The 53,488-nt window shown below is 63.7% G+C and carries 61 protein-coding genes, 1 pseudogene and 2 riboswitches (2 of these 64 running past the window's edge); of the genes and pseudogenes, 13 read left to right on the top strand and 49 right to left on the bottom strand.

Annotated features, from left to right (window positions below):
* From RBR52_RS03005 to RBR52_RS02985, 5 genes are all read right to left on the bottom strand, one after another.
* Window positions 1-1,065 carry the 5' portion of a low specificity L-threonine aldolase gene (locus tag RBR52_RS03005; RefSeq protein WP_320375684.1) on the bottom strand. 6 nt of this gene lie to the left of the window's left edge, so only the first 1,065 of its 1,071 coding nucleotides appear in the window; it begins with the start codon at window positions 1,063-1,065; the stop codon falls past the left edge of the window.
* A gap of 11 nt (window positions 1,066-1,076) precedes the next feature.
* Entirely contained in the window at window positions 1,077-3,959 is a 2,883-nt protein-coding gene (gcvP, locus tag RBR52_RS03000; protein ID WP_320375683.1) for an aminomethyl-transferring glycine dehydrogenase, read from the bottom strand.
* 35 nt (window positions 3,960-3,994) lie between these two features.
* The gene (gcvH, locus tag RBR52_RS02995) at window positions 3,995-4,369 is read right to left on the bottom strand and encodes a glycine cleavage system protein GcvH (protein ID WP_320375682.1); all 375 of its coding nucleotides are present in this window, start codon (window positions 4,367-4,369) and stop codon (window positions 3,995-3,997) included.
* Between the two features lie 59 nt (window positions 4,370-4,428).
* Window positions 4,429-5,607, bottom strand: a complete 1,179-nt coding sequence (gene gcvT, locus RBR52_RS02990; RefSeq protein ID WP_320375681.1) for a glycine cleavage system aminomethyltransferase GcvT — start codon at window positions 5,605-5,607, stop codon at window positions 4,429-4,431.
* A gap of 79 nt (window positions 5,608-5,686) precedes the next feature.
* Window positions 5,687-5,798: riboswitch (glycine riboswitch) on the bottom strand.
* A gap of 11 nt (window positions 5,799-5,809) precedes the next feature.
* Window positions 5,810-5,890, bottom strand: a riboswitch (glycine riboswitch).
* 26 nt (window positions 5,891-5,916) lie between these two features.
* Window positions 5,917-6,165: a TIGR04438 family Trp-rich protein gene (locus RBR52_RS02985; RefSeq protein WP_320375680.1), complete on the bottom strand. Its 249-nt coding sequence runs from the start codon at window positions 6,163-6,165 to the stop codon at window positions 5,917-5,919.
* Between the two features lie 196 nt (window positions 6,166-6,361).
* On the opposite strand from RBR52_RS02985, the gene RBR52_RS02980 reads away from it, so the two are divergent.
* On the top strand, window positions 6,362-6,688 hold the full coding sequence (locus RBR52_RS02980) for a c-type cytochrome (protein WP_320375679.1): 327 nt from the start codon (window positions 6,362-6,364) through the stop codon (window positions 6,686-6,688).
* A gap of 208 nt (window positions 6,689-6,896) precedes the next feature.
* On the opposite strand, the gene RBR52_RS02975 is transcribed toward RBR52_RS02980, so the two are convergent.
* The 4 genes from RBR52_RS02975 to RBR52_RS02960 form a co-directional block, all read right to left on the bottom strand.
* Window positions 6,897-8,033 (bottom strand): branched-chain amino acid ABC transporter substrate-binding protein, encoded by a 1,137-nt coding sequence (locus tag RBR52_RS02975; protein WP_320375678.1) that lies wholly within the window; start codon window positions 8,031-8,033, stop codon window positions 6,897-6,899.
* 164 nt (window positions 8,034-8,197) lie between these two features.
* Entirely contained in the window at window positions 8,198-8,710 is a 513-nt protein-coding gene (locus RBR52_RS02970) for a hypothetical protein (protein ID WP_320375677.1), read from the bottom strand.
* Window positions 8,707-9,132 carry a DNA polymerase III subunit chi gene (locus RBR52_RS02965; protein ID WP_320375676.1) on the bottom strand — a complete coding sequence of 142 codons (426 nt, stop codon included), beginning with the start codon at window positions 9,130-9,132 and terminating at the stop codon, window positions 8,707-8,709. The genes RBR52_RS02970 and RBR52_RS02965 overlap by 4 nt, the downstream gene beginning before the upstream one ends.
* Window positions 9,133-9,165: 33 nt before the next feature.
* The gene (locus RBR52_RS02960) at window positions 9,166-10,629 is read right to left on the bottom strand and encodes a leucyl aminopeptidase (protein ID WP_320375675.1); all 1,464 of its coding nucleotides are present in this window, start codon (window positions 10,627-10,629) and stop codon (window positions 9,166-9,168) included.
* A gap of 104 nt (window positions 10,630-10,733) precedes the next feature.
* On the opposite strand from RBR52_RS02960, the gene lptF reads away from it, so the two are divergent.
* The 4 genes from lptF to RBR52_RS02940 are packed head-to-tail and all read left to right on the top strand — an operon-like array spanning window position 10,734 to window position 15,113.
* Window positions 10,734-11,867: an LPS export ABC transporter permease LptF gene (gene lptF / locus RBR52_RS02955; RefSeq protein ID WP_320375674.1), complete on the top strand. Its 1,134-nt coding sequence runs from the start codon at window positions 10,734-10,736 to the stop codon at window positions 11,865-11,867.
* Window positions 11,867-12,964: an LPS export ABC transporter permease LptG gene (lptG, locus tag RBR52_RS02950; RefSeq protein WP_320375673.1), complete on the top strand. Its 1,098-nt coding sequence runs from the start codon at window positions 11,867-11,869 to the stop codon at window positions 12,962-12,964. Before lptF ends, lptG begins: the two co-directional genes overlap by 1 nt.
* Window positions 12,965-12,998: 34 nt before the next feature.
* Window positions 12,999-13,949, top strand: coding sequence for a CysB family HTH-type transcriptional regulator (locus RBR52_RS02945; protein ID WP_320375672.1), 951 nt, complete (start codon window positions 12,999-13,001; stop codon window positions 13,947-13,949).
* Window positions 13,950-13,952: 3 nt separating this feature from the next.
* Window positions 13,953-15,113 (top strand): pyridoxal phosphate-dependent aminotransferase, encoded by a 1,161-nt coding sequence (locus tag RBR52_RS02940; RefSeq protein ID WP_320375671.1) that lies wholly within the window; start codon window positions 13,953-13,955, stop codon window positions 15,111-15,113.
* On the opposite strand, the gene gluQRS is transcribed toward RBR52_RS02940, so the two are convergent.
* The 6 genes from gluQRS to RBR52_RS02910 all read right to left on the bottom strand — a co-directional run bounded on the left by gluQRS (window position 15,108) and on the right by RBR52_RS02910 (window position 20,240).
* Window positions 15,108-16,004: a tRNA glutamyl-Q(34) synthetase GluQRS gene (gene gluQRS / locus RBR52_RS02935; RefSeq protein ID WP_320375670.1), complete on the bottom strand. Its 897-nt coding sequence runs from the start codon at window positions 16,002-16,004 to the stop codon at window positions 15,108-15,110. The two genes, RBR52_RS02940 and gluQRS, sit on opposite strands and share 6 nt — an antisense overlap.
* Window positions 16,005-16,029: 25 nt before the next feature.
* Window positions 16,030-16,635, bottom strand: a complete 606-nt coding sequence (locus tag RBR52_RS02930; RefSeq protein WP_320375669.1) for an SCO family protein — start codon at window positions 16,633-16,635, stop codon at window positions 16,030-16,032.
* Window positions 16,636-16,645: 10 nt separating this feature from the next.
* Window positions 16,646-17,554, bottom strand: coding sequence for a heme o synthase (cyoE, locus tag RBR52_RS02925; protein WP_320375668.1), 909 nt, complete (start codon window positions 17,552-17,554; stop codon window positions 16,646-16,648).
* Window positions 17,555-17,566: 12 nt separating this feature from the next.
* Window positions 17,567-18,730 (bottom strand): COX15/CtaA family protein, encoded by a 1,164-nt coding sequence (locus tag RBR52_RS02920; RefSeq protein ID WP_320375667.1) that lies wholly within the window; start codon window positions 18,728-18,730, stop codon window positions 17,567-17,569.
* The gene (locus RBR52_RS02915) at window positions 18,727-19,377 is read right to left on the bottom strand and encodes a hypothetical protein (RefSeq protein WP_320375666.1); all 651 of its coding nucleotides are present in this window, start codon (window positions 19,375-19,377) and stop codon (window positions 18,727-18,729) included. Before RBR52_RS02915 ends, RBR52_RS02920 begins: the two co-directional genes overlap by 4 nt.
* Before the next feature lie 65 nt (window positions 19,378-19,442).
* Complete coding sequence (locus tag RBR52_RS02910; RefSeq protein WP_320375713.1) at window positions 19,443-20,240, bottom strand: SURF1 family protein; 798 nt, start codon at window positions 20,238-20,240, stop codon at window positions 19,443-19,445.
* Between the two features lie 17 nt (window positions 20,241-20,257).
* On the opposite strand from RBR52_RS02910, the gene RBR52_RS02905 reads away from it, so the two are divergent.
* Window positions 20,258-20,461, top strand: coding sequence for a twin transmembrane helix small protein (locus tag RBR52_RS02905; RefSeq protein ID WP_320375665.1), 204 nt, complete (start codon window positions 20,258-20,260; stop codon window positions 20,459-20,461).
* A gap of 66 nt (window positions 20,462-20,527) precedes the next feature.
* On the opposite strand, the gene RBR52_RS02900 is transcribed toward RBR52_RS02905, so the two are convergent.
* The 7 genes from RBR52_RS02900 to RBR52_RS02870 all read right to left on the bottom strand — a co-directional run bounded on the left by RBR52_RS02900 (window position 20,528) and on the right by RBR52_RS02870 (window position 26,150).
* Window positions 20,528-21,388: a cytochrome c oxidase subunit 3 gene (locus RBR52_RS02900; protein ID WP_320375664.1), complete on the bottom strand. Its 861-nt coding sequence runs from the start codon at window positions 21,386-21,388 to the stop codon at window positions 20,528-20,530.
* Window positions 21,389-21,399: 11 nt separating this feature from the next.
* A complete protein-coding gene (locus tag RBR52_RS02895) occupies window positions 21,400-21,615 on the bottom strand; it encodes a DUF2970 domain-containing protein (RefSeq protein WP_320375663.1) in 216 nt (71 codons plus the stop codon).
* 60 nt (window positions 21,616-21,675) lie between these two features.
* Window positions 21,676-21,801, bottom strand: a complete 126-nt coding sequence (locus RBR52_RS02890; protein WP_320375662.1) for a hypothetical protein — start codon at window positions 21,799-21,801, stop codon at window positions 21,676-21,678.
* Window positions 21,802-21,809: 8 nt separating this feature from the next.
* Window positions 21,810-23,441, bottom strand: coding sequence for a cytochrome c oxidase subunit I (gene ctaD, locus RBR52_RS02885; protein ID WP_320375661.1), 1,632 nt, complete (start codon window positions 23,439-23,441; stop codon window positions 21,810-21,812).
* A gap of 90 nt (window positions 23,442-23,531) precedes the next feature.
* Window positions 23,532-24,398: a cytochrome c oxidase subunit II gene (gene coxB / locus RBR52_RS02880; protein WP_320375660.1), complete on the bottom strand. Its 867-nt coding sequence runs from the start codon at window positions 24,396-24,398 to the stop codon at window positions 23,532-23,534.
* Window positions 24,399-24,438: 40 nt separating this feature from the next.
* A complete protein-coding gene (locus RBR52_RS02875) occupies window positions 24,439-24,996 on the bottom strand; it encodes a DUF2244 domain-containing protein (protein WP_320375659.1) in 558 nt (185 codons plus the stop codon).
* A 212-nt stretch (window positions 24,997-25,208) separates the two neighbouring features.
* A complete protein-coding gene (locus RBR52_RS02870) occupies window positions 25,209-26,150 on the bottom strand; it encodes a methyltransferase domain-containing protein (protein ID WP_320375658.1) in 942 nt (313 codons plus the stop codon).
* A 67-nt stretch (window positions 26,151-26,217) separates the two neighbouring features.
* On the opposite strand from RBR52_RS02870, the pseudogene RBR52_RS15405 reads away from it, so the two are divergent.
* The 3 genes and pseudogenes from RBR52_RS15405 to trmL form a co-directional block, all read left to right on the top strand.
* Window positions 26,218-26,355, top strand: a pseudogene (locus tag RBR52_RS15405) (ComF family protein); the annotation flags it as partial.
* A 24-nt stretch (window positions 26,356-26,379) separates the two neighbouring features.
* Complete coding sequence (locus RBR52_RS02865) at window positions 26,380-26,931, top strand: ComF family protein (RefSeq protein WP_320375657.1); 552 nt, start codon at window positions 26,380-26,382, stop codon at window positions 26,929-26,931.
* An 18-nt stretch (window positions 26,932-26,949) separates the two neighbouring features.
* A complete protein-coding gene (gene trmL, locus RBR52_RS02860) occupies window positions 26,950-27,420 on the top strand; it encodes a tRNA (uridine(34)/cytosine(34)/5-carboxymethylaminomethyluridine(34)-2'-O)-methyltransferase TrmL (protein WP_320375656.1) in 471 nt (156 codons plus the stop codon).
* 10 nt (window positions 27,421-27,430) lie between these two features.
* Here the strand turns inward: trmL and RBR52_RS02855 are convergent, their stop codons facing one another.
* From RBR52_RS02855 to RBR52_RS02835, 5 genes are all read right to left on the bottom strand, one after another.
* Entirely contained in the window at window positions 27,431-28,207 is a 777-nt protein-coding gene (locus tag RBR52_RS02855; protein ID WP_320375655.1) for an enoyl-CoA hydratase, read from the bottom strand.
* Window positions 28,208-28,269: 62 nt separating this feature from the next.
* Window positions 28,270-29,469, bottom strand: coding sequence for an acetyl-CoA C-acyltransferase (locus RBR52_RS02850; RefSeq protein ID WP_320375654.1), 1,200 nt, complete (start codon window positions 29,467-29,469; stop codon window positions 28,270-28,272).
* Window positions 29,470-29,489: 20 nt separating this feature from the next.
* Window positions 29,490-31,892: a 3-hydroxyacyl-CoA dehydrogenase/enoyl-CoA hydratase family protein gene (locus RBR52_RS02845; RefSeq protein ID WP_320375653.1), complete on the bottom strand. Its 2,403-nt coding sequence runs from the start codon at window positions 31,890-31,892 to the stop codon at window positions 29,490-29,492.
* 22 nt (window positions 31,893-31,914) lie between these two features.
* A complete protein-coding gene (locus RBR52_RS02840; protein ID WP_320375652.1) occupies window positions 31,915-33,711 on the bottom strand; it encodes an acyl-CoA dehydrogenase C-terminal domain-containing protein in 1,797 nt (598 codons plus the stop codon).
* A gap of 31 nt (window positions 33,712-33,742) precedes the next feature.
* Window positions 33,743-34,519, bottom strand: a complete 777-nt coding sequence (locus RBR52_RS02835) for a TetR/AcrR family transcriptional regulator (protein ID WP_320375651.1) — start codon at window positions 34,517-34,519, stop codon at window positions 33,743-33,745.
* 144 nt (window positions 34,520-34,663) lie between these two features.
* On the opposite strand from RBR52_RS02835, the gene RBR52_RS02830 reads away from it, so the two are divergent.
* On the top strand, window positions 34,664-36,751 hold the full coding sequence (locus RBR52_RS02830) for a molybdopterin oxidoreductase family protein (protein WP_320375650.1): 2,088 nt from the start codon (window positions 34,664-34,666) through the stop codon (window positions 36,749-36,751).
* Window positions 36,752-36,764: 13 nt separating this feature from the next.
* On the opposite strand, the gene dsbD is transcribed toward RBR52_RS02830, so the two are convergent.
* The 22 genes from dsbD to RBR52_RS02720 all read right to left on the bottom strand — a co-directional run bounded on the left by dsbD (window position 36,765) and on the right by RBR52_RS02720 (window position 50,726).
* Window positions 36,765-38,747, bottom strand: a complete 1,983-nt coding sequence (dsbD, locus tag RBR52_RS02825; protein ID WP_320375649.1) for a protein-disulfide reductase DsbD — start codon at window positions 38,745-38,747, stop codon at window positions 36,765-36,767.
* Window positions 38,748-38,915: 168 nt separating this feature from the next.
* On the bottom strand, window positions 38,916-39,704 hold the full coding sequence (locus tag RBR52_RS02820) for an ABC transporter permease (protein ID WP_320375648.1): 789 nt from the start codon (window positions 39,702-39,704) through the stop codon (window positions 38,916-38,918).
* Between the two features lie 23 nt (window positions 39,705-39,727).
* The gene (locus RBR52_RS02815; protein WP_320375647.1) at window positions 39,728-40,678 is read right to left on the bottom strand and encodes an ATP-binding cassette domain-containing protein; all 951 of its coding nucleotides are present in this window, start codon (window positions 40,676-40,678) and stop codon (window positions 39,728-39,730) included.
* A gap of 112 nt (window positions 40,679-40,790) precedes the next feature.
* Window positions 40,791-41,186, bottom strand: a complete 396-nt coding sequence (gene rplQ, locus RBR52_RS02810) for a 50S ribosomal protein L17 (protein ID WP_320375646.1) — start codon at window positions 41,184-41,186, stop codon at window positions 40,791-40,793.
* A 97-nt stretch (window positions 41,187-41,283) separates the two neighbouring features.
* Window positions 41,284-42,270, bottom strand: a complete 987-nt coding sequence (locus RBR52_RS02805; RefSeq protein ID WP_320375645.1) for a DNA-directed RNA polymerase subunit alpha — start codon at window positions 42,268-42,270, stop codon at window positions 41,284-41,286.
* A 124-nt stretch (window positions 42,271-42,394) separates the two neighbouring features.
* A complete protein-coding gene (rpsD, locus tag RBR52_RS02800) occupies window positions 42,395-43,018 on the bottom strand; it encodes a 30S ribosomal protein S4 (protein ID WP_320375644.1) in 624 nt (207 codons plus the stop codon).
* Between the two features lie 213 nt (window positions 43,019-43,231).
* Window positions 43,232-43,639 carry a 30S ribosomal protein S11 gene (gene rpsK, locus RBR52_RS02795; protein WP_320375643.1) on the bottom strand — a complete coding sequence of 136 codons (408 nt, stop codon included), beginning with the start codon at window positions 43,637-43,639 and terminating at the stop codon, window positions 43,232-43,234.
* A 15-nt stretch (window positions 43,640-43,654) separates the two neighbouring features.
* Complete coding sequence (gene rpsM, locus RBR52_RS02790) at window positions 43,655-44,020, bottom strand: 30S ribosomal protein S13 (protein ID WP_320375642.1); 366 nt, start codon at window positions 44,018-44,020, stop codon at window positions 43,655-43,657.
* 32 nt (window positions 44,021-44,052) lie between these two features.
* The gene (gene rpmJ, locus RBR52_RS02785; RefSeq protein ID WP_013106894.1) at window positions 44,053-44,166 is read right to left on the bottom strand and encodes a 50S ribosomal protein L36; all 114 of its coding nucleotides are present in this window, start codon (window positions 44,164-44,166) and stop codon (window positions 44,053-44,055) included.
* A 12-nt stretch (window positions 44,167-44,178) separates the two neighbouring features.
* Window positions 44,179-44,397, bottom strand: coding sequence for a translation initiation factor IF-1 (gene infA / locus RBR52_RS02780; protein WP_013106895.1), 219 nt, complete (start codon window positions 44,395-44,397; stop codon window positions 44,179-44,181).
* Window positions 44,398-44,420: 23 nt separating this feature from the next.
* Window positions 44,421-45,740 carry a preprotein translocase subunit SecY gene (gene secY, locus RBR52_RS02775; RefSeq protein WP_320375641.1) on the bottom strand — a complete coding sequence of 440 codons (1,320 nt, stop codon included), beginning with the start codon at window positions 45,738-45,740 and terminating at the stop codon, window positions 44,421-44,423.
* 14 nt (window positions 45,741-45,754) lie between these two features.
* Window positions 45,755-46,210, bottom strand: coding sequence for a 50S ribosomal protein L15 (rplO, locus tag RBR52_RS02770; protein WP_320375640.1), 456 nt, complete (start codon window positions 46,208-46,210; stop codon window positions 45,755-45,757).
* A gap of 79 nt (window positions 46,211-46,289) precedes the next feature.
* Window positions 46,290-46,475, bottom strand: coding sequence for a 50S ribosomal protein L30 (gene rpmD, locus RBR52_RS02765; protein ID WP_013124108.1), 186 nt, complete (start codon window positions 46,473-46,475; stop codon window positions 46,290-46,292).
* A gap of 5 nt (window positions 46,476-46,480) precedes the next feature.
* Window positions 46,481-46,999 (bottom strand): 30S ribosomal protein S5, encoded by a 519-nt coding sequence (gene rpsE, locus RBR52_RS02760; protein WP_320375638.1) that lies wholly within the window; start codon window positions 46,997-46,999, stop codon window positions 46,481-46,483.
* Between the two features lie 13 nt (window positions 47,000-47,012).
* Window positions 47,013-47,369 (bottom strand): 50S ribosomal protein L18, encoded by a 357-nt coding sequence (gene rplR, locus RBR52_RS02755; protein ID WP_320375712.1) that lies wholly within the window; start codon window positions 47,367-47,369, stop codon window positions 47,013-47,015.
* 14 nt (window positions 47,370-47,383) lie between these two features.
* Entirely contained in the window at window positions 47,384-47,917 is a 534-nt protein-coding gene (gene rplF, locus RBR52_RS02750) for a 50S ribosomal protein L6 (protein ID WP_320375637.1), read from the bottom strand.
* A 13-nt stretch (window positions 47,918-47,930) separates the two neighbouring features.
* Window positions 47,931-48,329, bottom strand: coding sequence for a 30S ribosomal protein S8 (gene rpsH / locus RBR52_RS02745; RefSeq protein WP_320375636.1), 399 nt, complete (start codon window positions 48,327-48,329; stop codon window positions 47,931-47,933).
* Between the two features lie 139 nt (window positions 48,330-48,468).
* Window positions 48,469-48,774 carry a 30S ribosomal protein S14 gene (gene rpsN / locus RBR52_RS02740; protein WP_320375635.1) on the bottom strand — a complete coding sequence of 102 codons (306 nt, stop codon included), beginning with the start codon at window positions 48,772-48,774 and terminating at the stop codon, window positions 48,469-48,471.
* Between the two features lie 7 nt (window positions 48,775-48,781).
* Complete coding sequence (gene rplE, locus RBR52_RS02735; protein ID WP_320375634.1) at window positions 48,782-49,321, bottom strand: 50S ribosomal protein L5; 540 nt, start codon at window positions 49,319-49,321, stop codon at window positions 48,782-48,784.
* An 11-nt stretch (window positions 49,322-49,332) separates the two neighbouring features.
* Complete coding sequence (rplX, locus tag RBR52_RS02730; RefSeq protein ID WP_320375633.1) at window positions 49,333-49,650, bottom strand: 50S ribosomal protein L24; 318 nt, start codon at window positions 49,648-49,650, stop codon at window positions 49,333-49,335.
* A gap of 33 nt (window positions 49,651-49,683) precedes the next feature.
* Window positions 49,684-50,052 carry a 50S ribosomal protein L14 gene (rplN, locus tag RBR52_RS02725; RefSeq protein ID WP_013106906.1) on the bottom strand — a complete coding sequence of 123 codons (369 nt, stop codon included), beginning with the start codon at window positions 50,050-50,052 and terminating at the stop codon, window positions 49,684-49,686.
* A 425-nt stretch (window positions 50,053-50,477) separates the two neighbouring features.
* Complete coding sequence (locus RBR52_RS02720) at window positions 50,478-50,726, bottom strand: hypothetical protein (protein WP_320375632.1); 249 nt, start codon at window positions 50,724-50,726, stop codon at window positions 50,478-50,480.
* 292 nt (window positions 50,727-51,018) lie between these two features.
* On the opposite strand from RBR52_RS02720, the gene hemA reads away from it, so the two are divergent.
* The 3 genes from hemA to prmC all read left to right on the top strand — a co-directional run.
* Window positions 51,019-52,329, top strand: coding sequence for a glutamyl-tRNA reductase (gene hemA / locus RBR52_RS02715; RefSeq protein ID WP_320375631.1), 1,311 nt, complete (start codon window positions 51,019-51,021; stop codon window positions 52,327-52,329).
* A gap of 66 nt (window positions 52,330-52,395) precedes the next feature.
* Window positions 52,396-53,475 (top strand): peptide chain release factor 1, encoded by a 1,080-nt coding sequence (gene prfA, locus RBR52_RS02710; protein ID WP_320375630.1) that lies wholly within the window; start codon window positions 52,396-52,398, stop codon window positions 53,473-53,475.
* A gap of 1 nt (window position 53,476) precedes the next feature.
* Window positions 53,477-53,488, top strand: the 5' portion of a protein-coding gene (prmC, locus tag RBR52_RS02705; RefSeq protein ID WP_320375629.1) for a peptide chain release factor N(5)-glutamine methyltransferase. The gene runs 888 nt beyond the window's last position; the window shows 12 of its 900 coding nt (coding positions 1-12); its start codon is at window positions 53,477-53,479; its stop codon lies beyond the right edge, outside the window.

Genomic DNA, 53,488 nt, shown 5'->3' with positions numbered 1-53,488 from the left:
GTGTGCGGCGCAGGCCGCGGCGATATCCGCAGCGAACGCATCGACCGATTCCGGCGTGGTGTCCCAGGCGCACATCAGGCGGCAGCCGCCGTCGGCAATGAAGTCGTAGAAACGCCAGCCCTGGCCATGCAGGGTGTCGATGACGGCGCGGGGCAGATAGGCGAACACCGCATTGGCCTCGGGCGGGTGCATCACCCGCACGCCCGGGACGTCGTGAATGGCCGCGTACAGGCGTTGCGCCATGGCGTTGGCGTGGCGGGCGTGACGCAGCCAGTTGTCGTTTTCCAGCATGCCCAGCCAGGGCGCGCAGATGAAGCGCATTTTCGACGCGAGCTGCCCGGCCTGCTTCACCCGCCAGGCGAAATCGGCGGAGAGTTCGCGGTCGAAGAACACCACGGCCTCGCCCACGGGCAGGCCGTTCTTGGTGCCGCCGAAGCACAGCACGTCCACCCCGGCGCGCCAGGTGATGTCGCTCGGATGACAGCCCAGCGTGGCCACGGCGTTGGCGAAACGCGCCCCGTCCATGTGCAGCCTGAGGTGGTGGCGCTTGGCCATGGCGGCGATGGCGCGCACTTCCTCGACGCTGTAGACCGTGCCCAGCTCGGTGGCCTGGGTGATGGAGACGACCTTGGGCTTGGGCGCGTGGATGTCGCTGCGCTGGGTCACCAGCGTGTCGATGGCTTCGGGCGTGAGCTTGCCGCGCCGCGCCTGCGCGCCATCGGACTCGGTGATCAGCAGCTTGGAGCCGCCGGAGAAGAACTCCGGGCAGCCGCACTCATCGGTTTCGATGTGCGCCACCGGGGTACAGATCACCGCGTGATAGCTCTGACACAGGGCCGCCAGCGCCAGCGAGTTGGCCGCGGTGCCGTTGAAGACGAAATAGACATCGCAGTCGGTCTGGAACAACTCGCGCAGCCCGTCGGACACGCGCTGCGTCCAGCCGTCGTCGCCATAGGCGGGTTGATGGCCCGAGGCGTTGGCCTGCAGCAGCCAGTGCAGCGCTTCGGGGCAGATGCCAGCGTAGTTGTCGCTGGCGAAATGTTGTCGGGGTTCGGGGGAGGGCATGGTGCGGTGTTTCAGTCGGTGTAGTCGCCCACGGGCGGGCAGGCGCACTGCAGGTTGCGGTCGCCCCAGGCGTTGTCCACCCGGCCCACCGGCGGCCAGTACTTGTTCTTTTTCAGAGCAGGCAGGGGAAAGGCGGCCTGCTCGCGGCTGTAGGCATGCGGCCAGTGCGCACCGAGTACGCTGGATGCGGTGTGCGGCGCGGCCTTGAGCGGGTTGTCCTCACGCGGCCATTGCCCTTTTTCCACCAGCTCGATCTCGGTGCGGATGGCGATCATGGCATCGATGAAGCGGTCGAGCTCGGCGAGCGACTCGCTCTCGGTCGGCTCGACCATCAGCGTGCCGGGCACCGGAAAGCTCATGGTCGGCGCATGGAAACCGTAGTCCATCAGGCGCTTGGCCACATCTTCGTTGCTGATGCCGGTGGCGTCCTTGAGCGGGCGCAGGTCGAGAATGCACTCGTGCGCCACGCGGCCGTTCTCGCCGGTATAGAGCACCGGGTAATGGGTTTTGAGTCTCTCGGCGATGTAGTTGGCCGACAGAATGGCCACGCGGCTGGCCTGCGTCAGGCCGTCGGCGCCCATCATGCGCATATACATCCACGAAATCGGCAGCACGCTGGCATTGCCCAGCGGCGCAGCGCTGACTGCACCAACGGCGCCATCACGCTCCAGACCCGAAGAGCGATGCACCGGCAGGAACGGGGCGAGGTGGGCGCGCACGCCGATCGGCCCCACGCCCGGGCCGCCGCCGCCGTGCGGAATGCAGAAGGTCTTGTGCAGATTCAGGTGCGAAACGTCCGCGCCGAACTCGGGCGGGCTGGCCAGGCCGACCAGCGCGTTCATATTGGCACCATCGACATACACCTGCCCGCCGTGCCGGTGGACGATGTCGCAGATGGCGCGCACCCCGGTCTCGAACACGCCGTGCGTGCTCGGATAGGTGATCATGCACGCGGCGAGCTGGCCGGCATGCTGCTCGGCCTTGGCGCGCAGATCGGCCAGATCGACGTTGCCCTGGTCGTCACAGGCCACGACGACCACCCGCATACCCGCCATGTGCGCCGAAGCGGGGTTGGTACCGTGCGCCGAAGACGGAATGAGGCAGACATCGCGGTGCGCTTGCCCCCGGCTGGCGTGATAAGCGCGAATGACCAGCAGTCCGGCGTATTCGCCCTGCGATCCGGCGTTGGGCTGCAGGCACATCGCGTCGTAGCCCGTGGCGGCGCACAACCCTTGTTCGAGCTGTTGCGCGAGCCGGGCATAACCGCGCGTCTGCTCGGCCGGCGCGAAGGGATGGATGGCGCTGAATTCCGGCCAGGTGATCGGCACCATCTCGCTGGTGGCGTTGAGCTTCATGGTGCACGAGCCCAGCGGAATCATGGCGCGGTCGAGCGCGATGTCCTTGTCGGCCAGGCGGCGCAGGTAGCGCAGCATCTCGGTTTCGCTGCGATAGCGATGAAACACCGGATGGCTGAGATAGTCGCTGCTGCGCGCGAGTTGCTGCGGCCAGCGCGGCGCCACGCCTTTTTCCGCGGCGTTGAACAGCATTGCTGAGTCCGTCACGCCAAAGCAGGCCAGGATGTCGGCCAGATCGGCGCGGGTCACGGTTTCGTCCAGCGACACCGCGACATGCTGCGCGCCGATGCGGCGGAAGTTGATGCCCCGCGAGAGAGCGGCGGCATGCACGTCTGCGGTGCGCGCGCCGGTATGCACTGTGAGGGTGTCGAAAAATCCGGCATCGAGCACCGGCAGACCGGCCTGCTGCAGCCCCTGCGCCAGCAGCACGGTGTAGGCATGCACCCGCTGCGCGATGCGCCTGAGCCCCTCGGGGCCGTGATAGACCGCGTACATACTGGCCAGCACCGCAGGCAGCACCTGCGCGGTGCAGATATTGCTGGTGGCCTTTTCGCGGCGGATGTGCTGTTCGCGGGTCTGCAATGCCAGGCGGTAGGCGGGCTGCCCATGCGCGTCTTGACTCACGCCGACGAGGCGGCCGGGCAGCGAGCGCTTGAGCGCGTCGCGCACCGCCAGATAGCCCGCATGCGGACCACCGAAGCCCAGCGGCAGACCGAAACGCTGGGTCGTGCCGCAGGCGATGTCGGCGCCGAGCTCGCCCGGCGATTTCAGCAGGGTGAGCGCCAGCAGGTCGGCCGCCACCACCACGAGAACGCCTTTGGCCTTGAGCGCGGCGATGCGCTCGCGGTCGTCGCGCACCGCGCCGTCCACGCCGGGATATTGCAGCAGCACGCCGAAATACTCGCCTTCCAGCGCTTCGTCGGCCGCGCCGCAGACCACCTCGATGCCCAGCGGCGCGGCGCGGGTGTGCAGCACTTCGAGGGTTTGCGGCAACACATCATCGGCGACAAAAAAGCGCTGCGATTTGCTCTTGCTCGAACGCAGCGCCAGGGTCATGGCCTCGGCCGCGGCGGTGGCCTCGTCGAGCATGGAAGCGCCCGCCACGTCCATGCCGGTGAGATCGGCGACCATCGTCTGGAAGTTGAGCAGCGCTTCCAGCCGCCCCTGGCTGATCTCGGGCTGATACGGCGTGTAGGCGGTGTACCAGGCCGGATTTTCCAGCACGTTGCGCTGGATGACGCCCGGCATCAGCGCGTTGTAATAGCCTTGACCGATGTAGCTGCGCATCACCCGGTTGCCGCTGGCGATGCCGCGCAGCTCGGCAAGCGCCTGCGCTTCGTCGATAGCCGCAGGCAGCTCGAACGCCTGCCGGCGGCGGATGGAAGCGGGAATCACCGCCTGCATCAGGCTTTCCAGATCATTCGCGCCCAGCGCCGACAGCATCTGCTGCTGATCCGCGGCGTCAGGGCCGATGTGGCGGCGCTGGAAGGCCTGCGCGTCTTCGAGTTCGCGCAGCGCGGGTTGGGTGGACATCGACATGCGGTTCTCCGGGAGGGTGGGCGGCGCCTCGGTGTTCAGGCGTTCTTGAGCAGTTCGGCGTAGGCGGCTTCGTCCATCAGTCCGTCGAGCTGGCTCGGGTCGGACAGCCTGATGCGGAAGAACCAGCCACTGTCCTGCGGGTCGGAGTTGGCCAGCGACGGGTCGGCGCGCAGGGCCTCGTTGACCTCGGTCACCTCGCCCGAGACCGGGCTGAACACATCGGCCGCGGCCTTGACCGACTCGACCACGCCCACGGTGTCGTGCGCGGCGTAGGTCTTGCCCACTTCGGGCAGATCGACGAACACCACGTCGCCCAGCGCGTCCTGCGCATGGGGGGTGATGCCCACGGTGGCGACGCCATCGGCATCGACGCGAATCCATTCATGGTCGGGGGTGAATTTCAGGCTCATGGAACACTCCAAAGGTCGAAAAAGGAAAGTCGAATCAAACGCGGCAAGGCATCAAGACTTCATCCGCGCCAATAGCGGTGCGGCACGAACGGCATGGGTTGCAACTGCATCGGCACGGCACGGCCACGCACCTGGGCATAGAGTGTGCCTGAAGGCACGGCGAATTCGGCGGCGACATAGGCCATCGCCACAGGGCCTCCCGCGCTGGGCGCGAAGCTGCCGCTGGTCACCTTGCCGGCGTGACGCCCATCGGCGGCCCGCAGTTCCGTGCCCTCGCGCACCGGGGTGCGATCCAGACCGATGAGGCCGATGCGGCGCCGCGGCGCGAGAGCCGGGTTGTCGATCTGCGCCAGAATGACATCGGCGCCCGGAAATCCTCCGGCCCGCGCGCCGCCATTGCGCCGCACCTTCTGGATGGCCCAGGTCAGGCCCGCCTCGACCGGCGTGGTCGAGGCGTCGATGTCGTGGCCATAGAGGCAGAGCCCGGCTTCGAGGCGCAGGGTGTCGCGGGCGCCCAGACCGATGGGCTGCACCTCGGGCAGGGAAAGCAGGAGGCGAGCAAGCCGCTCGGCATCCGCTGCGGCTACCGAGATTTCCAGCCCGTCTTCGCCGGTGTAGCCGCTGCGCGTGGCAAAAACGCGAATCGCTCCACCCGCCCCACCTGCTCCACCCTCTACCGGCACGTCCAGCCACGCGCCGGTCATGAACACCAGATCGGCAGCCTGGGGAACCAGCCGGGCAAAGGTCTGCACCGCTTGCGGCCCTTGCAGCGCCAGCAAGGCGTGCTCGGGCATGGGCACGATGTCGCAGCGATCGGAAAGCGTCTGCAGCAAGGCTAGATCCTGCGCCTTGCAGGCCGCGTTGACGATGAGGAACAGCTCCTGCCCGGCTCCATCGGCGCGCTGCCGGGGAATCACCATCAGGTCGTCGAGAATGCCGCCCTGCTCATTGGTGAACAAGGCGTAGCGCTGCTTGCCCTCGGGCAACCCTTGAATATCCATGGGCACCCGCGTTTCCAGCGCCGCAGCGGCGCCGCTGCCCCGCAGCGCGACCTGGCCCATGTGGGAGATGTCGAACAGACCCGCGCTCTGGCGGGTGTGCAGGTGTTCGGCCAGAATGCCCTTCGGGTACTGCACCGGCATGGCATAGCCGGCGAACGGCACCATGCGCGCGCCGAGTTCCATGTGCAGGGGGTGCAGAGGAGTCGGGATCAGTTCGGAAGCTGCGGAGTGGGACACGTCGATCTCGCGGGGATGAGACGCCTGAAAGCGCCGATTCAGCCGCATCTGTTGCCATCTCGGCGCAAGACACGGCACTCAACCCCTCGCTGTCCCGGGTACCTGAGAGATTGATCCGGCGAACCCAGGTTGCCAGACTTGCCCCTTCGGTGAGCGCCTGAGTTTCAGCGCCACTCTCCAGTGAGGAACACCTTGCGGTGTGGTCAGTCCTTTTGCCTGAGCGGTACACCCGATATGGGCTTACGCCTTCGGCGGCTGCATGACAGCGCAGCGCTCTCCTGACGCGGCGCAGTGTATCGCATGCCAGGGTTATTTTTTCCGGCGCCCACCTCCCAGCCCCAGACTCTCGCGGTATTTCTGCCGCCTGGCCTGCTGCCGCTCGGCCATGTCGTTCATGGCCCGCTTTTTCGAGAGGCTGAACAGGGGGTCGATGACCTCCCACCAGATGAACGCCAGAGCCAGGGGCAGCAACACCCACCACCATGACCAAGCCGCCACCGGCGCTATGCCCATGAGTTTGAGGACGATGAAGATCAGACCGAGAACGACGAACGCCATGACATTGCATCCTTGAAAGCAAATAGCGACAAGATACAAAAGGAAACACCGATTTGCACGGCACATGTTGCGTGAAATCAATCTGAATTGACGCACTGGCGATTCTCGCCGACTTCATGCGCAGCACGTCAACCGAATTGATTAAGATGCGTTACTTGGCTGTATCTGTTTTGTTTGACCCTACTGGAGGACTGGAATGAAAAAAGCTGTTTTCGCTGCTGCTCTGGCCGCTGCCGCCACCCTGACCATGTCGTCGGCTTTCGCCGCTGAAGACATGCTGGCTCTGGCCAAATCGAAGAACTGCCTGGCTTGCCACGCAGTGGACAAGAAGCTGGTGGGCCCGTCCTACCAGGAAGTTGCCGCCAAGTACGCTGGCAAGCCGGGGGCGGTTGACACCCTGAGCAAGGCCATCCTGCACGGCGTGTCGGGCGTGTGGGGCCCGGTGCCCATGCCCGCCAACCCGCAAGTGACCCCCGCCCAGGCCAAGCAACTGGCCGAGTGGGTGCTGTCGCTGAAGAAGTAATTCACAGACAACACGCGATTTTGCGTTGATTTTGCTTTGAAAGCGCAGATCGGAAGGTCTGCGCCCGCAGCAAGCCGAGATGCCGTCTGGCCTCTCGGCTTTTTTATGGGCGCCGCCTCTGCTGACCATCCGAACATGAAAAAGCGCCCCGAAAGGCGCCTGGGTTCGACGGACCGCTGCCGCAGCAGGCAGTCTGCTCGTACCGCGTTTACTGCACGGCAACCACGCTCTTCTTGCCGTCCTTGTCGAACTCGGAGATGGTGATGGCCGCGTCAACCAGTTCACCCGTCTTGGTGAAGTGGATGTCCTTCTTGGTCACGCCGTTGTAGTCGATGTTCTGGATGAAGGGCAGATACTTCTTCGGATCGACCGACTTGGCTTTCATCATCGCATGGGCCAGCACCATGGTGCCGTCATACGAGTAGGGCGAGTAGAGCTGGAAGGCGTTGGCGCCGAACTCGGCGTCGTAGCGCTTTTTCCACGCTTCGCCGCCCGGCATCTTGCTCAGCGGCGAGCCGCCTTCGGCACAGATGGTGCCGGCAACGGCTTCACCCGCGAGCTTGCCCAGTTCCGGTGCGCAGATGCCATCGCCGCCCATCAGCGTGGCCTTGATGCCCAGTTGGCGCATCTGGCGAACCAGCGGGCCGGCCTGCGGATACATGCCACCGTAGAAAATGATGTCGGGCTGCGAGGCCTTGATCTTGGTCAGAATGGCGGAGAAATCGGTAGCCTTGTCGTTGGTGTACTCGCGGTCGACCAGCTTCAAGCCGTCTTTCTGCGCGGTCTTGGCGAACACATCGGCCACGCCCTGGCCGTAGGCGGTGCGGTCGTCGATCACCGCGATTTTCTTGGCATGCAACTTGGTCTTGGCGTAGTTGGCCAGACCTGCGCCCAGCGCATTGTCGTTGGCGATGATGCGGAAGAAGGTCTTGAAGCCTTGTTGCGAAATCTTGGGATCGGTGGACGAGGGGGTGATTTCGGGGATGCCCGCGTTGTTGTAGATGCGTGAAGCGGGGAAGGTGCAGCCGGAATTCAGGTGACCGACCACGCCGTTGACCTTTTCATCGACGAACTTCTGCGCCACGGTGGTGGCCTGCTTCGGGTCGGCCTGGTCGTCCTGGGCGTCGACCTTCCAGATGACCTTCTTGCCGCCGATGACGATGTTCTCGGCATTGAGCTCCTTGATGGCCATTTTCACGCCGTTGGCGTTGTCCTGGCCGAAGCTGGCTTGCGGGCCGGACATGGGGGATGCGCTGCCGATGGTGACGGTGACCGTATCTTCAGCGTAAGCGGTGCCGATCGCCAGGGATAGAACCAGCATCGGAGCGACGTATTTCAGTTTCATGAATGAGCCTCCAAAAGGAAAGTCGTGTGTCGTGTTGTGAAGTCAGGAACGATCTGACAGGGCGATACATTAACCGAGTTACAGATTTTTGAACAGATCGATCGCCCTCCCCAACACTAGCAAGCAATGTGCCTGATGGCCTGCGGGTTGACGGGCAAAGAGGCTTATTTGAGCGCCTCGGCCAGCGCGGCGCGCAAGGCAGGTTCGAGGGTGTCGAACAGTCTGGCCGCCAGTTGCGGCGCCAGCGCATGCAGCTCGGATTCGACCCGCTCCAGCACCTGCCGTTGCAGCTCGGGAGCGACGCGCAGCCAGAGCTCTTCCAGATCTGAGTGCCCCCAGGGTCGGCCAGCCTCCCCGCCCCCCGTGGGGGTCAAGGAAACTTGGGGCGGCCCGGCGTTTCCTTGTGAGCGCCCCCAGGGTCGGCTCGCCGACCCGCCCCCCGTGGGGGTCAAGGAAACTTGGGGCGGCCCGGCGTTTCCTTGAGAGACCGGCGTCTCCAGCAGGGGAATGCCCGCAGGCTGGGTGAGTTCGGGGCCGCGATAGACCGCCTGCGCATAGGCCGAGGGTTGAACCTCGAAAACCGGTTCGACGCGGTCTTGCTTCATCGCCGCGTCGGCAGGCTGCAGACGCTCGGTGAGCACGGGCAGGATGGCCGGGTTGGGTGGGACGGATTTCATGGGCGGGACGGAATGACGGTGGGCTCGAACCCGGCGGCGCGATAGGCCCGCAGACGCTCGCGGGCAGCAGGCTTGTCGGGTCCGTTTTCGCCGACGAGTTCGATCACCCGGTCCAGCGCTTCCCAGCCCGGCACCAGATCGGGGCCGAGGTTGACCAGGGCATCCACCCGTCCCGCATGGGGCAGATCGGGCTGAGGCGCCAGGATGACCGGCGTCTTGTCGGCGAGCGGGTCGTCCTGCCAGACATGCGGCACGAAGCTGCCCGGCTGAAAAGTCCACAACAGGCGATCGAGTTCCGCGAGCAAGGGCTCGGGCGCGGCCACCAGCACGCGCGCGCCGCGCTGTGTGGCCGTGCGCAGCAGCCCGCAGCAATAGCGCAGCGGATCGGGCAGGTTCACGCGAAACTCAACCGCACAGGACATGGGGTCACTCGACGACAGCTTGCCGGACAACACTCATTGCGCCTGCGACAGCAAATAGCGCACCAGCAGCGGCACGGGGCGGCCGGTGGCGCCCTTGTTGGCGCCGCTGTTCCACGCCGTGCCGGCGATGTCGAGGTGCGCCCAGCGGTAGTCCTTGGCGAAACGCCACAGAAAGCACGCCGCAGTGATGGCGCCAGCGGGTCTGCCGCCGATATTGGCCACGTCGGCGAAATTGCTCTTGAGCGCCTCGGCATAATCGGATTCCAGCGGCATGCGCCAGCAGGGATCGAGCGTGGCGCGCCCGGCCTGCAGCAGCGCCTCGGCCAGGGCGTCGTCCGCGGTGAACAGGCCGCTGTTGACCTTGCCCAGCGCAATCACGCAGGCTCCGGTGAGGGTGGCGATGTCCACCACCGACTGCGGCTTGTAGCGTGCCGCATAAGTCAGCGCGTCGCACAGGATGAGGCGGCCCTCGGCGTCGGTGTTGAGGATTTCGATGGTCTGGCCGGACAGGCTGGTGACCACGTCGCCGGGCTTGACCGCACCGCCGTCTGGCATGTTCTCGGTGGCGGCGATCAGGCCGATCACGTTGATCCTGGGCTTGATGCGCGCAATGGCCTCGAACGCGCCCAGCACCGAGGCCGCTCCGGACATGTCGAACTTCATTTCGTCCATCTCAGCGCCGGGCTTGAGCGAGATGCCGCCGGTGTCAAACGTCACGCCCTTGCCGACGAGCACGTGCGGCGCGTCCTTCTTGCCTGCGCCGCGATACTCCAACACGATGAACTGCGGCGGCTGCACCGAGCCCTGCGCCACGGCCAGAAACGACCCCATGCCGAGTTTTTCCATTTCCGCGCGCCCGAGCACCTTGCAGGTCAGATCGTGGGTCTTGGCCAATTTTTTCGCCGTTTCCGCAAGGTAGGCGGGCGTGCAGTAATTGGCCGGCAGATTGGCGAGTTCGCGCGTCAGGCGCACGCCGATGGCGACCGCCTCGGCCTGCTGCAGGGCGTTCTTGGCCGAAGGCGGCGCGGCATCGCCCCCCACGGCACAGAGGTGCAGGGCTGCGAGCTCAGGCGTATCGGTCTCCTCCACGCTGCGCGTGGTATCGTAGCGGTAAAACACCTCGGAAAACACCCCGGGCGTGAGTTCGGCCAGGGTGTCCAGTCCGTTGACTGCCAGCAGATGCGCCTGCTTGACCGGCAGGGTCTTGAGCATATTGGCCGCAGCCTGCAGCGATTTTTTCCAATCCCGCAGTTCGGGTTTGGCGGCCAGCCCGACCAGAAGCAGGCGTTGTGCTCCGACAGCCGCGGGACGATGCAACAGCACCACACTGCCGGGCTTGGCCTTGAAATCGCCGTCCACGGCCAGTTGTGCAATCAGATCGTCGAGGGCGTCCGCATCGGCCAGCCCGCTGACTTCCCTGCCCTCGGGCACGAAGACCACCAGGGCATCGGTTTTGATCTGAAGAGGCTTTTTGACGGCAGATATACTGAATTTCATGTTCAGGGTTCCTGAGTGAGTGCGTGGCGCATTATTCCATTGCGCTTCGTTTGATGCCCGCCGCGGCTCGCCGCCCTCATCGCTTCAGCCGCCCGCTTTTCCCCATGCTCCTCGACCTGACCCTGCGCCGTGAAATGAGCCGCAACTTCGGCGGCGCCCTCACGGTGTTGTTCACCGTGGTCGTCACTCTGATGCTCATTCGCATCCTGGGTCAGGCGTCCGATGGCCAGGCCAGCCCGCAGGATGTGTTTCTGCTGATCGGGCTGACCGCCCTGAGCTATCTGCAGATCGTCATCACCCTGTCGCTGTTTCTGGCGGTGCTGCTCACCTTCACCCGCATGTGGCTGGATTCGGAAATGACCATCTGGCGCACCACCGGAGTGGGAGGGCTGCAACTCATGGCGAGCGTGCTGCGCTTTTCCTGGCCCATACTCCTGCTGATCGCCGCGCTCACCCTGCTTGCCTGGCCCTGGGCCAACCAGCAGATGACCGAGCTGCGCACACGCTTCGAACAGCGCTCCGACATTTCGCGGGTGGCGCCGGGGCAGTTCCGCGAATCGGCCTCGGGCAAGCGGGTGTTCTTCATCGACAAGGGGGCGCAGGCCGACGGGGTGGCGCACGATGTATTCATCCGTGATGACACCTCGGGGCAGGTGGAGCTGATCACGGCGCGCTCTGGGCAGGTGCAGCGCATCGACGGTCAGCCCTTTCTGGTGCTGCGCAACGGCAACCGCTACGTGCACACGCCGGGGCAGTTGAACTACACCATCACCGCCTTCGATTCGCTCGACATGCGTCTGGACGCCACCTCGGGCCTGAGCAATATGGCAGACCGCAAGAGCGGACCGGTCAACTGGCTGACGCAGCCCAACCGCAATGTGCCGACCGAGTATCTGTTCAACCCCGCCCTTCCCAACTGGCTGGGCGAATTGTCCTGGCGGCTGGGCTTGCCGCTGTCTGCCGCCGTGCTGGTCTTGATGGCGTTGCCGCTGGCCTCGGGTTCGGTGCGTACCGGGCGTGCGGGCAGCCTCATCGGCGCCGTGCTGGTCTACCTGATCTACTTCAACCTGCTCAATGTGCTGCAAGGCTGGATCGCTCAAGGCCGGGTCGGGTTTGCGCAGGGCATGCTGCTGGTGCATGGCGGCGCGGCGCTGGTGCTGCTGGTTCTGCTGATGCGCGGCACGGGCTGGCTGCACCGCCTGCGTGCGGGACTCACACGGCGCGGAGCACCCGCCTGATGCGCACGGTACGCCGCTTTCTGCTGCTGCACGTGCTCAGCGCCGTGGGACTGGTGACGCTGGCCTTTCTCGCCCTGCTGTTTTTCATCGACATGCTCAACGACCTGAGCAATCTGGGCAAGCCGGGCTTCAGCCTGAGCGGCACCCTGCTGCATGTCGCACTCAGCATGCCCAGCCGCGCCTACGAGGTTCTGCCCATCGCCATCCTGGTGGGCGGCGTGTTCGCTCTGGCCTCTCTGTCCGCGAGCAGCGAGTTCACCATCCTGCGGGTTTCGGGCCTGAGTCCGCGCACGGCGCTGGGATTGCTGCTGCAATTGGCCGCGGTCCTGGTCATCACCCTGTTTTTGCTCGGCGAGTGGCTTGCCCCTGCAGCCGCGCAACTCTCGACGCGGCTGCAGACTGCAGCCGGCTCAGGTCTGGGCACGCAACTGAGTTCAGGCGTATGGCTGCGCAACGATTCGGACCGCAACGGCAATCAGACCGTCAACATCAAGGCCATCAACACACAGGGCGACCTCACCGAGGTCCACATCTATGTGCTCAATGCCCAGGCGCAGATCACTGCCGAACTGCATGCCGCCAGCGGCCGATACGAAGGCGATGGCGCCTGGCTGCTGCACGACGTCACTCGCACCGAGCTTCCGCTGCAGATCGGTGCGGCGCTGCAGGTGAGCCAGTTGCCGAGCTATCGCTGGCAGACCTCGCTCTCGCCGAGTGTGCTGGGTGTGCTGCTGCTGCCTCCCGACAAGATGTCGGCCCTCGACCTGTGGCGCTACATCCAGCATTTGCGCGCCAATCATCAGGCGGCAGAACGCTATGAAATCCAGCTCTGGAAAAAACTGTTCTATCCCTTTAGCGCCGTGGTGATGCTGCTGCTCGCGCTGCCCTTTGCCTATCTGCATACCCGCTCCAAAGGCATCAGCGGCAAGGTACTGGCGGGTATCGTGCTGGGCATCGCCTTCATTCTGCTCAACACCCTGTTTTCCAGCCTGGGCCTGCTGGGCACCTGGCCGCCCGCCATCACCGCGGCCTTGCCCATGCTGTTGTTCGGCGGGCTGGGGCTGATCGTGTTTGCCTGGCAGGTCCGGTTCCGATGATCTGCTCCTGGCGTTTTGTCGGCCTGCCGTCGCCATGAACCTGCACCAGTTTCGCTTTCTGCAGGAAGCCGTGCGCCACAAGCTCAACCTCACCGAGGCGGCGCGGGCGCTGCATACCTCGCAGCCCGGCGTGTCCAAGGCGATCATCGAACTCGAGAGCGAGCTGGGGGTGGAGATTTTCAGCCGCCACGGCAAGCGCATCCGCAAGCTCACCGAGCCTGGGGTCGAGGTGCTGCGCAGCGTCGACATCATCCTGCGCGAAGTCGCCAACCTCAAGCGCATCGCGCAGAACTACGCCGCGCGCGACGCCGGCCAGCTCACGGTAGCGGCCACCCACACGCAGGCACGCTACAAGCTGCCGTGGGTGATCGCCGAATTCCGCCGCCGCATGCCCGCGGTACAGGTGCAATTGCTGCAAGGCACGCCCGAGCAGATCGCGCGCGCCGTGCGCGAAGAGCGCGCCGACCTGGGCCTGGCCAGCGAGTCGCTGCAGGATGCATCCGATCTGCTCACCCTGCCCTGCTACAACTGGCAGCATCTGGCGGTCGTGCCTCAGGGCCATCCACTCGCCGAGCGCAGCGAGCTGACGCTGGCCGATCTGGCCGCGCATCCGCTGGTGACCTACGAGCCCGCATTCGCCGGGCGTCGGCAGATCGATGCCGCCTTCGCCCATGCCGGACTGAAGCCGCAGATCGTGCTCGAGGCGCTCGATTCCGACGTGCTCAAGACCTATGTCGAACTCGGACTCGGCGTCGGCCTGATCGCCGAAATGGCCTTCTCCCCCGAGCGCGACTCGGCGCTGCGCGCTGTGCCTGCCGGCCATCTGTTCGGCCAGCAGCTCACGCGCGTGGCGTTCAAGCGCGGGATGCTGCAGCGCAGCTTCGTCTTTCTGTTCACCGAGCTGATTTCGCCGCGGCTGCCGCGCAAGCTGGTGGAACAGACCCTGCGCGGCGAGCTCGATCAGCAGGAACCGTTTTCGATCTGAGCCATGACCGACCACTCCCGCACGCCCCCGGTCGAATCGCGCCTGCCGCAGGTGGGGACGACCATTTTCACCGTGATGTCGGCGCTCGCCCAGCAGTGTGGTGCGATCAATCTCGGCCAGGGATTCCCCGATTTTTCCTGCGATCCGAAGCTGGTCGACGCGGTCGACGCCGCGATGCGCGCCGGGTTCAACCAGTACCCGCCGATGGCCGGAGTGCCGGCGCTGCGGCAGGCGGTGGCGGACAAGATCGCCGCGCTCTACGGCCGGCGCTACGACCCCGACGCCGAGATCACGATCACCGCGGGAGCGACGCAGGCGATTTTCACCGCGCTGCTCGCGGTGGTCCATCCGGGCGACGAAGTCATCGTCCTGACTCCCTGCTACGACAGCTATCTGCCCAATATCGCGCTGTGCGGCGGCGTGGCGCGGCCGGTGCCGCTGGGCGCTGACTTCCATCCGGACTTCGACGCCATCGCCGCGGCGATCGGCCCGCGCACCCGCGTGATCGTGGTCAACACCCCGCACAACCCCAGCGGCACGGTGTGGAGCGAGGCCGACATGCAACGGCTCGACGCGCTGCTCGCACCCACCGGCATCGTGCTCATCGCCGACGAGGTGTACGAGCACATGGTGTTCGACGGCGCGCTGCACCAGAGCGCGTCGCGTTTTCCCCGCTTGGCGGCGCGCGCCTTCGTGGTGTCGAGCTTCGGCAAGACCTTTCACGTCACCGGCTGGAAGGTCGCAAGCGTCGCCGCCCCGGCGGCGCTTACCGCCGAATTCCGCAAGGTCCACCAGTTCAATGTGTTCACGGTGAACACGCCGATACAGCACGGACTTGCCGCCTATCTCGCCGATCCCGCGCCCTACCTCGGACTGCCGGCGTTCTACCAGGCCAAGCGCGACCGCTTTCGCGCCGGGCTCGCTGCCAGCCGCTTCGAACTGCTGCCCTGCGAGGGCAGCTATTTCCAGTGCGCGCGCTACGGCGCGATCGGCGATCGGGACGACGTGTCGTTCTGCCGCTGGCTCACCGAGCAGGTCGGGGTGGCGGCGATCCCGCTGTCGGCGTTCGAGCCCGACTGCAGGCAGCGCGGCGTGGTGCGGTTCTGCTTCGCCAAGCAGGACGCGACCCTCGACGCCGCGCTCGACCGGCTGGCGCGGCTATAGCCCGGCGATCGCCCAGCGCGCCTGCCACGCCGGCACCGCCGCGGCGAGCAGTTCGGCGACGGTCGGCGCCGACGCCGGCATGTCGAGCACGCGCAGCGCCGCGCGCAGGCTGTCGGCTCCGGGCTCGAAAGCCCCGGCGCCGAGATGCTTGGACAGCTTTTCGCCGCTGGCATCGCGCACCAGTGGGGTGTGCAGATAACGCGGAGTCGGCAGCCCGAGCAGGCGCTGCAGCAGTATCTGCCGCGCGGTCGAAGCGGCCAGATCCTCTCCCCGCACCACGTCGGTGATGCCCTGCGCCGCATCGTCCACCACCACGGCGAGTTGATAGGCCCAGGCGCCATCGGCGCGCTTGAGCACGAAATCGCCCACCTCCAGGCTGAGCACCTGCGACTGCGCGCCCAGCCGTCGGTCGCTCCATCGCAGCGGCTGCCCGGCATCTTCAGGCAGGCGCACGCGCCAGGAACGCGCCCTGCGGCCCTGCAGGCCGTTGCGACAGGTTCCGGGATAGATCGCCTCCTGCCCCCGCGCAGGCAGACGACCCTGCGCGCTCAGTACGGCCAGAATGTCGGCCCGCGAGCAGGCGCAGGGGTAGGCATGGTTCGATCGAATGAGCGCATCGAGCGCCCGCTGATAAAGCGCTTCGCGCTGCGACTGCCACACCGGCGACTGATCGGGCTGCAGACCGCAGGCCGTGAGTTGCTGCAGGATGCGCTCCGCCGCGCCGGGCTGGTTGCGGGTGAAGTCCACATCTTCCACACGCACCAGCCAGAGCCCGCCGTGTGCGCGTGCATCCAGCCAGGATGCCAGCGCGGCCACCAGCGAACCCGCATGCAGCGGCCCGGTGGGCGAAGGCGCAAAGCGGCCGATGTACGTCTTCTGGGAATCGGTCATGCCAGCTGGCACTGGCAGCGCAAGATCAATGCCCGTCGATCAGGGCGTCGATGTCCTGCGCCAGGTCTGTGGCCGTGACGCCTTCGCGCTCGAACAGCCGGATCTTGCCCTGAGGATCGAACACATAGAACCCCGCCGTGTGATCCATGGTGTAGCTGCCCGGCGTCTTGCCCGGGACTTTTTTGTAATACACCTTGAAGTCCTTGGCCGTCTGCGCGATCTGCTCGGGCGTGCCGGTGAGTGCGAGGAAAGTCGGGTTGAAGTGGGTGACGTAGGCCTTGAGGATTTCCGGCGTGTCGCGCTGCGGATCGACGGTGACGAACAGGAATTGCACGTCTCTGGCCTTGTCGCCCAGATCGTCCATGGCCTGAGCGACCACCTGCATCGAGGCCGGGCAGATGTCCGGGCATTGCGTATAGCCGAAATACATCACCACCACCTTGCCCTTGAAATCGGCCAGGGTGCGGCGCCTGCCGTCGAAATCGGTCAGATCGAAGCCGCTGGCATAGGGCACGCCGGTGATGTCCACGCCGTGAAAGGCATAGGGTTTGCTGCAGGCCGCCAACGCCAGCGGAGCAAGCGCTGCGGACACAACGAGGGTACGGCGTGCGGCGGAAAAACGTGGGGTCATCGGACAGCGGTCAGACGAAATGCAAGTGCAGGTAATGATCCACCAGCAGGGCGGCGAAGAGCAGCGAAAGGTACAGGATGGAATAGCGGAAAGTCTTGCGCGAGAGCAAATCGCTGTATTCACGCTTGAGCGCCCAAGCATAGGCGATGAATACGCCGTCGAGCACCGCAGCGCTGACCAGATAGATCAGACCGCTCATGCCCAGCGCATAGGGCAGCAGCGTCACGGCGCTGAGCAGCAGGGTGTAGAGCAGGATTTGCGTGCGGGTGAATTCTGAGCCATGCGTGACCGGCAGCATGGGCAGCCCGGATTTTTTGTAATCATCGACGCGATAGAGCGCCAGCGCCCAGAAATGCGGCGGCGTCCACAGGAAGATGATGAGGAACAGCAGCAGAGCCTCGACCGAGACCTGACCGCTCACGGCCGCCCAGCCCAGCACCGGCGGCATCGCGCCCGAGGCGCCGCCGATGACGATGTTCTGCGGCGTGGCCGGCTTGAGGAAGATGGTGTAGACCACCGCGTAGCCGACGAACGTGGCGAAGGTCAGCCACATGGTCAGCGGATTGACCCGGGTGTAGAGCAGCCACATCCCCGCCGCGCACAGGGCACCGGAAAACGCAATGATCACCGGTGCACCCAGGTCGCCCGTGGCCGAAGGCCGCCAGGCGGTGCGGCGCATCACGGCATCAATCTTCTGCTCGACCAGGCAGTTGAATGCGGCAGCGGCGCTGGCCACCAGCCAGATGCCCAGCGTGCCGAACAGCACCGGTTCCCAGGCGGGCAAGGTCGGCTCGGCCAAGAACATGCCGATCACGGCGCAGAACACGATGAGCTGCACCACCCGCGGCTTGGTCAGCGCGTAGAGCTGCGACGCGACGCGCAGCGGGCTGGGGGTGGGGTTGAGCGCTTGTTGATCCATGACGGTCTCCTCTCAGGTTTTCGGCAGGGGATGCGGCGGCGCCACTCTGACGAAGGCCGAGCCGAGCGACTCCGAAGGCGCCTTTTCACGCACCGTGGCGCTGACGCGGTAAATGCCGGTCGCCAGCAGCAGCATGAGCACGGCCGAACCGCCGTTGTGCGCCACGGCGACGATCAGCGGATGGCCTTCGGTGACCAGCACGACGCCGAAAATCACCTGCAGCACCACAGCCAACGCGATCCACATCGCCAGACGGCGCAAGGCCGGAAAACGCCACAGCGCCGCCACCGCCGCAAACACCGCCGCGGTGGCGACGATGGCGAACAGGCGGTGCCCCCACTGAATCGCCACCAAGGCGGCTTCGGTGATCGGTTGGCCGCCACCCGTCAGGCCCAGATGTCGCCACAGCGTGAAGCCCTGCGCCCAGTTGGCATCCGGGGTGAAAGTACCGTTGCAGGTGGGGAAGCCGCTGCAGGCCAGCGCGGCGTAGTTGGTGCTGGTCCAGCCGCCCAGGAAAATCTGGATACCGATGGCGATCAGGGCGATCCACAGCAGGACGCGCGTGAGTGTTCCGGCATTCACGCTCACCAGATCGGCCCGGTTGCGCATCCAGAACCACGCCAGCAGAACCAGCAGGATGATGCCGCCCATCAGGTGCAGCGTGACGACGAGGGGAATCAGGCGCAGGGTCACCGTCCACTTGCCGAACAGTCCCTGCAGCACCACCCATAAAAAGAGCACGATGGGCAGGCCGAGCTTGATGTCTTCACCGTGTTTTCTCGCCCAGACGGCGCGCGCCAGCAGCACCATGATGAGGGTGCCGATGATGCTGCCGGCGTAGCGATGGATCATTTCCACCCAGGCCTTGAACGGGCTGACATAGCCCTGCGTGCCGCCCTGCTCCTGCACCGCCTGCGCGATCTGCGCATGCGCCTGCAGCGGCGTGAACTTGGCGTAGCAGCCGGGCCAGTCGGGGCAGCCCAGGCCGGAGTCGGTCAGGCGCACATACGAGCCGAACATCACCAGATCGAGGGTGAGAAACACCAGCACCGCGGTGAGCTTGGACCAGCGCATTTTCAGCCCCATCCAGAACACCCCAGCCAGCACCAGCACCCATACCAGTGCCTGCACCCAGTGCAGGGAAAATTGCCAGATGGCTTGGCTTGCGACACTCATTGCACAGGCTCCACATGTTTGAACTTGATCCCGGCGTTGTTGTAGAGCAACCTGGCGATCACACGCCGCATCTTGGTGGGATCGGGATGGGCTGGAAACTGCATCATCAGGTGCCCGAAGGGATCGACCAGCCACGTCGGCCCCTGCAAGCCGCCGCCCTGGTGCGGCAGCCAGCCTTCGAGCCGTTTGGGCTGGCCGCGCAGAATCAGCGTGCCTTCGGCCGGTTCGAGCACGCCCGGATTGATCGGTGCATCGTCGGTCACCAGCCAGACGCGCACGATCTGGTCGCGGTTGTCGCCCTGAGCAATGCGGATCTGCCGCAGGTAAAACAATGATTGCTGGCACTGCTTGTCGCAGGCTGCGGGCGCCGCCATCACCATCAGCCAGTAACCCTCCAGGCGTTTGAGGTCGTAGGGTTTGCCATCCAGGGTCTTCAGACCCAGATCGAAAGGAATCGGGCGCTGCGGTTCGACCAGACTGCCGTAGGGCGGTTTGCCCTGAGGATGGACCACGTAAAACAGAAAAAACGCCGCGACGATGGGCGCCGCCGACATGGCGAGCAACACCCATAGCGTCATCATCGAACGCGGTTTGCGCACCGGCGGCTGGGCAGGGGGAGGCAGGCTGGAAGTCAATGGAGAGCTCACGGTCGGGGCATCAAAAGAGTCGATCAAAATCAGAATGGCAAGCGGATGGCAGGGCTACGGGGCACTCACAGCGCTCGCGTGGCGGCCGCATCGCCGGCATCATGGCCTGCTTTGGCCTGGCGCAGACGCCGATAGACGAAATACAGCAGGAGCACGGCACCGGTGGCACTCATGCCGAACCATTGCGCGGCGTAGCCGTAGTTGGTGCCGGCTCCCGTGTTCGCCGCGGGCCACTGTCTGCCGAGGCCGTCATGCAGATCGCCCGACTGTCGCAGCACGAAGGGCAGGAGCTGGATGTGATGAAAATCGGCGTATTTCCTCAGGTCGACGTTCTGGCGGATGACCTGGCCCGGCGGCTCCGTGAAAAACGAAAACCATTTTGATGGCGGCGGGGCAATGAGCCCATCGACCACGGTCAATCCTCGCGGCGTTTGGTAAGGCCCGATCAGGTCCATCGCCTGGAAGTTTCGGGGCAGCCAGCCGCGCAACACCATCAAATAGGTGTCACTGCCCGCAAGTTTCAGCGGCGTCAGCACCCAAAAACCCGTCTGCCCGTTCTGCTGGCGGTTCTGCAGGTAAATCGTCCATTGCGTGGCATAGACGCCACGCGCCTGCGCACGCCGCCAGACGTCCTCACTGAGTTGGACTTTCGACTGTCCAATTTGCAGCGGATGCGCCCTTTCGCGCTGATCCATCTGCAAATTGAGGGCCTCTTTTTCATGCGCACGGCCCAGTTGCCAGAACCCAAGCGACATCGTCACCCCGATCACCAGCAGACCCAAAATGACGATCAGCAACTCCTTGGGGCCAAATGCCTTTTCGGACATCGGCAACCCGGAATCTGAGGTAATCTGTTCAGACATCTGCACCTGCCCGCACCATGAAAATCCTGATCCTCATCGCCTTTCTGCTCATCATCGGCAGCCTGTTTTCCGGCCTGTTTTTTGTCATGAAGGATAAAGGCAAAAGCAATCGCGCCGTGTATGCACTGACTTTCCGGGTCGGATTCTCCGTCCTGCTGTTTTTGATTCTGATCTTCAGCTACAAAATGGGTTGGATACACCCGCATGATGTCGGGCAGTAGTGGCCCTCATAGCGGCCCCAAGAAAAAAGCGTCGCGACGAGCGACGCATTTTTTGCCTTGGGTGCTTCAAAGCCAGTAAACCAGCACGTACAGCAGCAGCCAGACCACGTCGACGAAGTGCCAATACCAGGCGGCCCCTTCGAAGGCGAAGTGATGGTCAGCGGTGAAATTGCCTCGGATCAAACGCACCAGCACCACGGACAACATGGTGGCACCGAGGAACACGTGAAAACCGTGGAAGCCCGTCAGCATGAAAAAGGTCGACCCGTATATACCGGAAGTCAGCTTGATGCCCTCGACGGTGTAGGCGTGGTGATATTCGTAGCCCTGCATGAAGAGGAACAGCACGCCCAGGGCAATGGTCAGCGACAGCCAGAAAATGGCCTTGCCACGGTGCGCGGCGCGCAGCGCGTGGTGGGCAATGGTCAACGTGACACCGGAACTCAGCAGCAGCGCCGTGTTGATGGTCGGAATCGGCCAGGGCCCCAGCGCCTCATGCACGGATGGAATCAGACCGCCCGGGCCGGTGGACGGCCAGGTGCCGGCAAAATTCGGCCACAGAATCTTGCTGTGCAGCGCAGAAAGATCCGGCAGGGAAAATTCGCGCGAGTAATACAGCGCCCCGAAGAATGAAGCGAAGAACATCACTTCGGAGAAAATGAACCAGGTCATGCTCCAGCGGTAGGAGGTATCGACGCGCTGGTTGTGTTTGCCCGCCTCACTTTCACCGATCGCCTGACCGAACCAGTGATACACGACATAGATCAGCCAGAGAAATCCGGCGAGCAGCAGCCATTCCATATGCGGCACGCCGTTGAACCAAAGTCCGGCGCCGAAGGCCATCGCCAGCAACCCCATTGCCGTGAGTACCGGGAATTGCGATGGCCCCGGCAGAAAATAGCCGTGGGGCTGGGTTGAAGATGCCATATTGCCTCCTGTTATGAGCGCGTCGCGCTTGAAACCACCAAATTGACAATCCATATCAACCCGAGCACAAAGACCAATGCAGCCAGCAAGCCTGCCGCGATGATGTGTTCGGGTTTTGCATTCTGAAAGTCTTTGCTTCGCTCACTCGATTTGCGTATTCCGGCAAAAGACCAGAGCACGGCAAGCAATGCGCGCAGAAAAGACGGTTGAGAGGGGGGGCTCGACACCTGTTTCCTCGATAAAGGAGAGCGGCAGGCCTTGCACGGACTGCCCGCCGCTCTGATCCGTCAAAGACCGAGAACCCGCGCCTTGATCAGATAGCCGAAGTAAATCGCCAGGGCAATACTGACCATGATCATCGCCGTTCTGAAATTCTGACGGCGCTTTTCCGGAGAAAGCTGGCGACGACTCATATCGGATCTCAGTTGTAACCCAGCACGCGGGTGGCATCGGCATTCAGCTTGGGCGGGGTTTCATAGGTATGGAACGGCGCCGGGGACGGCACTTCCCACTCCAGACCTTCCGCACCTTCCCAAGGACGCTGGGGAGCCTTCTCGCCCTTGCCGCGCAGCACCGGTATCACCACGGCAAACAGGAAGTAGGCCTGCGACAGACCGAACAGCCAGGCGCCGATGGTGGAGATCTGGTTGAAGTCGGTGAACTGCACCGGGTAGGCCACATAACGACGCGGCATGCCGGCCAGGCCCAGAAAATGCTGCGGGAAGAAGGCGATGTTGAAAGAGATCATCGAGGTCCAGAAATGGATCTTGCCGGCGGTCTCGTTGTACATCACGCCCGTCCACTTCGGCGACCAGTAGTAAAAGCCCATGAAGATGCCGAACAGCGAGCCCGCCACCAGCACATAGTGGAAGTGCGCGATCACGAAGTAGGTGTTGTGCACCTGGGTGTCGATCGGCACCATCGCCAGCATCAGGCCGGTGAAGCCGCCCAGGGTGAACACGAAAATGAAGCCGACGGCGAACAGCATGGGCGTTTCAAACGTCATGGAGCCGCGCCACATGGTGGCCACCCAGTTGAACACCTTCACGCCCGTGGGCACGGCGATCAGCATGGTGGCGTACATGAAGAATAACTGGCCGGTGGTGGGCATGCCCGCGGTGAACATGTGGTGCGCCCACACCAGGAAGGACAGGATGGCGATCGAGGCCGAGGCATAGACCATCGAGCTGTAGCCGAACAGCTTCTTGCGGGCGAAAGTCGGGATGACCGAACTGACGATGCCGAACACCGGCAGGATCATCACATACACCTCGGGGTGGCCGAAGAACCAGAACAGATGCTGATACAGCACCGGGTCGCCGCCGCCGGTGGCGCTGAAAAAGCTGGTGCCGAAGTGGCGATCTGTCAGGGTCATGGTGACCGCGCCGGCGAGCACCGGCATGATGGCCAGCAGCAGATAGGCGGTGATCAGCCAGGTCCAGACGAACAGCGGCATTTTCATCAGCGTCATGCCCGGCGCGCGCAGGTTCAGGATGGTGACGATGATGTTGATCGAGCCCATGATCGACGAGGCGCCCATGAGGTGGATGGCGAAAATCACCAGGTCCATGCCCATGCCCTGCTGCAGGGTGAGCGGGGCATACAGCGTCCAGCCCACGCCGGGCGCGCCACCCGGCACGAAGAACGAGGCCGTCAGCAAAATGCCTGCGGGAATCAGCAGCCAGAAGCTGAGGTTGTTCAACCGCGGGAAGGCCATGTCGGGCGCGCCGATCTGCAGCGGAATCATCCAGTTGGCAAAGCCCACCAGCGCGGGCATGACCGAACCGAAGATCATCATGATGCCGTGCATGGTGCCGAAGGCGTTGAACAGCTCGGGATTGAGCAGCCAAACATACGGCTTCCACAGCTCGGTGCGGATGCCCAGCGCGAGAATGCCGCCCTCGAACAGCATCCACAGGGCAAACAGCAGATACATCGTGCCGATGTCCTTGTGGTTGGTCGAGAACAGCCAGCGGCGCCAGCCGTGCGGATGCTCGTGGGCATGGTCACCGGCATGGGCCGATGGCGCTGCGTGGTCGATGACTGCGCTCATGGTGTTTTCCTTTCCTGCCATTCCAGAAAATGTTGATCCGTTGCTTTCGTGCTTGCCGCGTTGTTATGGCTTGTCTCCGCCACGCTCTGCTCAGGTTTTGCTCGGCGCCGCACCGTCTGCCGGCGGGTTGCTGTCGGGGTGCGCCTTCTTCCATTGCGCCGCCCACTGCTCGTATTCGGGCAGCGTGACAACCTTGATCACGATGGGCATGAAGGCGTGATACTTGCCGCAGATCTGCGCGCACTGGCCGTAATAGGTGCCGGTCTTTTCGGCGGTGAACCAGGTGGTGCGTATGAAGCCGGGAATCGCATCCATCTGCACCCCCAGCGAGTTGACGTAGAAACCGTGCAGCACGTCATCGGATGTGGTGAGGATCTTGATCTTCTTGTCCACCGGCACGACGAGTTCGTGATCGACGGCCAGAACGAAGTTGTTCGGCAGATCCTTGCCTTGGTAGATTTCGGAGTAAGGCGTGGTCAACGTGGACCAGAACGAAATACCCTTGCCTGGACCGGCCATGTAGTCGTAGCCCCACTTCCACTGCGCCCCCGTCACCTTGATGGTCATGAAGGAGTCGGTGTGGTTTTCCTGCGCGATCACGGTGCGGGTCGCCGGAACCAGAATGGCTATCACGATCAGGATGGGCACGACGGTCCAGGCGATCTCGACCTTGGTGCTTTCGTGGAAGTTCGCCGCCACCGCCCCCTTGGACTTGCGATGCTTGAACACGGCATAAAACATCGCCCCGAACACCACGATGCCGATCCCCAGACAGACCCACAACATCATGTCCATCAGGAATTCTTCCTGCTTGGCAATGGGCGAGACGGGGTTCTGGAAATATAGCCCCAGCACCTGCGGACCGCCCGGCAGGCTCTCCACTGCGGCGCGGGCAGCGCCCATGACGCCCAGCAGCGTGGCTGCGGTGGCCAGACGGATTGGATGTATTGCTTTCATGTCGCCCCACTCTAAGAATTGGTCTTTTCCCTGAAACACCTCAGAGGGACCGCAACGCGGCCCTCAAATCTTTTGCCAGCACGGCGCGCCTTTCGGGGCGCGCATAGCGGCCGATATAGGCCGTGCGGCCCGCCGAAGACACTTCGATCAGCCCGCTCTCCGGCACCGACACCCGCACCCAATGCGGATTGAAGCTGACCGACTGCACCACACCGGCGTTTTCCCATTCCACCTGCAACTGCTGCGCCGACAGCCGCACATGCTCGCGATCCGTGGCGTGACGCCCGTATGCGACCAGCGCCGCAGCGACCGAAGCCAACTCGATGCCGGTGAAAGGCATCACCAGCGATCCACCCACATCCCAGGCGATCGACGCCACGATCAGCGACACCACGCACAGCGAGGCATAGAACACCATCAACTGCCGCGGCGATAGGGAGCAATTGCGGCGAAACACCCAATCGCGCAGCCAGCCTTCGCCCTGCGCACGTTCGGGCGCCTGTCCTCTGGACAGATCACGCGACGCTGCGGCTCCCAACCCAGGGACATCCTGTGCCGCAGGGCTTGATGCGCTTTGCGGAAGATCGGCGTTGTGCATTTGCATCAGTCGGAGTTGTGATCCATCATCACTGCCGGGCCTTGATCGGCCCATATGCGAGAGCGATTATAGATGCGACAGAATGACGCATCGGAAATCTAGGCATCAGTTGATTTGTTTTTGCGCCAGATCAAGATGGTCTCGTTACATTTTGATCCATCTATGTCACCGCCATCTACCGCGACGATTTGTCGCAGTGATTTGCCGCTGTTTTAGCCGCCAGAAGTGCGCGTCGGCAATCGGGGTTGACGCGCAGTGTTGCGCAATTGCTCGACGTCGAAAGTGGCCTTGCCTTCGCGCGCACGTTCGGTGCGCGGACGGAAAGCGTGCCCATAGACCAGTTCGAAAGTCAGGGCGACGCGGCCATCCGCCGTCGCCGTGGCGTCCAGTGCATCGACCAGGGACTGCCACGCCCGCGGCGTGCGCAGGCCCCGCGCATGCGCCGCATGCGGCACCGCGCCCAATGCGCGCAACTCGAGCAGCGCCGCCTGCGCCGAGGGCCAGGTGATGCGCACGATCTCCATGTCCATCACCGGATCGGCAAAACCGGCCTGCACCAGTTCGTCGCCCAGGTCGTGCATATCGGTGAACGCCATGGGCTGCGAGGCATGGCCTAGGGTGCGACACACCGCGCCAAGCTCCTTGAGCGTGTCGGGCCCGAAGGTGGTGAAAAACAGCGCCCCTTCGGGTTGGAGCTGCCGCCGCCAGGCTTCGAGCACCCGCATGCGATCGTGCCACCAGTAGAGATAAAGGTTGGACCACAGCACATCGGCCTGCGCGGGATATTCGGGATCTGCCGCGTCCACCGCCTGCACCTGCACCCGGCTGGGGCGCCCGAGCCAGCGCGCCAGCCCGGCGCGGGCAAAGCGTCTGGAGGCCAGTTGCGCCAGCAAGGGCGAGGGCTCATAGCCCAGGATCAGGGCCGCGGGGTATTGTTTTTGCAGCAGTTCCAGCCCGTCGCCCCAGGCGCAGCCCGCGTCGAGCACACGCTGCGCCTGCCCCCGCAACAGCGGCAGGCGCTCGGCCATGCGGCGCGCGGCTTCCTGCCAGATGAAAGGCGCAGGCCAGCGCGCCAGGCGATCACGCGCGCAGGCTGCGGCCGCCAGCCAGCGGGCCTGTCGTTGTGCGGCAAGGAATTGATCGGAACTATCCATCGGCCAGGATGAAAAGAGAGCAGCGAGAAACGGTGGACGCAGCTTGCGCGGGCGATATAGTGCGGCAATGCCCGTATTCGAGCGCCCTATTTTGCCTGCCTCGTGCGGGTACGCATTGTGGCCCGGCCGCTGCGCCCATTGCGACGCGCGCAGCAGCCAGCCCCTGTGCCCGGATTGCCTGCAACAGGACCTGCCCCTGCGCCCGCGCTGCCCAAGCTGCGGGGTCGCGGTGGCGCGAGCGGGGCAGGTCTGCGGCCACTGCCTGCTCCATCCCCCGGCGTGGGCGGGCGCGATGGCCCTGGGCGACTATCGCTTTCCCAACGACCAGTTCATTCTGCGCATGAAGTTCGGCGCGGAACCCGCACTCGGCCGCTGGTTTGGCGACCTGCTCGGAGCGCGCTGGGCGGAAGCGGGCATGCCGCTGCCCGACCGCATCGTGCCCGTACCGCTCTCGCGCGAGCGCCTGTTGGAGCGGGGTTTCAACCCCGCGTGGGAAATGGCGCGGCGCATCGCCGCCGCGCTGCACCGCCCCGCACAAGCCCACGCGCTGCAGCGGGTGCGGCATGGCACGGCGCAAAGCAGCCTGCCGCTGGACGCGCGCAGCCGCAATATCCGTGGCGCCTACGCCTGCTCTGCCCGCTTCGACGGCCAGACCCTGCTGCTGGTGGACGATGTGATGACCTCCGGCGCCACGCTGCACGAGGCAACCCGCGTGCTGCTGCGCCAGGGTGCCGCAGCGGTCTGGATCGCCGTCGCCCTGCGCACCCCGCGTGATTTCTGATGCCCCGCTTTGCCACCCATGTTCCACATCATTCTGGTCGAACCCGAAATTCCGCCCAATACCGGCAACATCATCCGCCTGTGCGCCAACACCGGCTGCACCCTGCATCTGGTCGAGCCGCTGGGTTTTTCTCTGGACGACAAACAGCTCCGCCGCGCCGGGCTCGACTATCACGAATACGCCACGCTGCAGACGCACGCCAGTTGGGACGCCTTGCTGCACGCGCTGCAACCGCGTCGCGATCGCCTGTTCGCCTTCACCACGCTCGGCAGTCGGCTGCACGGCTCCGCGCGCTTCGAGCCGGGCGATGGTTTGGTCTTTGGCGCCGAAACCCGCGGCCTGCCCGATGCGGTGCGCGAGCAGTTCGCCCCCGCGCAGCGTCTGCGGCTGCCGATGCGCGAAGGCCAGCGCAGCCTGAATCTGTCGAACGCGGTGGCCGTGGCGGTATTCGAGGCCTGGCGGCAGAACGGCTACGCGGGCGCGGTTTGATGACTCCGTTTCAGGTGATGGACGAAAAGTCGGGCTTGCGTTTTTGCAGGAAGGCCGTCATCGCCTCGCGCGCAGCCGGTGCGCCGAGCAGCGCCTGAAACACCGCCTCTTCCGAGCGCATGCGCGACAGTACGGCCTGCGGCCCCTGATCGCCCAGACCCTTGAGCAGGCGCTTGGTCGCCCGCACCGAGGGGGCAGGCAGACGGGAGAATTTTTCGGCCTGCGTCACGGCGAATTCGCGCAGACTTTCGACCGGCAGCACGCGGTTGACCAGGCCCATTTCGCGCGCGTCTTCCGCGCCGAACGGTTCACCCAGCAAGAGCTTTTCCGCGGCTCGCTGGTAACCGGCAATCTGCGGCAGCAGCAGGCTGGACGCCGCCTCGGGGCACAGGCCCAGATGCACGAAAGGCAGAATGAACTGCGCATCCTCGGCGGCGTACACCAGATCGCAATGCATCAGCAGGGTCGTGCCCACCCCCACGGCAAAGCCCTGAGCGGCGGCGACCAGCGGCTTGTCCAGCCCGGCGAGGTGGCGCAAGAACTGCAACACCGGCGCTTCCTCCCCCTGCGGCGGCGCCGCGAGGAAATCCTGCAGATCGTTGCCCGCGGTGAAACTGCCGCCAACGCCTGCAATCAGCACCGCTTTGACTTGCGCATCGGACGCGGCGCGCTCGAAGGCCGCGTTGGCCGCTTCGTACATCGCCAGGGTCAGCGCGTTCTTTTTTTCGGGGCGATTGAACACGATGTGCAGCACTCCGCCGCGCAATTCCACCTGCACCTGACTCATGATGGGGTCTCCTGAATTAAAAAACCCGGGCGCGTCAGCCCGGGCCTTGGCCATGCGATGGGTCAGACATTCTCGAAAATCCCCGCCGCCCCCTGTCCGGTGCCGATGCACATGGTCACCATGCTGTACTTGACCTTGCGGCGACGCATGCCATGGATCGCCGTGGCCGCGCGGATGGCGCCGGTGGCGCCCAGCGGGTGACCCCAGGCGATGGCGCCGCCCAGCGGATTGAGCACTTCGGAGTTGATGCCCAGATCCTTCACCACGGCGAGCGACTGCGCGGCGAAGGCTTCGTTGAGTTCGATCCAGCCGATGTCGTCGAGCTTGAGCCCGGCCTTGTCCAGCGCCGCCGGAATGGCGAACTTCGGGCCGATGCCCATGATCTCGGGCGGCACGCCCCTGACCGCGAAACTGACGAAACGCGCCAGCGGCGTGAGGTTGAATGCCTTCAGAATCTTCTCGCTCACCAGAATGAGCGCGCCGGCGCCGTCGGAAGTCTGCGAGCTGTTGCCCGCCGTCACGCTGCCCTTGGCGGCGAACACCGGCTTGAGCCTGGCCAGCGCTTCGAGCGTGGTGTCGGCGCGCGGGCCTTCGTCGACGGTCATCCTGCGGGTCTTGATGTCCACCTCGGCCGTGCCCAGGCGGGGAAACTTCTCGACGATGTCCAGCGGGGTGATTTCTTCATTGAACTCGCCTGCCGCAGTCCCGGCCAGCGCCTTCTGGTGCGAGGCCAGCGCGAACGCGTCCTGCTCCTCGCGGCTCACCTTCCACTGCTGCGCGACCTTCTCGGCGGTCATGCCCATGCCGTAGGCGATGCCCACATGCTCGTCGTTGGCGAAGATCGCCGGGTTGAAGCTGGGGTGGAATCCGCCCATCGGCACGCGGCTCATGCTCTCGGTGCCGCCGGCGATCATCACATCGGCCTCGCCGACGCGAATGCGGTCGGCTGCCATCTGGATCGCCGTCAATCCCGAAGCGCAGAAACGGTTGACGGTGACCCCGCCGACGCTGTCTGGCAGGCCCGACAGCAGCGCGGCGATGCGCGCCACATTCATGCCCTGGTCGCCCTCGGGCATCGCGCAGCCGACGATGGCATCTTCGATCAGCTTGGGATCGAGGCCCGGCACCTGCGCCAGCGCGGCGCGGATGACGTGCACCAGCAGATCGTCGGAACGATAGTTTTTCAGCATCCCGCGCGGGGCCTTGCCCACCGGGGTGCGGGTGGCGGCGACGATGTAGGCGTCTTGCACTTGTTTGCTCATGTCGTTCTCCTGGCGGCGGTTCAATTGCGCACCGGCTTGCCGGTCTGCAACATGCCCATGATGCGTTCCTGGGTCTTGGGTTGGCCGAGCAACTCGCAGAAGTGCCTGCGTTCCAGCGCCATCAGCGTGGCCTCGTCGGCCTGCGCCCCTTCCTCGACGTCGCCGCCGCACAGCACGGTGGCGATGCGGGTGGCGATCTCGAAGTCGTAAGCCGAGATGAAGCCGCCGTCGCGCAGGTTGACGAGTTGCGCCTGGATGGTGGCGATGCCGTTGCGGCCGAGCACCGGAAAGGTCTGCCCGGGCAGCGGCGGACGGTAGCCGGCGTCGGCCATCGCCTGCGCCTGGCCGATGGCCACATGCAGCAGTTCGTGTGAGTGCATCACCACCACGTCGCCGGGCTGCAGATAGCCCAGATTGCGGCATTCCTGCGCCGACTTGCCCACCGTGGCCATCGCCGCGGCCTGGAATCCGGTCTTGAGGAAATGCAGGATGTCGCCGCCCTGCGCCTGCTCTGCGGCACGTCGGGCCAGATAGCTCAGGCCGCCGCCTCCGGGAATCAGCCCGACGCCCATTTCGACCAGACCCATATAGCTCTCGAAATGCGCGACCCGCCTGGCGCAGTAGACGCTCAGCTCGGTGCCGCCGCCGAGTGCAAGTCCGCTGACCGCGGCGACCACCGGAACCTGGGCGTAACGCAGGGTCAGCGCCAGGTCCTGCAGCTTCTTCTCCTCCGGCTCGATGGCCTTCGCGCCGCCCGCCATGAACGCCGGCAGCATCGCCTGCAGATCGGCGCCGGCGGAAAACGGCCCGCCCGACAGCGAAGTCGGCTGCCACACCACCACACCCTGGTAACCGTCTTCGGCCAGTTCCACCGCGCGGTTCAATCCGGCGATGACTCCGGGGCCGATGGTGTTCATCTTGGTCTTGAAACTGACCACCAGCACCTCGTCGGCGCCGGGAGCGGTCCACAGCCGGATCGATTCATCCTCGAACACCGTCCTGCCCGCGGTGCGCGGGTCGGGTGCGTTCTCGCCCAGCACCGCCTGACGGAAAGGCTGGCGGGAGTAGACCGGCAGGGTCGAGCGGCCCACGTAGGCGTTCTTGGCCGCCGAGTAGGAACCCTCGGGTTTGTGCACGCCGTCGACCCTGCCCACCCATTCGGGCAACGGCGCGCTGCACAGCGCCCGGCCGGCGGCGATGTCATCGGAAATCCAGCCGGCGATCTGCTTCCAGCCCGCTGCCTGCCAGGTCTCGAACGGGCCTTCGTTCCAGCCGAAACCCCAGCGGATGGCGAAGTCGAGGTCGCGGGCGTTGTCGGCGATTTCGGCCAGATGCAGCGCGACGTAATGCCAGACATCGCGGAAAATGCTCCACAGGAACTGCGCCTGCGGATTGCTCGATTCACGCAGCAGCTTGAACCGCTCGGCCGGCGGTTTTTTGAGCATGCGCGCGACGATGTCGTCGGCCTTGCCGCCGCCGGGCACATAGTCGCCCTTGGCCGGGTCGAACTTCAGAATGTCCTTGCCCACCTTCTTGTAGAAACCCGCGCCGGTCTTTTGACCCAGCGCGCCGCGCGCGACCAGCGTGGCCAGCACCGGCGGAGTGGCGTAGAGCGCAGCGAACGGGTCCTTGTCGGCAGGAAGGGTGTCCTGCATGGTCTGGATGACGTGGGCCATGGTGTCCAGCCCGACCACGTCGGAAGTGCGGAAGGTCGCGCTCTTGGCGCGGCCGAGCCTGGTGCCGGTGAGGTCGTCGATCACATCGATGCCCAGACCGAACTTCTCGCCCTCCTCGATGACCGCCAGGATGGAGAACACGCCCACGCGGTTGGCGACGAAGTTGGGCGTGTCCTTGGCGCGCACCACGCCCTTGCCCAGCGTGGTGGTGAGAAAGGTTTCGAGCCGGTCGAGCAGCGCCGCATCGGTGTTCGCGGTGGGGATGAGCTCGACCAGATGCATATAGCGCGGCGGGTTGAAAAAATGCACCCCGCAGAAGCGACGGCGCAGGTCGGCGTCGAAACCCTCGGACAGCGCGGTGATCGACAGCCCCGAGGTGTTGGAGGCGAAGAGGGTGTTGGCGCCCAGATGCGGCGTGACCTTTTTGTACAGATCGTGCTTCCAGTCCATGCGCTCGGCGATGGCCTCGATCACCAGATCGCAGCCCTGCAGCAGTTCGAGGTCGGTGTCGTAGTTGGCCTGGGTGATCAGGCTGGCCTCGGCGGCATCGCCCAGCGGCGCCGGGCTGAGCTTTTTCAGATTGGCCACGGCCTTGTCGACGATGCCGTTCCTGTTGCCTTCCTTGGCGGGCAGGTCGAACAGTACCACCGGCACCCGGGCGTTGATGCAATGGGCGGCGATCTGCGCGCCCATCACCCCGGCGCCGAGCACCGCGACTTTGCGGATAGGGAGGGTCTGTGTCGTCATATGGGTTGCTCCTTCGGGGGACTCAGGCGAACACCGCCTCGGTGTCCATCAGGTTCTTGGCGCCGCTGCGCGCCATGCGGATCGCAGCAGCCGATTCGGGGTACAGCCGCGCGAAATAGAAGCGCGCAGTCTGCAGCTTGGCCCGGTAGAACGGCGTGTCGTCGCCTGCGGCGATTTTGCGCAGCGCCACCTGCGCCATGCGGGCGAAGGCGTAGGAGAACACCACATGCCCCGCGACCCGCAGATAGGGTACCGCAGCCGCGCCGATTTCGTCTTTGTCGACCATGGCCTTCATGCCGAGTTCCAGGGTGAGCTTCTGCACCTTGTCGGCCAGATCGGCCAGCGGGTTGACGAACTCCTGCATCGCCTCGTTCACACCCTCTTCCTCGATGAAGTCGGTGAGGATCTTGCCGAACTTGCGCAGCCGCGCGCCGCCATCCATCAACACCTTGCGCCCGAGCAGGTCGAGCGCCTGGATGGTGTTGGTGCCCTCGTAGATCAGGTTGATCCGGGCGTCGCGCACGAATTGCTCCATGCCCCATTCGCGGATGTAGCCGTGGCCGCCGAATACCTGCAGGCATTCGTTGGTCGCCTGCAGGCCGTTGTCGGTGATGAAGGCCTTGACGATGGGGGTGAGCAGCGACACCAGGTCGTCGGCATCCTGGCGCACTGCGGCGTCCGGATGGTGCAGCGAACGGTCGAGCAGCAGCGAAGTCCAGTAGGCGAGGAAGCGCCCGCCCTCAGCCCAGGCGCGCGCGGTCAGCAGCATGCGCCGCACGTCGGGGTGGACCAGGATGGGGTCGGCCGGCTTGTCGGGGTATTTCGGCCCGGACAGCGCGCGCATTTGCAGCCGCTCCCGGGCGTAGGCCAGAGCGTTCTGGTAGGCGACCTCGGTCAGACCGAGCGACTGCATTCCCACCCCGAGGCGCGCGCCGTTCATCATCAGGAACATCGCCGCCAGCCCCTTGTTGGGCTCGCCGACCATCCAGCCCTGCGCGTCTTCGAGGGTCATCTGGCAGGTGGCGTTGCCGTGGATTCCCATCTTGTGCTCGATGCCCGAACAGAAAATGCCGTTGCGCGCGCCGACGTTTCCCGCGGCGTCGGCGACGAACTTGGGCACGACGAACAGCGAAATGCCCTTCGACCCCTGCGGCGCATCGGGAAGCTTGGCCAGCACCATGTGGACGATGTTTGCCGCCAGATCGTGCTCGCCCGCCGAGATGAAAATCTTCTGCCCGGTGAGTTTGTGGCTGCCGTCTGGCTGCGGCACCGCCCTGGTGCGGATCAGGCCGAGATCGGTGCCGCAGTGCGGCTCGGTCAGGCACATGGTGCCCGCCCAGTCGCCGGCGACCAGCCGGGGCAGGTACAGCGCCTTCTGTTCCTCACTGCCGTGCACGCCCAGCAGCTCGATCACCCCCTGCGTCAGACCGGGGTACATCGACCAGGCCTGGTTGGCCGCGTTCTGCATTTCGTGCACCGCGCTGCCCAGCATATGCGGCAGCCCCTGACCGCCGAACCGCGCCTCGGCGGTCAGCCCCATCCAGCCCGCCTGAACGAATTGATCCCACGCCGCCTTGAACCCCTCGGGGGTGGTCACCGCATGCGTCTGCGGGTCGTAGCGGCAACCCTGCGCGTCGCCGCTGGCGTTGATCGGCTGCAGCACCTCGCTGCAGAACCTGCCCGCCTCCTCGCAGACCTGGTCGATGAGGCCGGCGTCGACCTCCGCATACTGCGGCAGTTCGCCGAGCAGGCCTGTGGCGTCGAGCACTTCGTGCATCACGAACTGCATGTCGCGCAGCGGCGGGGTGTAATGGGGCATTGAAGTCTCCTGAAATCAGTCTCGAAAACGGTCAGCGCTGCGTGCAATCGCCCGCGCTGCGCTCCTCGGGCAGGCAGGGCAAAAGCAGCGGCAGTCCTGTGGGCGTGGCGCGGTCGCGCAGCAGCGCATCCAGGCTGCGGCAGGCCAGCGCGAGGCTGTTGGGCAGCCTGAGCAGCCGCGCGTCGTGATGCAGCGCCAGGATGTAGCCGTGAATCTGGAACATCAGTTGCTGCGCATCGGTGTCGGGCTTGAGGTGGCCGCAGTCGATGGCCTGCGCGATGGCGCGGCGCACCGCGTCGTGCCAGGTCTGGATCATGGCCACCAGCGCGTCGCGCACCGGGCCCGGACGATCGTCGAATTCCACCGCGCTGGAGATGTAGATGCAGCCGGTCTCCATTTCCACGCTCACCCGCTGCAGCCAGCGCTGCACCATCGCCGCCAGACGCGGCAAGCCACGCGGCTGCTCGATGGCGCGATAGAACACCTCTTGCTCGAACTGGTCGTGATAGTGGCGGATGACGGCGATCTGCAATTCCTCGCGTGAACCGAAATGCGCGAACACGCCCGATTTGCTCATCTCCATCCGATCGGCCAGCACGCCAATGGACAGCCCTTCCAGCCCGATGCGCCCTGCCATCTGCAGCGCGCACTCGACGATGGCCTGTCGCGTCTGCCGCCCCTTGGCTGAACCGGTGCTGACCGGCTCGACAGGCAGGCTCGCACCGATGCTGCGTTTGGCGGCCGTTTGAGCGCTCGTCGCTCGATGCGGCGCACGGCGAGCAGAGATCGGAGAGTGGCGGGCAGTCATTGCCAATGGAGTCGCAAAAAGGTGTGTTAAAAAACGAACGGTCGTACTATTTCTGATTCTCGCCGTTTTGTCAACCGCAAACTGCAACGAAGGGGTTTGCCGCCTAAACTCGACGACTCATTCCTGATTCCTGATACCGTCGCCATGTCCGAGTCTTCCTCCGCTGCTTCCGCCCAAGACACCGTCGTGCGCGCCGCCTGCCCGCACGACTGCCCCGATACCTGCGCGCTGCTCGTCAACGTGCGCGACGGCGTGGCCGTGAGCGTGCGCGGCGACCCCGACCATCCCCCCACGCATGGCGCGCTGTGCGCCAAGGTCTCGCGCTATACCGAGCGTACCTATCACCCGAACCGTCTGCTGCAGCCGATGAAGCGCGTCGGCCCCAAGGGCAGCGGGCAGTTCGCGCCGGTGAGCTGGGACGAGGCGCTGGACGACATCGCCGCCCGACTCAAGGACATCGCCGCGCGCGATCCGCAGGCCATCCTGCCCTATTCCTATGGCGGCACCCTGGGTTTGGTGCAAAGCGAAAGCATGGCCGCGCGCTTTTTTCACCGCCTCGGCGCCAGTCTGCTCGACCGCACCATCTGCTCCACCGCAGGCGAGGCGGGGCTCAAGGCCGTGATCGGCGGCAAGCTGGGTCTGGACGTGGAGCAGTTCGAACACAGCCGGCTCATTCTCATCTGGGGCAGCAACAGCATCACCAGCAATCTGCATTTCTGGACTTACGCGCAGCGCGCCAAGCGCAACGGCGCGCGGCTGGTGTGCATCGACCCCTGGCGCAACGACACCGCCGAGAAATGCCACGACCATGTGCAACTGCGCCCCGGCACCGACGCCGCGCTGGCCTATGCGCTGATGCACGAACTGATCGTCAACGACTGGCTCGATCACGACTACATCGCGCAATACACGGTGGGCTTTGCCGCACTGCGCGAACGCGCACTGCAGTGGCCACCCGAGCGCGCCGCCGAGATCTGCGGCGTGCCAGCGGAACAAATCCGTCAACTGGCGTGCGACTACGGCACGCTCGCTCCCGCTGCCATCCGCCTGAACTACGGCCTGCAGCGGGTGCGCGGCGGCGCCAATGCGGTGCGCGCCATCGCCTGCCTGCCCGCGCTGGTCGGCGCCTGGCGGCACGAGGCCGGCGGCCTGCTGCTGTCGAGCTCCAACCATTTCTCCGCCAACAGCGCTGCACTCAAACGTCCCGATCTGCTCGCCGGGCGCAACCCGCGCACCCTGAATATGGTGAGCCTCGGCGACGATCTGCTGCGGCCTTCGTCCAGCGAATTCGGCCCGAAAGTCGAGGCGGTGATCGTCTACAACAGCAATCCGCTGGCGGTTGCGCCCGAGGCAGACAAGGTGCGCGCCGGCTTCGCCCGCGACGATCTGTTCACCGTGGTGCTGGAGCATTTCCAGACCGACACCGCCGACTACGCCGACTACCTGCTGCCCGCCACCACCCAGCTCGAACACCTTGACGTGCACAAGTCCTACGGCCACCGTTACTGGATGGCGAACAACCCGGCCATTGCGCCGCTGGGTCAGACCAAGCCGAATACCGAGATTTTTCGTCTGCTGGCCTCCCGCATGGGCTTCAGCGACCCCTGCTTTGCCGAAAGCGACGAGCAGATTGCCGCGCAGTCCATCGCCGACGATCCGCGCAACGGCAACATCACCTGGGAGCAATTGCAGGCCAGCGGCTGGGCCAAGCTGCCCGGCGCGGCCGCGCCGTTTGCACACGGCGGCTTTCCCACCCCTTCGGGCAAGTGCGAGCTCTGGTCGCAACGCGAAGCCGATGCCGGACGCGACCCGCTGCCCGAGGTGCTGCTGCCCTATGAATGCCTGGAGACCGCGCCCGAACTGGCGGCGCGCTACCCGCTGGCCATGATCTCGCCTCCGGCGCGCAACTTCCTCAACTCCAGCTTCGTCAATGTGGACAGCCTGCGCAAGCTCGAAGGCGAACCCGCGCTGCTCATCCACCCGGAAGACGCCGCAGCGCGCGACATCGTCGAAGGCCAGAGCGTGCGTGCCTTCAACGACCGCGGCAGCTACCTCTGCCGCGCGCAAGTCAGCACCCGCACCCGCCCCGGCCAGATCGTCGGCTTGGGGCTGTGGTGGCGCAAGCTCACCGCAGACGGCAACAATGTCAACGCCCTCACCCACCAGCGCCTGACCGATCTGGGCAAGGGGCCGTGCTTCTACGACTGCCTGGTGGAAGTGGCCGCTGCGTGAACCATCAACGCCGTCAAACCCCGGCGCGCTGCATCGACGTCAGGAAGGTCTTGGCATCCTCGAAGCCGACCACCCGGCCGACTTCCTTGCCATCCTTGAAGAAGATGATCCCGGGCGGGCCGAACAACTGAAAGCGCTTGAGCAGCGCTTTATCGTCTGCGGTGTTGTGCGTCACGTCCGCCTGAATCAGCGTCAAGCCCGCCATTTGCTGCGCCACCGCCGGGTCGGTGAAAGTGAAGTGCTCCATCTCCTTGCACGACACACACCAGTCGGCGTAGAAGTCGAGCATGACGGGTTTGCTGCTGCTGGCGACCACGCGGTCGAGATCGGCCACGGTCTTGATGCGCTGAAACTGCACTGCGGGCACCGCGGCCACCGTACCCGCACCACTACCCAGACCTGCGAGCGGCTGCAGCAGATTGCGGTTGCCCGCGGCCAGACCGACCAGCAGCATCACTCCCGCCACAGCCAGGGCCACGCCGAATCCCTTGAACAGCCGCTTCCAGCCGGAAGCCTCGTCGGGCAGGCGGTCGAACACCCGCAGAAAGCTCGCGCTGATGAGCAGCAGCAGCGCCCACAGCACCATCAGCAACCAAGTGGGCAGAACCGGGGCGATCATGTAGAGCGCGGTGGCGATGAGCAGCACGCCGAAAAAGGCCTTGACCCCATCCATCCAGCCGCCCGCCTTGGGCAGCAAAGTGCCCGCGCCCAGCCCGACGAGCAGCAGCGGCACGCTCATGCCCGCGGCCAGCGAGAACAGGGCCACGCCGCCGATCAGCGCATTGCCGGTCTGGCTGATGTAGAGCAGGGCGCCAGCCAACGGTGCGGCCACGCAGGGTCCGACGATGAGCGCCGAAATGCCGCCCATGATGAACACCCCGGCGAAATGCCCGCCCTGCATCTTGTCGGAGGTGTTCGAGAGCTTGCTTTGCAGCGCGCTGGGCACTTGCAGCTCGTAGAAACCGAACATCGACAGCGACAGCGCCACCAGCAGCAAGGCGAATACCGACAGCACCCACGGGTTCTGCAGCGAGGCTGCCAGTCCCTGCCCGAGCAGGCCCGCCGCCACGCCAAAGGCCGTGTACACAATGGCCATGCCCAGCGAATAGGCCACGGCCAAGGCGAAGCCGCGCCCGCGCGACACCTTCTCGCCCTGCCCCACGATGATGCTCGACAGAATCGGAATCATGGGCAGCACGCAGGGCGTGAAAGCCAGCAGCAGACCGAACACCAGGAACATCGGAATGATGGTCAGCAGGCTGCCCGAGGCCAGCGCCGCACCGATGCGCGACGAATCACCACCTTGCGCAACCTGGGCCGTTGCCGCCGGCGCGGTGACCGCGGCCGACGTCTCGGCCTGGGCCGATGCAGTCGCACCAGAGGCCGCCGGCTGCGCCGTGCTGGCCGCACCCATCAGTCCCTGCACCAGGCCGCCGGCCCCGCTGCCGACTGCCGCGGGCGCGCCGCCGCCCTCTTCGTCGGGTTCGGAGAGGCTCACCGTGCCGTTGCCGCCGAAACCGGTCAGACTGACGGTGGCGAGCTTTTCGATCGGCGGATAGCACAGCCCGGCATCGGCACAGCCTTGATAAGTCACCAGCACCTTGAACGAAGCGGGCGCCTTGATCACGGGCAGGGGAATTGACACCAGCCCGCGGTAGTGGAACACCTCGTGACCGAGGTTTTTATCGAAAATCTTGTGCGCCGGAGGAAAGTCTGGCTTGCCGAGTTCCACGCCCGGCGTCTGCGGCTCGAAATGGAACCGTTCCTGGTACAGGTAGTAGCCGTCGTGCGCCTTGAACTGCAGCAGCACGGTCTTGGCGTCCTGTGCCTTGGCGGTGAACTGGAAGGCTTCGTCCGGCGGCAGGAAATCCGCCTGCTGCGCGTTCGCCACAGGCAGCAAAACTCCTGCCCAGAGCAGAAAAAACCCCAAAACAGCGCGACTGAGCCCTGCCCAGAAACGCGATGCCTGCAACGTGGATGAAATGCCGTGACGCATGAACGGTCTCCCTTGTCTTGTGATGTGGTCGCGCGCCGCACCAAACTCTGACAGCGCGACAGGCGACGCGGTTGCCTGCCGGGTTGGAATATAAGCGCAACGTCATATTTGAATACCTTGGGACTTGCCCTGCTGCACCGACCGAAATACCCGGCGCTCGCATGGGATTCAGGCGCGAAAACGACGCTGCGTCAACGTGCGCGCCAGCCACCAGGCCAGCAGCAGATCGAATATCAGCACGGCGAGATGCAAACCGCCCCTGGGGTCGAACCGCCCGAAAAACAGCGGGCGCACCAGTTCGACCGCCGCGTACAGCGGCAGCGCCTGCGCCAGCCATTGCAGCGGCAAGGGTAGCGCGCTCAGCGGAAAATACACACCGGAGAGAAATGTCATCGGCGTGAGCACCAGGGTGAAGTAATAGGTAAAAAAGTCGTAGCCGCGCGCCCTGGCGTTGACGATGAGACCGATGGCCGAAAACACCAGGCCGGTCAGCAGCAGCAGGGGCAGCGCGACGAGCAGAGCCCACTCCCGGCTGATGCCCAGAACGACGATGACCGCGAGTATGGCCACGCCGCTGAACAGCGATTTGGTGGCCGCCCAGGTCAGCTCGCCCAACAGCACATCGTCGAGCGAGGTCGGCGTCACCAGGATGGCGTCCCAGGTTTTTTGCACATGCATGCGTGAAAACGCGGAATACAGCGCCTCGAAGCTCGCCGCCATCATCACACTCATGCAGATCGCGCCGGAGGCGAGAAACTGGATGTAGGGCACGCCGCCCACCGTCCCCACCAGCGCGCCCACGCCAAAACCGAACGCCAGAAGCGTAATCAACGGTTCCGCAATATTGCCGATCAGGCTGGGAACGGCGAGCTTTTTCCACACCAGAAAATTGCGTCGCCAGATGGGGAAAAAGCGCCACCGTCGGCGCTCGTTGAAAGCGAGATCAGACAGGTTCATCGGCTGCTTCGAAGCGGGTGGCATCAATCGCGCAATTGCCGACCGGTGAGTTTGAGGAACACGTCTTCGAGATTGGCGCGGCGGTGCAAGACCCGCAGGCCGGGCAGCGCCTCCAGCGCGCGCAAGGCCTCGGCTCCATGCGTCATATAGGCGAACAAGCCATCTCCACTGCGCTCCAGGCGTTGCACATGCGGGCGCAGCAAGGCTTCGGCGGCGTCGAGCCCCTCGCCGTCCATCTCGATCACTTCGGCCTCGACCTGGGCTGCGATCAGTCCGCGCGGCGTGTCTTCGGCGATACGACGGCCGTGGTCGAGCACCAGAATGCGATGGCACAGGCGTTCGGCTTCGTCCATGAAGTGGGTCGTCAGCAGGAGGGATTTGCCCTGCGCGGTCAACACCTTCAGGCGCTCCCAGATCAGATGACGCGCCTGCGGATCGAGCCCGGTGGTCGGCTCGTCGAGAAAGATCAGATCGGGATCGTTGACCAGCGCCCGCGCCAGACTCAGCCGCCTTCGCATGCCGCCCGACAACTCGCTGATACGCGCCCGGGCCTTCGATTCGAGCGCGGCAAAGGCCAGCAACTGCGGCAGGCGCGGACGCAACTCGGCGTCGCGCAGTCCGAAATAGCGCCCGAACACCAGCAGGTTTTCTTCCACCGTGAAGTCTGGATCGAGGCTGTCGAACTGCGTCACCACGCCCACACGCAAACGGGCCTGCCGCGCCGCCTGCGGCACCGGCTGCCCCATCAGCCAAATTTTCCCCCGATCGGGTCGGGCAAGACCGAGGCAAAGCTGAATGGTGGTGGTCTTGCCCGCGCCGTTGGGACCGATGATCCCAAAACACTCGCCGCGCGACAGTCGCAGACTCAAGCCATCGACAACCTGCAGATCGCCATAGCGTTTGTAGACCTGATCGAGTTCGAGCACTGCGGCGGATGACGGCGTATCGAGCGGGCGGAATTTGCTGTCAAGCATGCTCGGCATGCTACGGGCAAGCTGTGAAAACTGCTTCTGTCACGAAAAACGCCAGCAACTGCTGGCGTTTTCGCGGGGACGGCAAATGCACGCGTCGCTGATTCACCCTGACTCATTCCGACTTGTCTTCCACCGGCGCCGCGCCGACATCGGGGCGGTCGACGAGTTCGATCAGCGCCATCGGCGCATTGTCACCGACGCGGAAGCCGAACTTCAGCGTGCGCGTGTAGCCGCCCGGACGGGTTTGATAACGCGGGCCAAGCACATCGAACAGCTTGGTCACCGAATCGCGGTTGCGCAGGCGGTCGAATGCCAGACGGCGGTTGGCCAGCGAGGGCTTCTTGCCCAGGGTGATCAGGGGCTCGACCACGGCGCGCAATTCCTTGGCCTTGGGAAGCGTGGTCTTGATGGCCTCGTGCTCGATCAGCGAATTGGCCATATTGCGAAACATGGCCTTGCGATGGCTGGAGGTGCGATTGAGTTTGCGAAGTCCGTTTCCGTGACGCATGGTGCTTTCCTTTCCTTATGAATCAGGCCAGCCGGATCAGGTACTGGCCCTGCACTGCCGGGTACTCCACCCGGCAAATCGAGTACGCTGATGTGGATCAGCGTTTTTCCAGACCGCTGGGCGGCCAGTTGTCCAGCTTCATGCCCAGCGTCAGGCCGCGCGCAGCAAGCACTTCCTTGATTTCGTTGAGCGACTTGCGGCCCAGGTTGGGAGTCTTGAGCAGTTCGGTTTCGCTGCGCTGGATCAGATCACCGATGTAATAGATGTTCTCTGCCTTCAGGCAGTTGGCCGAGCGCACCGTGAGCTCCAGTTCGTCGACCGGGCGCAGCAGGATGGGGTCATAGGTCTGTCCACCGGCAGTCGCCTCGGCAGCCTCCGTGGTTTCGGCGCCTTCGAGGCTGGCGAATACGGACAACTGCTCGACCAGGATGCGCGCGGAAGAACGGATGGCTTCTTCCGCGCTGATCGCCCCGTTGGTCTCGATTTCCATGACCAGCTTGTCCAGATCGGTGCGCTGCTCCACACGCGCGCTTTCGACCGCATAACTGACACGGCGCACCGGAGAAAACGAAGCATCGAGCACGATGTGACCGATGCTCTTGCCGCCCTCTTCGCCGAAATGGCGCATCGTACCGGGCACATAGCCACGACCCTTTTCCACCTTGATCTGCATGTCGAGCTTGCCGCCTTGCGACAGATGCGCGATCACGTGGTCGGGATTGATGATCTCGACGTCGTGCGGGGTCTGGATGTCGGCTGCCGTGACCACGCCCTCGCCTTCCTTGCGCAGCGACAGAGTCACTTCGTCGCGGTTGTGCAGCTTGAGCACCACGCCCTTGAGATTGAGCAGCACGCCGATCACGTCCTCCTGCAGGCCATCGACCACGGAGTACTCGTGGAGCACGCCGTTGATGCTGACCTCGGTCGGGGCGTAGCCCACCAGCGACGACAGCATGACGCGGCGCAGTGCATTGCCCAGAGTATGACCGTAACCGCGCTCGAAGGGTTCAAGCACGACTTTGGAACGGTTGTGTCCGAGGGATTCGACCTGAATCGACTTGGGGCGAAGAAGGGCTGTTTGCATAGGACTTCCTGTTCAATACCCTCCGCTCGTTACGCGGATAAGGCTGAGGCGAGCTGCCATGGTCAGCTTCGGCAAGGCTCGGGCAAGACACGAACACGCCCGGGAGTCCGGGCATGGACAAAAATCAACGTGAATACAATTCGATGATCAACGATTCATTGATGTCGTTGGCGAATTCGTCGCGGTCCGGGGCTTTCTTGAAAATGCCTTCCATCTTGGCGCCGTCCACCTGCACCCAGGCGGGGAAGCCGTTCGACTCGGCCAGCTTCACCGCCTCCTGGATCCGCGTCTGATTGCGCGACTTTTCGCGCACCGCCACCACATCGCCCGCCTTGATCTGCGCCGAGGGGATGTTCAGCACCTTGCCATTGACCGTGATCGAGCGATGGCTGACGAGCTGGCGGGCTTCGGCCCGTGTGGAACCATAACCCATGCGATAGACCACATTGTCCAGACGCGATTCCAACAGACTCAGCAGGTTTGCGCCCGTATTGCCCGAGCGGCGCTGCGCCTCCTCGTAGTAGCGACGGAACTGGCGTTCGAGCACACCGTACATGCGCTTGACCTTCTGTTTCTCGCGCAGTTGTTTGCCGTAGTCCGAGGTGCGCGCGCCGGATGTCCGCCCATGCTGGCCCGGCTTGGTTTCCAGCTTGACCTTGGAATCGATACCGCGCCGTGCGCTTTTGAGGAAGAGATCCGCGCCTTCGCGGCGAGTGAGTTTGCCTTTGGCGCCAATGAAACGAGCCACTTGGAATTCCTTTCAATACTGCCATGCCATGAGACGCATGGGAGCCCGTCGATTCGGGCAGTGGGCTTGAAAAAGGCGCTCAGGGCCGCAGCGCGGCGCTTGAGCGCAAATGAAAACAGAGCATCAATTCAACGTCAGACATCCCGACGTAAACATTCAGGCAGACATACCGAGATACAGCGACGAAACCGGCAGCGACGAAACCAGCAGCGCTCAAACGCGGCGGCGCTTCGGCGGGCGGCAGCCGTTGTGCGGGATCGGCGTCACATCCTCGATCAGCGTGACCTTGATGCCGAGGTTGTTCAAGGCGCGCACCGAGGATTCACGACCCGGGCCAGGGCCCTTGATGAAGACCTCCAGATTCTTGATGCCGTATTCCAGCGCCACGCGGCCGGCCTGCTCGGCGGCCACCTGCGCAGCAAACGGCGTGGACTTGCGCGAACCCTTGAAGCCCTGCGCACCAGACGACGAGGCCGACAGCGCGTTGCCCTGCCGGTCGGTGATGGTGATGATGGTGTTGTTGAACGAGGCGTGCACATGCGCAATGCCGTCAGAAACATTCTTGCGAATCTTTTTGCGCGCGCGCTGTGCTGCCGAGCTCTGAGATGATGGTTTAGCCATTTGCGATGTCCTTGCTCATTTCTTCAGCGTGATGCTGCCCTTGCGCGGCCCCTTGCGAGTACGGGCATTGGTACGGGTGCGCTGACCTCGCACAGGCAGACCGCGACGATGCCGAAAACCGCGGTAGCAACCCAGATCCATCAGGCGCTTGATGTTCACCGAGATCTCTCGACGCAGGTCACCCTCGATGGTGAGCTTGCCGATGGCCTCACGCATCTTCTCCAGGTCCGCGTCGGACAGGTCCCTGATCCGCTTGTTGTAGGGAACGCCCGAAGCATCGCAGATGGCGCGCGCGGTGGTGCGACCGATGCCGTAAATCGCCGTGAGGCCGATTTCGGAGTGTTGATGTGGCGGAATGTTGATACCAGCAATACGTGCCATTGAATACCTCGAACTTCAAAAAATGTTTTGGCTCAACCCTGGCGCTGTTTGTGGCGCGGGTCCGTGCAAATCACCCGCACAACCCCTTTACGCCGAATGATTTTGCAATTACGGCACATTTTTTTGACAGATGCGCTCACTCTCATGATGATCCTCTCTTACTTGGCGCGGAACACAATCCGCGCACGTGACAAATCATAGGGCGTCAATTCAACCGTGACCTTGTCCCCAGGAAGAATGCGGATGTAATGCATGCGCATCTTTCCGGAGATATGCCCCAACACCGTGTGGCCGTTTTCCAGCTTGACACGGAAAGTGGCATTCGGGAGATTTTCTAGAATCTCCCCCTGCATCTGGATGACATCGTCCTTGGCCATAAAACTCCGTTACCTCGCGCCAGTTATCGCACGCCACCGAGGCCCGATTTGAAATTTGCTTTTTTCAGCAGGGCATCGTACTGATGCGACATGGCATAAGCCTGGACTTGAGCCATGAAATCCATGGTGACCACAACGATGATCAGCAGTGAGGTTCCACCGAAACTAAACGGCACATTGTACTTCAATACCAGAAATTCAGGCAGCAGGCAAACCAGGGTGATATAAATAGCCCCCACCAGGGTCAGGCGCATCAACACTTTGTCGATGAATTTGGCGGTCTGCTCTCCCGGCCGTATGCCCGGAATGAATGCGCCACCCTTTTTCAACTGATCCGCCGTCTCCCGGCTGTTGAACACCAGCGCCGTATAGAAAAAGGCGAAGAAAATGATCGCAGCCGCATACAACAAAATATAGAGAGGCTGACCAGGCGACAAGGCCCCTGCAATATCCTTCAGCCAGCCCATGCCCTTGGCCGAACCGAACCAGCTCACCGCTGTTGCCGGAAGCAAAATGATGGACGAAGCGAAAATAGGGGGAATCACGCCTGCCATATTCAACTTCAGCGGCAGATGCGAACTTTGGCCACCATACACCTTATTACCTACCTGACGACGCGCATAGTTCACCAGAATCTTGCGCTGGCCGCGTTCGACGAACACGACGAAATAAGTCACCAGCACCACGATGGCCAACACGAACAGCGCCACCAACACGCTCATCGCCCCCGTGCTGACCAATTCCATCAGCCCAGCGATGGCGGAGGGCAAGCCAGCCACGATGCCCGCGAAAATGATGATCGAAATGCCATTCCCCAGTCCACGCTCGGTGATTTGCTCACCCAGCCACATCAAGAACATGGTGCCTGATGTCAAGGTCAGCACGGCGGAGAGCTGAAAACCGATGCCAGGATGGATCACCAGTCCGGGCGAAGCCTGCAGCGCCACTGCAATGCCGAAAGACTGGAAAATGGCCAATACCAAGGTGAAATAACGTGTGTACTGCGTGGTCTTGCGCCGCCCGGCCTCGCCTTCCTTCTTCAGCGCTTCGAGAGATGGAACGACATAGGTGAGCAATTGCATGATGATCGAAGCCGAGATATACGGCATGATCCCCAATGCAAACACCGTGAAGCGCGCCAGCGCACCGCCCGAGAACATATTGAACAGGCCGAGAATGCCGCCTGAATTGTTCTGGAAAAGTTGTTGCAGATGGGTCGGATCGATTCCCGGCACCGGGATATGCGCGCCGATGCGGTACACCACCAGTGCGCCGAGCAGGAACAACAGACGGCGACTGAGATCGCCGTATTTGCCCTGCTGAGTCACCCCTGTGCTGGCCATGTCGAGTCGTCCGATCAGGCCACTGCGGGCGCCGCGGCTTCAGCGATGCTGCCGCCAGCCGCTTCGATCGCACTGCGCGCGCCCTTGGTCGCCAGAACGCCCTGCAGCCTGACGGCACGAGCGATCTGACCCGACGCGATCACCTTGACGCTGCGCGACAGGTCGGACACCAGTCCGTGCGCCTTGAGCGTGAGCAGGTCAATTTCGTCTTCCTGCAGACGATTCAGATCGGCGAGGGTGACCTGCGCGCTGTAGCGCGCAATCGGCGATTTGAAGCCTCGTTTGGGCAGACGGCGCTGCAGCGGCATTTGGCCGCCCTCGAAGCCCACCTTGTGAAAACCACCCGCACGCGATTTTTGTCCCTTGTGACCGCGGCCTGCGGTCTTGCCGAGACCCGAGCCAATGCCGCGTCCAACGCGACGCTTGGCATGCTTGGAACCAGCGGCGGGTTTGATGGTGTTGAGTTGCATATCGAATCTCACAAATTCTGCTGTTGCGCGAAAACCGAAACTGGACCAGCCGCTTACTCGCGCCCGATCCGACTCTGTTTTATTCGCAAATTTCAACCAGATAACTGACCTTGCGGACCATGCCGCGCACTGCAGCAGTGTCTTCGAGTTCACGCACGCTGCCGAGCTTGCGCAGGCCCAGGCCGCGCACTGTGGCGCGGTGGGAATCGCGCGTACCGATCACGCTGCGCACCAGCTTGACCTTGATGGTTTTTTTGTCACTCATGATGTTCAACCCAGAATTTCTTCGACGGTTTTGCCACGCTTCATGGCGATCTCCTGAGCCGAGTTCATATGGCTCAGGGCGTCCAGGGTCGCGCGCACCATGTTGTAGGGATTGGTCGACCCGTGGCTCTTGGCCACGATGTCGGTGATCCCGAGCACCTCGAACATGGCACGCATGGGGCCGCCCGCGATGATGCCGGTACCCTGAACGGCCGGCAGCATCATGACGTTGGCAGCGCCGTGCTGACCCGTGACCTTGTGATGCAGCGTGCCACCCTTGAGCGGCACCTTCACCATATTGCGACGGGCCTGTTCCATGGCTTTTTGCACCGCAACCGGCACTTCACGCGCCTTGCCTTTGCCCATGCCGATGCGCCCATCGCCGTCGCCCACCACGGTCAAGGCGGCGAAGCCGAGAATGCGACCGCCCTTGACGACCTTGGTGACGCGGTTGACCGCGATCATCTTTTCACGCAGACCGTCGTCGCGTGCTTCGTTGGCGAACTTGTTTTGAACTTTAGCCATGATGTGCTCGTTCTCAGAACTTCAGGCCGGCTTCGCGCGCAGCCTCAGCGAGCGCCTTGACGCGCCCATGAAAGCGAAAACCCGAACGGTCGAACGCGACGGTATCGATACCAGCCGCCTTGGCCTTTTCGGCGATGCGTGTTCCGACGATGGCGGCGGCAGCCAGATTGCCGCCGTGTCCGTTGAGCTGCCCACGCACTTGCGCCTCTACCGTCGAGGCGGCAGCCAAAATGCGGTCGCCTTCGGCGGAAATGATGGTCGCGTAGATGTGCTGATTCGTGCGATGCACCGACAGACGCACAGCGCGCAAGCGCGCAATGCGGCGGCGAGTGGCCTGAGCGCGGCGAAGACGGGAAATGTTTTTGCTGATCATGATCCTGTCCCTTACTTCTTCTTGGTTTCCTTGATCACCACGACTTCGTCCGCATACCGCACCCCCTTGCCCTTATAGGGTTCGGGCGGACGGAATGCGCGTACTTCGGCAGCGACCTGGCCAACGAGTTGTTTGTCCACACCCTTGATGACGATTTCTGTGGGCGTCGGCGTTTCCACCTTGATGCCCTCGGGCATGTCTTTGACGATGGGATGGGAAAAACCCAGCGAGAGGTTGAGCTGGGCGCCCTGAGCCTGAGCCTTGAAGCCCACGCCCACGAGGGTGAGCTTGCGCTCGAAACCCTTGGACACGCCGTGCACCATACCCGCTACCAAGGCACGCATGGTGCCCGACATGGCATGCGACTCGCGGGATTCGTCAACCGGAGCGAAAGTCAGGGCTCCGTTGTCCTGGACAATCCGCACGCCGGAAAATTGAGCACGCTCAAGTCTGCCCAGCCCGCCTTTGACGGCGATCTTGTCCGCACTGAGATTGACTTCGACGCCGGCAGGCACCTGAACCGGATATTTGGCAATACGTGACATGGCTACTCTCCCCTTAAGCGACGTAGCAGAGAACTTCGCCGCCCACTCCGACCTGGCGCGCCTTGCGATCGGTCATGAGGCCACGCGAAGTCGAAACGATGGCAACGCCCAGCCCATTCATCACCTGGGGAATCTCTTCCTTGCCGCGGTACACGCGCAGACCTGGACGGCTGACGCGCTCGAGTCGCTCGATCACCGGCTTGCCTGCGTAGTACTTCAGCGAAATCTCCAGATCGGCCTTCGCCTCGCTTTCACGACGGATATTGAAACCGTCGATATAGCCCTCTTCGTGCAGGACCTGAGCGATTGCAGCCTTGATCTTGGAAGCCGGCATCGTTACCTTCGCCTTCTCGACCATCTGCGCGTTACGAATGCGCGTCAGCATGTCGGCGATGGGATCACTCATGCTCATCAATATTCTCCTAAAAACTTTTGGCGTCTAGTCGGCAAACCAACGCAGTGTCTGGAACGTGGCAACCGAAGTAGCAACCGAATTCAGCTCGTCTGGATGACTGCCTGAATGAGTAATTACCAACCGATTTAACAACCGATTACCAACTGGACTTGGTCACGCCAGGAATTTCCCCGCGGAAAGCCAGCTCGCGTATCTTGCTGCGTGACAAGCCGAACCGGCGGAAGGTTCCGCGTGGACGGCCCGTGATGGCACAACGATTGCGCAGACGAGTCGGATTGGCATTGCGCGGCAGTTGCTGAATTTTCAGACGGGCTTCATAGCGCTCTTCGAAAGATTTGGAGGTATCGTCAACGATAGCCTGCAGTTGAGCGCGCTTCCCCGCAAATTTTGCAACCAGGTCTTCGCGCTTTTTTTCGCGGTTGATCAGGGACAGTTTTGCCATGATGGCCTCAGTTCTTGAAGGGGAAACGAAATGCGGCAAGCAGCGCCTTGCACTCTTCGTCGGTCTTGGCCGTCGTGGTCACGCTGATGTTCAAACCGCGCAGCGCATCGATCTTGTCGTATTCGATTTCCGGGAAGATGATCTGCTCTTTGACGCCAATGTTGTAGTTGCCACGACCGTCGAAAGCGCGAGAGGAAATTCCGCGAAAATCGCGCACGCGAGGCAGGGCAATGGTCACAAAACGGTCAAGAAAGTCATACATGCGACCTCCGCGCAGCGTCACCATGCAGCCGATCGGCAGGTTTTCCCGAATCTTGAATCCGGCAATCGCCTTGCGCGACTTGGTCACCACCGGTTTCTGGCCAGCAATTTTGGTGAGATCGCTCACCGCATGCTCCATCACCTTCTTGTCGGCCACCGCCTCGGACACGCCCATATTGAGCGTCACCTTGGTCAGGCGCGGCACTTCCATGACCGATTTGTAGCCAAACTTGGCCATCAATTCGGGCACGACTTTGTCTTTGTAAATCGTTTGCAGGCGCGACATAAATCCTCCGATCAACCCTTGATCTGCTCACCGCTGGATTTGAAAATGCGCACCTTGGCGCCACCATCCAGGATCCTGAAGCCGATGCGATCCGCCTTGCCGGTCACCGGGTTGTAAATGGCCACATTGCTTTGATGAATGGCCAGGTCGCGGGAAACCACGCCGCCCGCCTCACCCTTCATCGGATTGGGGCGCACGTTTTTCCTCACGGTATGCACACCCTCGACCACGACGTGGTCGGCACCCACACGCGCCGTTACCCTGCCGCGGCGACCCTTGTCGCTGCCGGCAATGACAATCACTTCGTCATCCTTGCGAATCTTGTTCATCACAAATCCTTTTTTCGACTCAGAGCACAGGGCTCAGAGCACTTCAGGCGCCAGAGACACGATTTTCATGAAGCGCTCGGTACGCAGTTCGCGCGTCACCGGGCCGAAAATGCGCGTACCGATGGGCTCGAGCTTTGCATTGAGCAGCACCGCCGCATTGCCGTCGAACTTGATGAGCGAACCGTCCGCGCGGCGAACGCCCTTGGCGGTACGCACCACGACAGCGCTGTAAACCTCGCCTTTTTTCACGCGGCCGCGAGGCGCTGCCTCCTTGATGCTGACCTTGATGATGTCACCCACACCGGCGTAACGGCGCTTGGAGCCGCCCAGCACCTTGATGCACATGACGGATTTGGCGCCGGTGTTGTCGGCGACATCCAGCCTGGATTGCGTCTGAATCATTTAATTTCCTTCACCCAACTTAGTCGCACAACGTGCGCCAGTCTTGGCTCCCTGGTGCGGGAATTGATCTGTGTTGCTCTGTTGCTTTCTTTCAGTCGCTGCGCGCCCTGAACAATCTCATCACGCAAATCGACTGACTTCACGCTAATCTGCACACCCCCTCAAAAGGGCATGCAAAAGAGCGAAGCATTAAATTCTGCAGGATAGACACGCCAGTGTCAACTCCTTTTTCTCGACTTCGAGCGTCTGAGTCTAAAGAACGCTCATGAGAAAACGCCGGGCCGCCCCAAGTTTTCTCATCCCCCTCGGGGGCCTAACGCGAAAGCGGCAGGTCTGGGGGCGCTCTCAAGGAAACGCAGGGCCGCTCCAAGTTTCCTTGATCCCCCACGGGGGGCGGGCTGGGCGTAGCCCGGCCTTGGGGGTGCTCAGGAGGAGCGCCTGGCGAGGCGCCCACCCCGGCAGACGGCAGCGCTGGCCAGGCAAGCTGCGAGCAGCACAGTTGCGTAATCCCAAATCGATCCTTCGCGAAGCAGGCCACTGCCCACCAACATGAAATGCGGCAGCAATGCGGCGATCGCAGCCAGGATCGCGCGTGTTTTCCAGCCCGCCGCGCAACTCCTCCCCCACGCCAGAGGCGCCAGTCCACCGGTCACGGCGCCGACGAACAACGGCATGACGCTCGTCTGGACGAGCCAAGACAGAAAAATAGACCCCATGTTTCAATCCGCTCCCGGACGCGCCGGGCGAAACAACACGGAAGAGGTTGCGCCTCTGCCGTGTCAGTTGATCCCCTGAAGGGGGAGGTTTCCAACTGAAGCCGGTTTTCGATGAAACCTGCCGTTTGCACCGATGCACCGTACCGCCCGATTGAAGACAATGTGCTCTTCGGATGCCCTTGGCGCATTCTTGCCTTGATCAAGATCAGTCGCCAAAAGTCACGACAGTTCTTAAAATTACTATTTGATTATGTTGCTCGCCACCGTCGGACTCAACCACCAAACCGCACCTGTCGGGGTACGCGAGCGTCTGGCTTTTTCCGCCGACACCTTGGTGGATGCGCTTCAGCGATTGAAAGTGAACATGCTGGGAGGCCGCCGCAACGGCCCCATCGAGGCTGCCATTCTATCGACGTGCAACCGTACCGAGATCTACTGCGCGGCCGAAAGCGACCCGCGGGATGCGCTGCTGCACTGGCTGTCCACCGAGCGTCAGGTGCAGATCGACGATCTGACCGACCACAGCTATCGCCTGGTACAAGACGGCACCGTGCGACATGCGTTTCGCGTGGCCAGCGGTCTGGACTCCATGGTGCTGGGCGAGCCGCAGATTCTTGGGCAGATGAAGGAGGCCGTGCGGGTCGCCTCGGATTCCGGCGCTCTGGGCAGCACGCTGAACCAGATGTTTCAGCGAACTTTCTCGGTCGCCAAAGAGGTCCGTACCCATACCGAAATCGGCGCCCACTCGGTCAGCATGGCCGCGGCCAGCGTGCATCTGGCGCAGACCGTGTTCGAGAGCCTTCAGGAGTGTCGCGTGCTGTTCATCGGCGCCGGCGACATGATCGAACTCGTGGCCACGCATTTCGCCGCGCATCAGCCCAGGAGCATGGTGATCGCCAATCGCACCATCGAGCGCGGCGCCCGCCTGGCGCAGCGGTTCGGGGCGCAAGCCATCCGCCTGACCGACGTGCCGCAGCGGCTTGCCGAGTTCGACGTGGTCGTCACCAGCACCGCCAGCAGCCTGCCGATCATCGGCTTGGGCGCGGCGGAGCGCAGCATCAGGCAGCGGCGCCACAAACCCGTGGTGATGGTCGATCTGGCGGTGCCACGCGACATCGAGCCCGAGGTGGCACAATTGAGCGATGTCTACCTGTATTCGGTGGATGATTTGTCTGCTCTGGTGCGCAGCAATACCGAAAAACGCCAGGCCGCAATCGAACAGGCCGAGGCCATCATCGAGAACCGCGTACACGGTTTTCTCGAATGGCTGGATCTACGCTCTCAGGTGCCCCTCATTCAGCGACTGCAGTCGCAGAGCGAACAATGGCAGACGCATGAGGTCGAACGCGCCCGGCGTCTGCTGGCCCGTGGCGAGCCGCCAGAGGCCGTGCTCGACGCGCTTGCACGGGGGCTGTCACACAAATTCCTGCACGGCGCCTTCACCGCGCTGCATCATGGCGATTCCTCCCATCGCCAAGCCGTAGCGCAGGCGGTCGAGCGGGTGTTTCTGTGCCCGCACCGAGGCGATTCCGACGTCTCCTCCCCAGACGCGCAAATCTAGCGCGTCCGTTCCTTTCGGTTTGCAGGCCGCACACCAAGGTGCGGCCCAGTGCGCTCCCATCCCCCCATGAAGCCTTCCCTGCTGGACAAACTGGAGCAGATGCAACGCCGCGCCAGCGAGCTCGACGCCTTGCTCGCTGCGCCCGATTGCACCGCGGACCTAAAACGCTTTCGCAACATGACGCGGGAGCTGGCCGAGCTGCAACCCGTGGTCGGGCTGTATGCGCAATACAAAGCAAAAACAGACGAACTGTCGCAGGCCGAGTCGCTGCTGAGCGACACCGACATGAAAGAACTGGCGCAGCAGGAAATGCAGCAAGCGCGCGCTGCGCTGGACGCGCTGCAGGCCCAGCTTCAGGTCGCCCTGCTGCCGCGCGACCCGGCCGACAGCCGCAACGTGTTCGTCGAAATCCGCGCGGGCACGGGAGGCGAGGAATCCGCGCTGTTCGCCGCCGACTTGCTGCGCATGTACGCGCGCTATGCCGAGCGCAAGCGCTGGACGACCGAGGTGGTCAGCGAAAGCCCGAGCGATCTGGGCGGGTACAAGGAGGTGGTTCTGCGCATCGAGGGCGAGGGGGCCTATGGCCTGCTGAAATACGAATCGGGCGGCCATCGGGTGCAGCGCGTGCCCAGGACCGAGACGCAGGGGCGCGTGCACACCAGCGCGGCGACGGTGGCCGTGATGCCCGAGATCGATGAGGCGCAGGCGATCCAGATCAATCCGGCCGACTTGCGCATCGACACCTTCCGCGCTTCCGGTGCGGGCGGGCAGCACATCAACAAAACCGATTCCGCTATTCGCATCACCCACCTGCCCACCGGGCTGGTGGTGGAATGCCAGGACGAACGCTCGCAGCACCGCAACAAGGCCCGCGCCCTGTCGGTACTGGCCGCGCGCCTGGCCGAGCGCGAACGCCAGGCGCAGCAGGCGCAGGAAGCGGCCACGCGCAAAAGCCTGGTGGGCAGTGGCGAGCGCTCCGACCGCATCCGCACCTACAACTTTCCACAGGGCCGGGTCAGCGAGCACCGCATCAACCTCACTCTGTACAAAATCGACGCCATCATGGACGGCGACCTCGACGAACTGCTCACCGCCCTGCGCACCGAGGATCAGGCCGCGCAACTCGCCGCACTGGGTGAAAGCTGAGATGGCCGCACCT

Origin of the sequence: Thiomonas sp., from assembly GCF_034007205.1 — a bacterium.
GTDB lineage: Bacteria > Pseudomonadota > Gammaproteobacteria > Burkholderiales > Burkholderiaceae_C > Thiomonas.
Note: the sequence above shows the minus strand (reverse complement) of the source record. Positions and strands in the feature narration are given on the sequence as shown.

Excerpts from the sequence above, each read along its gene's own strand:
- gcvP (WP_320375683.1), bottom strand. The coding sequence starts at position 3,959 with ATGTCGATGTCCACCCAACCCGCGCTGCGCGAACTCGAAGACGCGCAG.
- gcvH (WP_320375682.1), bottom strand. The coding sequence starts at position 4,369 with ATGAGCCTGAAATTCACCCCCGACCATGAATGGATTCGCGTCGATGCC.
- RBR52_RS02985 (WP_320375680.1), bottom strand. The coding sequence starts at position 6,165 with ATGGCGTTCGTCGTTCTCGGTCTGATCTTCATCGTCCTCAAACTCATG.
- RBR52_RS02980 (WP_320375679.1), top strand. The coding sequence starts at position 6,362 with ATGAAAAAAGCTGTTTTCGCTGCTGCTCTGGCCGCTGCCGCCACCCTG.
- RBR52_RS02975 (WP_320375678.1), bottom strand. The coding sequence starts at position 8,033 with ATGAAACTGAAATACGTCGCTCCGATGCTGGTTCTATCCCTGGCGATC.
- RBR52_RS02970 (WP_320375677.1), bottom strand. The coding sequence starts at position 8,710 with ATGAAATCCGTCCCACCCAACCCGGCCATCCTGCCCGTGCTCACCGAG.
- RBR52_RS02965 (WP_320375676.1), bottom strand. The coding sequence starts at position 9,132 with ATGTCCTGTGCGGTTGAGTTTCGCGTGAACCTGCCCGATCCGCTGCGC.
- RBR52_RS02960 (WP_320375675.1), bottom strand. The coding sequence starts at position 10,629 with ATGAAATTCAGTATATCTGCCGTCAAAAAGCCTCTTCAGATCAAAACC.
- lptF (WP_320375674.1), top strand. The coding sequence starts at position 10,734 with ATGCTCCTCGACCTGACCCTGCGCCGTGAAATGAGCCGCAACTTCGGC.
- lptG (WP_320375673.1), top strand. The coding sequence starts at position 11,867 with ATGCGCACGGTACGCCGCTTTCTGCTGCTGCACGTGCTCAGCGCCGTG.
- RBR52_RS02945 (WP_320375672.1), top strand. The coding sequence starts at position 12,999 with ATGAACCTGCACCAGTTTCGCTTTCTGCAGGAAGCCGTGCGCCACAAG.
- RBR52_RS02940 (WP_320375671.1), top strand. The coding sequence starts at position 13,953 with ATGACCGACCACTCCCGCACGCCCCCGGTCGAATCGCGCCTGCCGCAG.
- gluQRS (WP_320375670.1), bottom strand. The coding sequence starts at position 16,004 with ATGACCGATTCCCAGAAGACGTACATCGGCCGCTTTGCGCCTTCGCCC.
- RBR52_RS02930 (WP_320375669.1), bottom strand. The coding sequence starts at position 16,635 with ATGACCCCACGTTTTTCCGCCGCACGCCGTACCCTCGTTGTGTCCGCA.
- cyoE (WP_320375668.1), bottom strand. The coding sequence starts at position 17,554 with ATGGATCAACAAGCGCTCAACCCCACCCCCAGCCCGCTGCGCGTCGCG.
- RBR52_RS02920 (WP_320375667.1), bottom strand. The coding sequence starts at position 18,730 with ATGAGTGTCGCAAGCCAAGCCATCTGGCAATTTTCCCTGCACTGGGTG.
- RBR52_RS02910 (WP_320375713.1), bottom strand. The coding sequence starts at position 20,240 with ATGTCTGAACAGATTACCTCAGATTCCGGGTTGCCGATGTCCGAAAAG.
- RBR52_RS02905 (WP_320375665.1), top strand. The coding sequence starts at position 20,258 with ATGAAAATCCTGATCCTCATCGCCTTTCTGCTCATCATCGGCAGCCTG.
- RBR52_RS02900 (WP_320375664.1), bottom strand. The coding sequence starts at position 21,388 with ATGGCATCTTCAACCCAGCCCCACGGCTATTTTCTGCCGGGGCCATCG.
- RBR52_RS02890 (WP_320375662.1), bottom strand. The coding sequence starts at position 21,801 with ATGAGTCGTCGCCAGCTTTCTCCGGAAAAGCGCCGTCAGAATTTCAGA.
- ctaD (WP_320375661.1), bottom strand. The coding sequence starts at position 23,441 with ATGAGCGCAGTCATCGACCACGCAGCGCCATCGGCCCATGCCGGTGAC.
- coxB (WP_320375660.1), bottom strand. The coding sequence starts at position 24,398 with ATGAAAGCAATACATCCAATCCGTCTGGCCACCGCAGCCACGCTGCTG.
- RBR52_RS02875 (WP_320375659.1), bottom strand. The coding sequence starts at position 24,996 with ATGCACAACGCCGATCTTCCGCAAAGCGCATCAAGCCCTGCGGCACAG.
- RBR52_RS02870 (WP_320375658.1), bottom strand. The coding sequence starts at position 26,150 with ATGGATAGTTCCGATCAATTCCTTGCCGCACAACGACAGGCCCGCTGG.
- trmL (WP_320375656.1), top strand. The coding sequence starts at position 26,950 with ATGTTCCACATCATTCTGGTCGAACCCGAAATTCCGCCCAATACCGGC.
- RBR52_RS02855 (WP_320375655.1), bottom strand. The coding sequence starts at position 28,207 with ATGAGTCAGGTGCAGGTGGAATTGCGCGGCGGAGTGCTGCACATCGTG.
- RBR52_RS02850 (WP_320375654.1), bottom strand. The coding sequence starts at position 29,469 with ATGAGCAAACAAGTGCAAGACGCCTACATCGTCGCCGCCACCCGCACC.
- RBR52_RS02845 (WP_320375653.1), bottom strand. The coding sequence starts at position 31,892 with ATGACGACACAGACCCTCCCTATCCGCAAAGTCGCGGTGCTCGGCGCC.
- RBR52_RS02840 (WP_320375652.1), bottom strand. The coding sequence starts at position 33,711 with ATGCCCCATTACACCCCGCCGCTGCGCGACATGCAGTTCGTGATGCAC.
- RBR52_RS02835 (WP_320375651.1), bottom strand. The coding sequence starts at position 34,519 with ATGACTGCCCGCCACTCTCCGATCTCTGCTCGCCGTGCGCCGCATCGA.
- RBR52_RS02830 (WP_320375650.1), top strand. The coding sequence starts at position 34,664 with ATGTCCGAGTCTTCCTCCGCTGCTTCCGCCCAAGACACCGTCGTGCGC.
- dsbD (WP_320375649.1), bottom strand. The coding sequence starts at position 38,747 with ATGCGTCACGGCATTTCATCCACGTTGCAGGCATCGCGTTTCTGGGCA.
- RBR52_RS02820 (WP_320375648.1), bottom strand. The coding sequence starts at position 39,704 with ATGAACCTGTCTGATCTCGCTTTCAACGAGCGCCGACGGTGGCGCTTT.
- RBR52_RS02815 (WP_320375647.1), bottom strand. The coding sequence starts at position 40,678 with ATGCTTGACAGCAAATTCCGCCCGCTCGATACGCCGTCATCCGCCGCA.
- rplQ (WP_320375646.1), bottom strand. The coding sequence starts at position 41,186 with ATGCGTCACGGAAACGGACTTCGCAAACTCAATCGCACCTCCAGCCAT.
- RBR52_RS02805 (WP_320375645.1), bottom strand. The coding sequence starts at position 42,270 with ATGCAAACAGCCCTTCTTCGCCCCAAGTCGATTCAGGTCGAATCCCTC.
- rpsK (WP_320375643.1), bottom strand. The coding sequence starts at position 43,639 with ATGGCTAAACCATCATCTCAGAGCTCGGCAGCACAGCGCGCGCGCAAA.
- rpsM (WP_320375642.1), bottom strand. The coding sequence starts at position 44,020 with ATGGCACGTATTGCTGGTATCAACATTCCGCCACATCAACACTCCGAA.
- rpmJ (WP_013106894.1), bottom strand. The coding sequence starts at position 44,166 with ATGAGAGTGAGCGCATCTGTCAAAAAAATGTGCCGTAATTGCAAAATC.
- infA (WP_013106895.1), bottom strand. The coding sequence starts at position 44,397 with ATGGCCAAGGACGATGTCATCCAGATGCAGGGGGAGATTCTAGAAAAT.
- secY (WP_320375641.1), bottom strand. The coding sequence starts at position 45,740 with ATGGCCAGCACAGGGGTGACTCAGCAGGGCAAATACGGCGATCTCAGT.
- rplO (WP_320375640.1), bottom strand. The coding sequence starts at position 46,210 with ATGCAACTCAACACCATCAAACCCGCCGCTGGTTCCAAGCATGCCAAG.
- rpmD (WP_013124108.1), bottom strand. The coding sequence starts at position 46,475 with ATGAGTGACAAAAAAACCATCAAGGTCAAGCTGGTGCGCAGCGTGATC.
- rpsE (WP_320375638.1), bottom strand. The coding sequence starts at position 46,999 with ATGGCTAAAGTTCAAAACAAGTTCGCCAACGAAGCACGCGACGACGGT.
- rplF (WP_320375637.1), bottom strand. The coding sequence starts at position 47,917 with ATGTCACGTATTGCCAAATATCCGGTTCAGGTGCCTGCCGGCGTCGAA.
- rpsH (WP_320375636.1), bottom strand. The coding sequence starts at position 48,329 with ATGAGCATGAGTGATCCCATCGCCGACATGCTGACGCGCATTCGTAAC.
- rpsN (WP_320375635.1), bottom strand. The coding sequence starts at position 48,774 with ATGGCAAAACTGTCCCTGATCAACCGCGAAAAAAAGCGCGAAGACCTG.
- rplE (WP_320375634.1), bottom strand. The coding sequence starts at position 49,321 with ATGTCGCGCCTGCAAACGATTTACAAAGACAAAGTCGTGCCCGAATTG.
- rplX (WP_320375633.1), bottom strand. The coding sequence starts at position 49,650 with ATGAACAAGATTCGCAAGGATGACGAAGTGATTGTCATTGCCGGCAGC.
- rplN (WP_013106906.1), bottom strand. The coding sequence starts at position 50,052 with ATGATTCAGACGCAATCCAGGCTGGATGTCGCCGACAACACCGGCGCC.
- RBR52_RS02720 (WP_320375632.1), bottom strand. The coding sequence starts at position 50,726 with ATGCCGTTGTTCGTCGGCGCCGTGACCGGTGGACTGGCGCCTCTGGCG.
- hemA (WP_320375631.1), top strand. The coding sequence starts at position 51,019 with ATGTTGCTCGCCACCGTCGGACTCAACCACCAAACCGCACCTGTCGGG.
- prfA (WP_320375630.1), top strand. The coding sequence starts at position 52,396 with ATGAAGCCTTCCCTGCTGGACAAACTGGAGCAGATGCAACGCCGCGCC.